49 protein-coding genes and 1 pseudogene (1 of these 50 running past the window's edge) are annotated in these 57,671 nt (G+C 33.5%); 22 read left to right on the top strand and 28 right to left on the bottom strand.

The genetic code is table 11. The annotated features are described in order from the left end of the window. On the bottom strand, positions 1-740 hold the 5' end (the start) of the coding sequence (locus tag B9Y84_RS08565; RefSeq protein WP_085516673.1) for a helix-turn-helix domain-containing protein. It extends 1,021 nt beyond the left edge of the window; only the first 740 of its 1,761 coding nucleotides appear in the window; its start codon is at positions 738-740; the stop codon falls past the left edge of the window. A 333-nt stretch (positions 741-1,073) separates the two neighbouring features. On the opposite strand from B9Y84_RS08565, the gene B9Y84_RS08570 reads away from it, so the two are divergent. The 15 genes from B9Y84_RS08570 (at position 1,074) to B9Y84_RS08645 (ending at position 17,050) form a co-directional block, all read left to right on the top strand. Continuing rightward, positions 1,074-2,306 carry a serine hydrolase domain-containing protein gene (locus tag B9Y84_RS08570; RefSeq protein WP_085516674.1) on the top strand — a complete coding sequence of 411 codons (1,233 nt, stop codon included), beginning with the start codon at positions 1,074-1,076 and terminating at the stop codon, positions 2,304-2,306. A 43-nt stretch (positions 2,307-2,349) separates the two neighbouring features. Then, positions 2,350-3,609, top strand: a complete 1,260-nt coding sequence (locus B9Y84_RS08575) for a serine hydrolase domain-containing protein (protein ID WP_085516675.1) — start codon at positions 2,350-2,352, stop codon at positions 3,607-3,609. Between the two features lie 41 nt (positions 3,610-3,650). Next, the gene (locus B9Y84_RS08580) at positions 3,651-4,835 is read left to right on the top strand and encodes an alpha/beta hydrolase-fold protein (RefSeq protein ID WP_085516676.1); all 1,185 of its coding nucleotides are present in this window, start codon (positions 3,651-3,653) and stop codon (positions 4,833-4,835) included. 83 nt (positions 4,836-4,918) lie between these two features. Then, on the top strand, positions 4,919-5,677 hold the full coding sequence (locus tag B9Y84_RS08585) for a helix-turn-helix transcriptional regulator (protein WP_085516677.1): 759 nt from the start codon (positions 4,919-4,921) through the stop codon (positions 5,675-5,677). Between the two features lie 126 nt (positions 5,678-5,803). Beyond that, positions 5,804-7,054 (top strand): S41 family peptidase, encoded by a 1,251-nt coding sequence (locus B9Y84_RS08590; RefSeq protein WP_085516678.1) that lies wholly within the window; start codon positions 5,804-5,806, stop codon positions 7,052-7,054. A 31-nt stretch (positions 7,055-7,085) separates the two neighbouring features. Beyond that, positions 7,086-7,940, top strand: coding sequence for a DUF5694 domain-containing protein (locus B9Y84_RS08595; protein ID WP_085516679.1), 855 nt, complete (start codon positions 7,086-7,088; stop codon positions 7,938-7,940). A 1,215-nt stretch (positions 7,941-9,155) separates the two neighbouring features. Beyond that, positions 9,156-9,818, top strand: coding sequence for a helix-turn-helix domain-containing protein (locus B9Y84_RS20600; protein WP_176223757.1), 663 nt, complete (start codon positions 9,156-9,158; stop codon positions 9,816-9,818). A gap of 90 nt (positions 9,819-9,908) precedes the next feature. Continuing rightward, positions 9,909-10,655, top strand: coding sequence for a type 1 glutamine amidotransferase domain-containing protein (locus tag B9Y84_RS08610; protein WP_085516681.1), 747 nt, complete (start codon positions 9,909-9,911; stop codon positions 10,653-10,655). 18 nt (positions 10,656-10,673) lie between these two features. Beyond that, positions 10,674-11,102 (top strand): nuclear transport factor 2 family protein, encoded by a 429-nt coding sequence (locus B9Y84_RS08615; protein WP_085516682.1) that lies wholly within the window; start codon positions 10,674-10,676, stop codon positions 11,100-11,102. A gap of 5 nt (positions 11,103-11,107) precedes the next feature. Then, the gene (locus tag B9Y84_RS08620) at positions 11,108-11,557 is read left to right on the top strand and encodes a YybH family protein (RefSeq protein ID WP_085516683.1); all 450 of its coding nucleotides are present in this window, start codon (positions 11,108-11,110) and stop codon (positions 11,555-11,557) included. 66 nt (positions 11,558-11,623) lie between these two features. Then, complete coding sequence (locus B9Y84_RS08625) at positions 11,624-13,069, top strand: serine hydrolase domain-containing protein (protein WP_085516684.1); 1,446 nt, start codon at positions 11,624-11,626, stop codon at positions 13,067-13,069. 267 nt (positions 13,070-13,336) lie between these two features. After that, positions 13,337-14,155, top strand: coding sequence for a VOC family protein (locus B9Y84_RS08630; RefSeq protein ID WP_085516685.1), 819 nt, complete (start codon positions 13,337-13,339; stop codon positions 14,153-14,155). Between the two features lie 166 nt (positions 14,156-14,321). Next, on the top strand, positions 14,322-14,798 hold the full coding sequence (locus B9Y84_RS08635) for a GNAT family N-acetyltransferase (protein WP_245830842.1): 477 nt from the start codon (positions 14,322-14,324) through the stop codon (positions 14,796-14,798). A 187-nt stretch (positions 14,799-14,985) separates the two neighbouring features. Continuing rightward, positions 14,986-16,080: a serine hydrolase domain-containing protein gene (locus B9Y84_RS08640; RefSeq protein WP_085516686.1), complete on the top strand. Its 1,095-nt coding sequence runs from the start codon at positions 14,986-14,988 to the stop codon at positions 16,078-16,080. A gap of 124 nt (positions 16,081-16,204) precedes the next feature. Further along, complete coding sequence (locus B9Y84_RS08645) at positions 16,205-17,050, top strand: GNAT family N-acetyltransferase (RefSeq protein WP_221406417.1); 846 nt, start codon at positions 16,205-16,207, stop codon at positions 17,048-17,050. Between the two features lie 219 nt (positions 17,051-17,269). On the opposite strand, the gene B9Y84_RS08650 is transcribed toward B9Y84_RS08645, so the two are convergent. The 5 genes from B9Y84_RS08650 to B9Y84_RS08670 all read right to left on the bottom strand — a co-directional run bounded on the left by B9Y84_RS08650 (position 17,270) and on the right by B9Y84_RS08670 (position 21,428). Then, positions 17,270-17,470 (bottom strand): hypothetical protein, encoded by a 201-nt coding sequence (locus B9Y84_RS08650; protein ID WP_085516687.1) that lies wholly within the window; start codon positions 17,468-17,470, stop codon positions 17,270-17,272. 1,177 nt (positions 17,471-18,647) lie between these two features. After that, a complete protein-coding gene (locus tag B9Y84_RS08655; RefSeq protein WP_085516688.1) occupies positions 18,648-19,232 on the bottom strand; it encodes a porin family protein in 585 nt (194 codons plus the stop codon). A 597-nt stretch (positions 19,233-19,829) separates the two neighbouring features. Further along, complete coding sequence (locus tag B9Y84_RS08660) at positions 19,830-20,015, bottom strand: hypothetical protein (protein WP_013455293.1); 186 nt, start codon at positions 20,013-20,015, stop codon at positions 19,830-19,832. Then, positions 19,999-20,661 carry a DUF5675 family protein gene (locus tag B9Y84_RS20975; RefSeq protein WP_085516689.1) on the bottom strand — a complete coding sequence of 221 codons (663 nt, stop codon included), beginning with the start codon at positions 20,659-20,661 and terminating at the stop codon, positions 19,999-20,001. The genes B9Y84_RS08660 and B9Y84_RS20975 overlap by 17 nt, the downstream gene beginning before the upstream one ends. An 11-nt stretch (positions 20,662-20,672) precedes the next feature. Beyond that, entirely contained in the window at positions 20,673-21,428 is a 756-nt protein-coding gene (locus B9Y84_RS08670; RefSeq protein ID WP_085516690.1) for a hypothetical protein, read from the bottom strand. Between the two features lie 181 nt (positions 21,429-21,609). Between B9Y84_RS08670 and B9Y84_RS08675 the strand changes: the two genes are divergently transcribed. Then, positions 21,610-21,807 (top strand): hypothetical protein, encoded by a 198-nt coding sequence (locus tag B9Y84_RS08675; RefSeq protein WP_085516691.1) that lies wholly within the window; start codon positions 21,610-21,612, stop codon positions 21,805-21,807. Positions 21,808-22,516: 709 nt separating this feature from the next. Here the strand turns inward: B9Y84_RS08675 and B9Y84_RS08680 are convergent. From B9Y84_RS08680 to B9Y84_RS08710, 7 genes are all read right to left on the bottom strand, one after another. Next, positions 22,517-22,861, bottom strand: coding sequence for a nucleoside 2-deoxyribosyltransferase (locus B9Y84_RS08680; RefSeq protein WP_085516692.1), 345 nt, complete (start codon positions 22,859-22,861; stop codon positions 22,517-22,519). 89 nt (positions 22,862-22,950) lie between these two features. Then, positions 22,951-23,883 (bottom strand): hypothetical protein, encoded by a 933-nt coding sequence (locus B9Y84_RS08685; RefSeq protein WP_245830844.1) that lies wholly within the window; start codon positions 23,881-23,883, stop codon positions 22,951-22,953. Positions 23,884-24,121: 238 nt separating this feature from the next. Then, positions 24,122-26,062, bottom strand: coding sequence for a NosD domain-containing protein (locus tag B9Y84_RS08690; RefSeq protein ID WP_085516694.1), 1,941 nt, complete (start codon positions 26,060-26,062; stop codon positions 24,122-24,124). Between the two features lie 333 nt (positions 26,063-26,395). Further along, the gene (locus B9Y84_RS08695) at positions 26,396-26,962 is read right to left on the bottom strand and encodes an SDR family NAD(P)-dependent oxidoreductase (RefSeq protein WP_221406418.1); all 567 of its coding nucleotides are present in this window, start codon (positions 26,960-26,962) and stop codon (positions 26,396-26,398) included. A gap of 248 nt (positions 26,963-27,210) precedes the next feature. Further along, entirely contained in the window at positions 27,211-29,391 is a 2,181-nt protein-coding gene (locus B9Y84_RS08700; protein ID WP_085516695.1) for a DUF5916 domain-containing protein, read from the bottom strand. Further along, a complete protein-coding gene (locus tag B9Y84_RS08705; protein WP_221406419.1) occupies positions 29,372-29,959 on the bottom strand; it encodes a nuclear transport factor 2 family protein in 588 nt (195 codons plus the stop codon). The genes B9Y84_RS08700 and B9Y84_RS08705 overlap by 20 nt, the downstream gene beginning before the upstream one ends. An 11-nt stretch (positions 29,960-29,970) precedes the next feature. After that, a complete protein-coding gene (locus B9Y84_RS08710; protein WP_085516697.1) occupies positions 29,971-30,423 on the bottom strand; it encodes a hypothetical protein in 453 nt (150 codons plus the stop codon). A 207-nt stretch (positions 30,424-30,630) separates the two neighbouring features. On the opposite strand from B9Y84_RS08710, the gene B9Y84_RS08715 reads away from it, so the two are divergent. Both B9Y84_RS08715 and B9Y84_RS08720 read left to right on the top strand, forming a co-directional pair. Further along, positions 30,631-31,704 carry a sensor histidine kinase gene (locus B9Y84_RS08715; protein WP_085516698.1) on the top strand — a complete coding sequence of 358 codons (1,074 nt, stop codon included), beginning with the start codon at positions 30,631-30,633 and terminating at the stop codon, positions 31,702-31,704. Then, complete coding sequence (locus B9Y84_RS08720) at positions 31,704-32,408, top strand: LytR/AlgR family response regulator transcription factor (RefSeq protein WP_085516699.1); 705 nt, start codon at positions 31,704-31,706, stop codon at positions 32,406-32,408. Before B9Y84_RS08715 ends, B9Y84_RS08720 begins: the two co-directional genes overlap by 1 nt. Positions 32,409-32,563: 155 nt before the next feature. Here the strand turns inward: B9Y84_RS08720 and B9Y84_RS08725 are convergent, their stop codons facing one another. After that, positions 32,564-32,746 (bottom strand): hypothetical protein, encoded by a 183-nt coding sequence (locus B9Y84_RS08725; protein ID WP_139827990.1) that lies wholly within the window; start codon positions 32,744-32,746, stop codon positions 32,564-32,566. A 10-nt stretch (positions 32,747-32,756) separates the two neighbouring features. Between B9Y84_RS08725 and B9Y84_RS21075 the strand changes: the two are divergent. Next, positions 32,757-32,852, top strand: a pseudogene (locus B9Y84_RS21075) (IS982 family transposase); the annotation flags it as partial. Positions 32,853-32,985: 133 nt separating this feature from the next. Here the strand turns inward: B9Y84_RS21075 and B9Y84_RS08730 are convergent. The 12 genes from B9Y84_RS08730 to B9Y84_RS08785 all read right to left on the bottom strand — a co-directional run bounded on the left by B9Y84_RS08730 (position 32,986) and on the right by B9Y84_RS08785 (position 50,757). Beyond that, entirely contained in the window at positions 32,986-33,630 is a 645-nt protein-coding gene (locus B9Y84_RS08730; protein WP_085516701.1) for a class I SAM-dependent methyltransferase, read from the bottom strand. A 10-nt stretch (positions 33,631-33,640) separates the two neighbouring features. Continuing rightward, entirely contained in the window at positions 33,641-34,762 is a 1,122-nt protein-coding gene (locus tag B9Y84_RS08735) for a serine hydrolase domain-containing protein (RefSeq protein WP_176223758.1), read from the bottom strand. A 440-nt stretch (positions 34,763-35,202) separates the two neighbouring features. Further along, on the bottom strand, positions 35,203-35,880 hold the full coding sequence (locus B9Y84_RS08740; protein ID WP_085516703.1) for a DUF4386 domain-containing protein: 678 nt from the start codon (positions 35,878-35,880) through the stop codon (positions 35,203-35,205). A 79-nt stretch (positions 35,881-35,959) separates the two neighbouring features. Then, complete coding sequence (locus tag B9Y84_RS08745) at positions 35,960-36,733, bottom strand: AraC family transcriptional regulator (RefSeq protein ID WP_085516704.1); 774 nt, start codon at positions 36,731-36,733, stop codon at positions 35,960-35,962. Positions 36,734-37,164: 431 nt separating this feature from the next. Beyond that, a complete protein-coding gene (locus B9Y84_RS08750; protein ID WP_085516705.1) occupies positions 37,165-37,614 on the bottom strand; it encodes a YybH family protein in 450 nt (149 codons plus the stop codon). Positions 37,615-37,617: 3 nt separating this feature from the next. Continuing rightward, positions 37,618-38,640, bottom strand: coding sequence for a serine hydrolase domain-containing protein (locus tag B9Y84_RS08755; RefSeq protein WP_085516706.1), 1,023 nt, complete (start codon positions 38,638-38,640; stop codon positions 37,618-37,620). A 106-nt stretch (positions 38,641-38,746) separates the two neighbouring features. Next, positions 38,747-39,163 (bottom strand): nuclear transport factor 2 family protein, encoded by a 417-nt coding sequence (locus B9Y84_RS08760; protein WP_085516707.1) that lies wholly within the window; start codon positions 39,161-39,163, stop codon positions 38,747-38,749. A gap of 15 nt (positions 39,164-39,178) precedes the next feature. After that, positions 39,179-40,306, bottom strand: coding sequence for a serine hydrolase domain-containing protein (locus B9Y84_RS08765; protein ID WP_085516708.1), 1,128 nt, complete (start codon positions 40,304-40,306; stop codon positions 39,179-39,181). 8 nt (positions 40,307-40,314) lie between these two features. Then, positions 40,315-41,067 (bottom strand): type 1 glutamine amidotransferase domain-containing protein, encoded by a 753-nt coding sequence (locus B9Y84_RS08770; RefSeq protein ID WP_085516709.1) that lies wholly within the window; start codon positions 41,065-41,067, stop codon positions 40,315-40,317. Between the two features lie 104 nt (positions 41,068-41,171). Beyond that, positions 41,172-42,206, bottom strand: coding sequence for a helix-turn-helix domain-containing protein (locus tag B9Y84_RS08775; RefSeq protein WP_085516710.1), 1,035 nt, complete (start codon positions 42,204-42,206; stop codon positions 41,172-41,174). A 103-nt stretch (positions 42,207-42,309) separates the two neighbouring features. Next, a complete protein-coding gene (locus B9Y84_RS08780) occupies positions 42,310-43,794 on the bottom strand; it encodes a serine hydrolase domain-containing protein (protein ID WP_139827991.1) in 1,485 nt (494 codons plus the stop codon). A 900-nt stretch (positions 43,795-44,694) separates the two neighbouring features. Further along, entirely contained in the window at positions 44,695-50,757 is a 6,063-nt protein-coding gene (locus B9Y84_RS08785) for a T9SS type A sorting domain-containing protein (protein ID WP_085516712.1), read from the bottom strand. 352 nt (positions 50,758-51,109) lie between these two features. On the opposite strand from B9Y84_RS08785, the gene B9Y84_RS08790 reads away from it, so the two are divergent. From B9Y84_RS08790 to B9Y84_RS08800, 3 genes are all read left to right on the top strand, one after another. Next, entirely contained in the window at positions 51,110-51,586 is a 477-nt protein-coding gene (locus tag B9Y84_RS08790) for a hypothetical protein (RefSeq protein ID WP_085516713.1), read from the top strand. A gap of 96 nt (positions 51,587-51,682) precedes the next feature. Then, a complete protein-coding gene (locus B9Y84_RS08795; protein ID WP_139827992.1) occupies positions 51,683-52,306 on the top strand; it encodes a DUF6624 domain-containing protein in 624 nt (207 codons plus the stop codon). A gap of 178 nt (positions 52,307-52,484) precedes the next feature. Then, a complete protein-coding gene (locus B9Y84_RS08800; protein WP_085516715.1) occupies positions 52,485-53,009 on the top strand; it encodes a PEGA domain-containing protein in 525 nt (174 codons plus the stop codon). A 17-nt stretch (positions 53,010-53,026) separates the two neighbouring features. On the opposite strand, the gene B9Y84_RS08805 is transcribed toward B9Y84_RS08800, so the two are convergent. Both B9Y84_RS08805 and B9Y84_RS08810 read right to left on the bottom strand, forming a co-directional pair. Continuing rightward, positions 53,027-56,215, bottom strand: coding sequence for an FG-GAP-like repeat-containing protein (locus B9Y84_RS08805; RefSeq protein ID WP_085516716.1), 3,189 nt, complete (start codon positions 56,213-56,215; stop codon positions 53,027-53,029). A 31-nt stretch (positions 56,216-56,246) separates the two neighbouring features. After that, positions 56,247-57,548 (bottom strand): PorP/SprF family type IX secretion system membrane protein, encoded by a 1,302-nt coding sequence (locus B9Y84_RS08810; protein ID WP_085516717.1) that lies wholly within the window; start codon positions 57,546-57,548, stop codon positions 56,247-56,249. Positions 57,549-57,671: the final 123 nt, after the last annotated feature.

Here is a 57,671-nt window from a genome sequence, read left to right on the forward strand (position 1 = left end):
CTATCTTCCGTCTTTAAAGACAAAGTAATAGCTTGGTTGGTATATATAAGTGCAGAATCAGGTTTTTCAAGTATGTTATATTGATAACCTATGGCATAAAGTGTTTGTAAATACTCCTTTTCATAATCGTCTCCACTAGATGCTCTCGATTTGTAATAGGCCAAATTTGCTTTAAATAAATCAAGGCTCTCCTCATATTCACCGATTTCATTTTTCAACAAGGCAATAAAATACCTGATTTCGGATTGTTGATCATTATTATTACTCTTATTTGCATAAGTATTAGCCTCTGCCAAATTATCCATAGCCTCGGTATAATCCGTTTGAGATCCATAAATCTGAGCCTTTAGAATATAAGCTTGAGCAGGTTGTGTAAAACCAGGATTGTTAATAGTAAGAGAGATGATAGAATCTAAATATTGAAATGCCACATCGTAGTTAGGGGTTTGAGAAAATCTTTTAGCAATCAATTCATAAACCTGTATGTTTTTTTCAAGTTTATTTTCTCGCCTAGCCTTTAATAAATAGGCTTTCGCAAGAGATAGTGCCTTTTCATCGCTTTCCGATTGCTCCAATGTGTTTGAAAGAGTGTCAAAACTCTCGTCAGAAAAGATATCAATTGATTCCAAAGATTTCTCTTGAGAATAAATGAACTGACCAGTGAATAAAAAAAAGAAAGTGAGAATGCCTTTTTTTATATCCTTGTGAATCAGTGAACTTATTATTTTTTTGGAATTCATTTTTAAAGTTAGGTATTAAAATTCTGCGTACTCAAATGATCGCAAATTTAAATATATAACATCTCTGTGTTTTTAGGAGAAATATTATGACGTAATATTTTTGTATTTTCTAAGGAATTGAAAATCAAGTCTATATTATCCATCTCTATCTTCACTTTACAGTCTCTTTTCCTTGAATTGCGGGTCTGAATTCCCGAATACAGACTGCATGTAGTTGTATCATATAACTTTTAACATCTACTTTTGGGTGAAAGAGAGCAACCGACATAATAAGTGACTATTTGATAATTATTTATTACCAGCTAAAACTTATTTCTAAAACTTAATTAATAAATGAGAAACTTAATTTTTATCCTGTTACTGACTCTAACTCTGTCCTGTCAAAACAGCAAAAACGAAAAAGCAAATCGCAATCAAAACAACTCAAATGATTTAATAGTCGAGTCTTTTCACAAAAAAATGGATAGCCTTTACAATACGGGTATGTTTAATGGATACTCTACAACTATCGTAGACACAACAGGAATACTGTATAATAAAGGTTTTGGTTATGCCGATCTTGAGCATAATAAAAAGTACACGGAGCATACAATTATTAATATAGCATCGGTTTCCAAAGTTTTTATTGGGGTTGCACTATTGAAGGCTCAAGAGTTGAACTATCTTAACTTAAATGACCCAATAAATAAGCATTTACCATTTGAAGTCATTAACCCAAATTTTCCTGAAGAAGTCATTACAGTAAAGCATTTAGCTACCCATACAAGTGCTATAGTTGATACCGATCAATACATGGAAACTTGTTATGTAAATCTAGATAATATACCAATTGAGGAAGGTTCCAAGAAAAAATACGAGCTGTATTATCAAAATCCTTCCGATGATTGGAAGCCTTTAGATGCTTATTTAAAGAAAATCTTAGTGAACAATGAAGAATTTTATGATGCTTCTACCTTTGCCAAAAGAAAGCCTGGAACAAAGTATGAGTATAGCAATATTGGCGCTGCTCTTTGCGCTTTAGTAATAGAATCAGCTGTTAAAAAGCCATTCGATAAATTCACTGATCAATACATATTTAAACCTTTGGCAATGAATGCCACGAGCTGGAATTTTGAGGAAGTTGATCGCTCAGAATATTCCAAATTGTATGCAGATGACAATTTGTTACCTTATTACAGAATTCTTTCTTACCCTGATGGAGGGCTGATCACTTCAAGTACAGATTTAGGATATTTTCTTCAAGAGTTAATAAAAGGCTACTCTGGCAAGGGTAATATTCTAGAAGATGATAGTTACCAAGAATTATTTAAACCCCAATTAGAACAAAAAGCTTTTTCAGAGAAGAAAAATAAAGGCTTTAATGTGGGCTTCTTCTTAGAATTGGAGGCTGATTACAACGAAATAGGTCATACCGGAGGAGATCCTGGCGTCAATTCTTTTATGTATTTCAACACAGAAACTAAAACTGGGAGAATTCTCATCACAAACACCGATTCTCAAAAGGAAAATTCGGGTGAAGTATTTTATGGAATTTGGAATACACTAGTCGAGTATAAAACTCACTAATAATTATCAATCGGAAACAATATTTTTAAACTTAATCATTCAAATGAAACAAATTACATTCATCATCATACTGGCAGCAATAGTAATTTCTTGTACCTCCAAGCGACAGCCACCTAGTGAACCTGTAAATCTAACTCAGCTACTTACAGATTCTCTAACTGCTGAATTAGACTCTATGCAGAAAGCAGGTGGAATAGTAGGTTTTGCTGTATCTATAGTAAATCAAAATGGAACGCTTTATGAAAAGGGCTTTGGTTATTCCAATATTGAGACTAAAGAAAAATATACTCAGCATACAATTCAGCACATTGCCTCTATCTCTAAGACATTGATTGGAATAGCCTTAATGAAAGCTCAGGAAATGGGAAAGTTAAAACTTGATGACCCAATTCAACACTATCTCTCTTTTAAGGTATTTAATCCTTACCACCCGGATGCTCAAATTACTATTCGTCAACTTGCTACCCATACCTCTGGCATTAATGATACGGATGAATACTACATGGCTAAATCATGGGTGTTAACTAAGAATCAAGATTTGGAAAATGTTAGTACAGAGTATCCTGCACAAACTTTAAATCCATCAGACTCTATTATGTCGATCGAAAAGTATTTGAAAGAATACCTAAACGTTACAGGTGCCTATTATCAAAAAAATAATTACATCGATTTTAAAGCTGGGGAGCGACATAATTACTCTAACGTAGGGTCTACTTTAGCAGCATTGGTGCTCGAAAAAGCAACTGGTCAAGCTTTCGATGAATTTACTCAGCAATACATCTTAAAGCCTCTGAATATGAATGCATCTGGCTGGGCTTTGACCGATGTTGATATTGATAAACACTCTAGATTATACAGAGCAGATCATACTTTACTCCCATTTTATACTGCAATTACCTATCCTGATGGGATGCTTATTACTTCGAGCAGCGATATCGCAAAATACACTACTGAGTTAATTAAAGGATTCCGAGGAGAGGGGACCTTATTGAGCAATGAGAGCTATAAAGAATTTTACAAGAAGCAGTTAACTGATAGCAATTTTGAAGAAGGTTCACGTAATGCTAGCCATCCCTACAATGGCGACTATGATCCTGCCATTTTTATTGGGCATAGTGCGCTAGGTTTTGCAGGCCATTCGGGAGGTGATGCAGGAGTTTCAACCTGGTTATACTTTAACAAAGAGAAATCGACTGGGATGTACATGGCCATTAATACGGATATAGGGGACCGAAAAAGAGAATTGGAATACTATGCAATCTGGGAAAAAATGGAGGAATATGTTGACAGACTAAATCAATGATTATATAGATTTTGGCTACTTGAAGTCTTAATTAAAACTTTATGAAAAAACTAATTATTCTACTCACTTTTTCTGTCCTTTCCCATATCATCAATGGACAGAACCATAAAGACATTATCATAGGAAAAAGATTCACTATTAAATCTGAAATCTTAAATGCAGATCGCGAAATTTCGATAGGTCTGCCAGACTCATATCATGACAATAATTATACGAAGTACCCGGTAATCTACATTTTAGATGGAAAAAAATATTTCCACTCTTTCTCAGGTGCTATTACACAATTGAGCAGCGATGTTAGCCCACAGATTCCTGAAATGATAGTAGTTGGGATTACTAGCCAAGATAGAGTGAGAGATTCCTCCCCTACGCACTCCTTAGTTGGTTACAGTGGCGAAAAGGAAAAAGGATATGAAGTTAGCGGAGGAGCTGATGATTTTCTAAAATTTATTCAGAAAGAACTCATTCCGTTTATGGAGAAAAATTATAGAACTAATTCATATCGCACTTTTGTAGGTAATTCATTTACAGGTCTTCCTGTAGTTCATGCTTTATTTTCCTTTCCAGAAATATTTAATTCGTACATAGTCATCGATTTCAGTGCCTGGTGGGATAATGAAATAATGAAACAGAGAATTGAAGATTTTTCCAAAGAATACCAAGACCAGAAACGAGATATATTCTTTGCCACCGTAGATCGCGTAGCTAATGATGTATTTCCTGAGCAATACAATTCAGGATGGAATTTCATTCAAGAATTCGATAAAAAGCATCCCGAAAATGTCAGTTTCAACTATAAGAAATATCCGTATAAAGTAGAAAATCATCATTCCATGCCTTTAATTTCTCTAATTGATGGAATCAAATATATTTTCAGAGACCATATGGTCAACTTTGATGCAATGTTGACTGATCCAACATTAATAAAAACTCAGTTTTCAAAACTTTCTGATAGACTTGGTTATCCTATATATCTGCCAGAGGAACGAATCAATTTTTATGGCTATCTATTCCTTTATACCAAGCCAGACATTGAAAAGGCACTTTTCTACTTTAAATACAACACGGAAATTTACCCTCTATCTAGCAATGCTTGGGACAGTTTGGCTGAAGCATATACTGTGCAAGGAGATGCCACAAAAGCAAAAGCATTCTATAGAAAAGCATTAGAATTAGACCCAGAGAATATCGGAATACAAAACAGACTGAATGCGCTAAGTGAATAAATGTTTGCTCGCTAATTTTTATAAAAAATAAATTCAGAAATATTGAGCATTATTTCAATGGCCGAGTAAAACATACATTCTAAATGATAAAAAAAGAAGACTTTTTTTCCTTTCAAAATACCGTGAAGAAATTATCAGCTGATGACGTTAATCAGACTTCTAATTATTTGGAGCCTATCAAAGCTTTTGCTCGAGCCACTAATCAGAGTGTTTATATCATAGATTATAAGGCAAAAGGATTTGAATACGTCTCAGATAATCCTTTGTTCCTATGTGGTCACTCCGCGCGCAAGGTTCAAGAAATGGGGTATGAATTTTATTTAAAGTATGCGCCTGAAAAAGATCAAGAATTGTTATTAAAAATCAACACCATTGGCTTTGATTTCTACGAAAAAATTCTTGTGAAGGAAAGAAAGGACTATACTATTTCATATGATTTTCATCTAAAAAATCAAGAGAAAAAAAGCATCCTAATCAATCAAAAGTTGACACCACTATTTTTAACTGAAGATGGCAAAATTTGGAAAGCTTTATGTTTAATTTCATTATCAACTGCTAATGAAAGTGGTAATATTTGCATCTACAAAAAAGGAGGAAACACTGTTTTTCAATACGATTTAAAAGGTAGCTTCTGGTCTACTAACGAGAGCATTTCTTTATCACAAAGGGAAAAAGAAATAATGCAATTGTCTTCAAGAGGTTTTACGGTGAGTGAAATTGCTGAAGCTATTTTTTTATCTCCTGATACAGTTAAATTTCATAAGAGGAAATTATTCGAAAAACTAGCAGTATCGAATCTTGCAGAGGCAATTGCCTTCTGCACTAACAATAGATTGCTTTAGTACTGAATGATTTGCTTAAAACTACCCTTTAGTGTAACGCTGTTTTTACTCATTAGTGAAATATTTGTATCAATGGTTATCTACTTACTACAGCAGAGGCCTCTTGTCCACTAAAATATATACCACATGCAAACATTCATCATTAAAAAAAGCAATTTCTTTTTCACCATAATTTTTTTTATTGGGTTTTCGAATCTTCAGGCACAAGAAAAGAAAATTGATCACAGTAAAATAAAGAAAGACCTATATCAAATATTAAATGATATTTCACAATATTACGCTTATGTGAATGACAAAAATATTGATCTGAATTGCCTACTTAACTATTATGAGGCTCAAATCCCTAAGATCAAAACTGAGGAAGAAACCGTACTCTTTTTCGAATACCTATTAGACGAGTTTTACGACAGTCACGTCATGCTAAATACTAATCGCAACTCATCCTACCGCCTGAATTCCCCTATTTACTTTAGTCTAAAAAATGGGAAACCTATCATTTCCAATATATGGCAATCTCAAATAGAAGACCTAGAGCAGCAATTAATAGGAACAGAGCTCCTAAAATTCAATGGAAATGACATAAATGAGGTTATTGCTGAATTCCCTACACACTGCAATGATAAAAATGATCCCGAAGTGAAAGAATGGATTATCAATAAAATTGTTGCAGGCCGTTACAATGAACCAAGACTATTAACGCTTAAGAGAGAGGACAAAAAGATTATTGAACTCGATTTGGATGAAATCAAGTTAAAGAATAATACGGGACTGCTAAGTGCAAAAGTCGAAAATGGAATTGGCATTATACGGCTCAATAATTCCCTGGGAAATAATGATTTGGTTAGTGAATTTGATGCAATGCTAGATACCTTATTGGATACCAAAGGACTCATCCTTGACTTAAGAAATACGGTGGGTGGTGGGAATTCTTATGTAGCCAGAGGAATAATGGGGCGCTTTGTTAATGAGAAAAAACCGTATCAAACACATCAGGTTTTCGAAAAATATGATGGAAGCTCTTTAGTTGAAAGAAGCTGGGTCGAATATGTGAGCCCGAGAAACAAAATCTACCAAAAACCTGTGGTTGTTTTGGTGGGAAGATGGACTGGCAGCATGGGAGAAGGAATGGCAGTTGGATTTGAAGGAATGGGTAGAGGTGAAATCGTGGGCTCTGAAATGCAACGATTAGCAGGAGAAATGACTGGAACATCGTTTAAACATCAAACTTATGGATATCGGCTTTCCATTGCAAAACTATATCATGTAAATGGAACTCTAAGGGAAAAATATATTCCCACAAACTATATAGCTCAAACGACTACTAAAAAAGACGAGGTTCTAGAAAAAGGAATTGAGTTACTAACAACCGGAAATTGATAATTAGTAATACCAAAAAGCAAAAAAAACTATGAAACGCATAATTCTATTCTTCGCCTTAGTGCTTCTTATCTCTTGTCAACAAAAAAAAGAGTTTACAACTATAGAAAGTCAGAAAAGCAACAACACTAAAACATTGGAAGTATTACTAGTTGGCACCTTTCATTTTAGCAATTTTAAGCCAGAAAACAATGGAGATGTTCTCCAAGTAAATGTTCCTGATGTTTTAACCGAAGCAAATCAAAAGGAGTTAGAAAAAATAGTTAAGGCAATTGCAGACTTTAATCCTGATAAAATATTTGTAGAAACCCTGCACAAAAGACAAGCAGTATTAGATTCTGTATATACCGCTTTTAACCCTACGGATTATAAGACAGAAAAACGCAATGAGATATATCAGATTGGGTTTAGAGTGGCCAAATCCTTAGAACATAAAAAAGTATTCGCTATGGACTACAGAACTGACTTCCCATATGGTGACTTGATGGAGGCTATGCAGAAAGCCGAACAGTATGATCTTATTCAAAAAGATAGTTTAGAGCTAGTAAGAATAGAAAGCTTTGAAAACGAATTATTTGCATCTGATAAACTTTTATCTGAGATGTTATTTTATCAAAATGATCCTTTAATAAGAAAACAGGACATCAATTGGTATGTAAGCGTTGCAAATCAAGGTGGGGAAAAAGATAATTTTATTGGAGCCTATTTGGCATCTGAATGGTACAAAAGAAATTTGTACATGTTTTCTGTGATTCAAAAGGCGGTTGAAGAAAAAGATGAAAAAATCATGATTTTAGGAGGGTCCAGCCATATAGCGATGTTTAAAGATTTTATCGATTATAATCCCGAATGGAAAGCTGTTGAATTAAGAGAAATAATGAACTAAGAAAAGATACACCACAAAAAAAGTAAAATGGATTTTAGAAAAACCACAAGCCTTTCAACTTTAGAAGAAGAACAAATTTTGGCGTTGTGGAATAATGAATATCCTCAAAATTTGAAGACTATCTCGAAAAATTAACAAACCAATCACATATTTTATTACTAGAATTTAATAAACAAATTAGAGGCTGGTTTTTCGACTTCATTCGTGAAAATGAAAAGTGGTTTGCCATTATTTTGGAATCAAGTATTCAAGAAAAGTGATTTGGAACAAAACTTCTAGCGCTTGCAAAAGAAAAAGAAGTAGAGCTAAATGGATGGGTAATTGACCAGAATAGAGTTAAAAGAAAAATGGTGAATATTATAAATCACAAATAAGTTTTTATCTAAAAAATGGATTTGAAAAATTGCAAAATAGACTAGAGTTAGACATAATATCTGCAGTAAAGATCAAATGGAAAAATGAAAAGCAAAAACAGCGATAGATACAAAACCAAGTGCAAAAAATGGTTTGCGCAAGTTTCAGGTGCTTAACAAACTTTGGCTTCACTCGCTAGTATGCATTCCTCCTCCAATAGTGGGGACTTACACCTTCAAGATCATCGGAGCATTTTTCGCACTTGCTCGATGCTAGGCACACACTAAATATGAAATCATGGCTAGTTCAGGTGGCTATTAAAGTTTTGTGATGATTTGCAAGCCAACCAAATCGGTGATTTGGCTTTGTAGCAATTTGAAAGTTATTAACTTTATATTCAGCTAAGATTCATATATTTGGCGTTACCAAATATCAGAGCAAACAATTGAAATCCTTGAAAAAAGTCAAGTTATATAAATGAATTTTGAGCAACAGTTGCTATTTTTCTTTAGTGCCTTAGGTGCATTTAATGGTCTTATGTTGAGTATTTATTTTGCCTACTCAACAAAATATAAAAAGTTTCCAAATTACTTTCTTTCACTGCTATTATTGGTTCTAAGTGTAAGAATTATCAAGTCTGTTTTTTTGTATTTTAATCCAGATCTATCAGGTGTATTTATACAAGTAGGGCTCTCTGCTTGTGTACTAATAGGTCCATTATTGTATTTATATGTCATCTCTTTTGTGAGAAAATCTAAAACAAAATGGTGGCTGCACATTCTCCCATTCCTATTTTTAGTCACTATTTTAAGTGAAATTTACCCTTATTGGTCGTATAAACAATTGTGGTCAAAATTCATCGTGAAAGGTATTTACCTACAATGGTTTGGGTATCTAATAATAACTGGTTTTCAGCTAAAAGAAATTCTAAAAAAAACATTCTCAAATGTTAACAAGCTCAATCAAATTGAAATTTGGTTACTGAGTATTTATTGTGGTATAGCAATTATTTGGTTAGCATATAATATTGGTTCTTACACTTCTTACATTGTCGGTGCCTTATCATTTTCTTTTGTTTTTTACCTTTTGGTTTTACTGTGGTTATTTAAAAGAAATAAAAACGGTCAGTTTTTTGAGGATAAAATAAAGTATGAAAACAAAAAAATAAGTGCGGAAGAAATTGAATTAATCATAACAAAATTGGCTATCATCCCAGATAAAAAACTATTCAGAAACCCAAATTTAAAAGTATCAGATATTGCAAAGAGTCTAAATATTTCGTCACATCAATTATCACAATTTTTAAATGATAATCTGGGAAAATCCTTCACTTTATTTATAAATGAGTACCGAATAGAAGAAGCAAAACAGTTATTACTTTCCAATAAGAATTATAGTATTGAAGCCATAGGTTATGATTGTGGTTTTAATTCTAAATCTACCTTCTTTACAACTTTTAAAAAGATCACCAGAACTACGCCAGCTAAGTATAAGAAAGAGAAGAGTCAAAAAGAAACAACATAAAAGTCCTAATCTACAAAGTAGTAGTTCGATTTTATAATACAAAACCTTTATTATCCACAGTAATTGCATATTGCGTGAAATTAAAACCGTATGCACAAAATATTAATTCTTCTATTCCTGATTTCATTCTTAATTGGATGTGAGAATATACCTAGAAAGCAAGAGAAAATACTCTTTGTAGTATCTAATCAAAATACCTACGGAGATACAAATCTAAATGCCTCTAATCATTTTTCAGAAATTGTTTTGCCTTATGATGTATTTAAAGAAAGAGGTTATCAAATAGATTTTGTAAGTCCAAACGGAGGTGCGATTCCTATTGGATATATCAAAACGTCAGACAGTATTCAAAAGAAGTATCTGTATGATGCTGATTTTATGAAATTATTAAAACACACACAACTGCCTAAACATATTGATCCATTAAATTATTCAGCAGTGTATTATGTCGGTGGTGGAGCGGCAATGTTTGGTGTACCTGAAAATAGAGAAATTCAACAAATTTCAAGAACTATATACGAAAATAAGGGAGTTGTATCTGCAGTTTGTCATGGCACAGCAGGAATCGTTAATTTACAATTATCTAATGGCAAGTTTTTATATGAAGGAAAGCAGGTAAATGGTTTTCCTGATGTCTTCGAAGATAAAACAGACGCTTATTATAAAACATTTCCTTTTTCTATAGAAGAAGCAATTAATAGCAATGGTGGGAAATTTACGTATTCAAAAAAAGGATGGGACAACCACTTTGTTATTGATGGAAGACTAGTAACAGGTCAAGACCCTTCTGCATCAATATCTGTAGCACAAAAAGTTATTAAAATCCTAGAAGAATAAAATTAAAATAATTTAAGCATGAAAATAACAATCACACCTTTGCTAATAATCTTAAGCCTTTCAACTAATTTGTTTGCTCAAGATTCAGACTATAGTCAAATTGAAAAAACAGTTTCCTACTACTTAGATGGTGGTACAAATAATGACTTTGAAACCCTGAAAAAGGCTTTTCATCCTGAGGCTAAGATGAAATACATCCGAGGAGAAAACTACACAGAGGTCAATGCTTTAGAGTTCTTTCAAAAGGCAATCAAGCCTGGTCCAAAGCAAAACCGTACTTCTATTGTAGAGCAAATCAATATTGCTGGTAATGCGGCACATGCCCGACTTCGTATTGACTATCCCAGTTTCTACTTTATTGATTATATGAATTTGCTAAAGATTAATGGAGAATGGAAAGTTGTTAACAAGATATTTTATAGAAAATCAAAAACATCAAATAAATAAACAGTATGAGACTATTAGTATCAATCTTCCTAATCATCTTTTCTGTTAATCTTGCTAGCAGTCAAACTTATATTGGAAAAGAAAAACACATTAAAAAGATTGTAGAGAATACCAAAAAATTTTCTGAATATCTAAATACGAACAACTATAAAATGGTTGGAGCATCTTATACAGATGACGCAAAAATATTTCCTCAAGAAGGTGAAATATTAGAAGGGAAAGAGGCGATTTTAAAGTATTGGACACTTCTTCCAGGTATGAAAACGAAAAATCATAAAATAACACAACACGAAATAAGAATTGTTAAAAATACAGGCTATGATTATGGTGTTTATAGGGGAACTACTGTGAACAAAAATGGAGAACAGTCTAACTGGAGAGGTAAATATGTTATTGTTTGGAAAAAAGTGAATGGAGACTGGAAAATTTACTTGGACATTTGGAATAACTTATAATCGTACATAATTGAAATAATAATTTAGATAAATAACATTTGCTAACAAAGAGCATAATTGAGATAAATGAAAGCAATTCAATTAATAATTTTATTGGTATTACAAATTACAATTTGTCAATCTCAAAATTTAATTTCGAATCAGCCCATTAAAAAAGAGATAGATGACTATGTATTTCAATTAATGGATGACTATGAAATCACTGGGGCTGCTGTGGCAATAATTAAAGAGGACAAAGTTCTACACCAAAATTTTTATGGTTACGCAAATAAAGAATTCAATGTTCCAGTAAGCGAAAACACCTTATTTAAATTGCATTCTGTTACAAAGCCAATCGTATCAACCGCAATTTTCGAATTGATTGAAGAAGGAAAAATTTCATTAAGCAATTCTATTGCTGAATATTTTGATGTCGATGAAAAATATAGCTTTATTAAAGTATCACATTTATTGGCTCATTCATCTGGTTTAAGAGAAATTGAAAAAAACAGGAATACGAAAGAAGAAGACAATAAGAATTTAGTTTTTCAAACCGAGCTTCAATTCAAACCCGGTGAACAATTTCAGTATGCAGCTACCAATTATTGGCTTTTACAGAAGATTGTTGAAAAAGTAACAAACCAAAAATTCCAAGACTATATAGTCAATCAATATTTTGGTGGCTTAAACGCAGAAGTTGTTTTTTCAGCAGATATTTTAGAAGTAGTTCCTAATAGAACATTCGAATATTATCCTAACAAATCCCAAAAGTTAGAAATTTTTGAATGGTATTTACCCGAATATTCTCACGCAGCAGGAGGGTTGAACTTGACGCTCAATAGTTTGATTTCATGGTGTCAAAAATTGAATGATAATAGATTAATTAATCAAAACACTAAGGCAAAAATGTGGGAACAGTATCCCTATCGAAATGATAATACAGGAAGAAGTTATGGATGGGAAATTAATACTGTTAATGGTTTAAAATCCTATGGCCATGATGGTGGTGGGATCTCTTACTTGCAAGTTATTCCACAACAAGATTTAACGGTAATTTTTTTATCAAATGGCTACAAGCAAAAATATATATCTTTTAATGTAGCTACTACACTTGCGTGTATGATAGATAAAGAGCTGAACGACCCATTTATTTTTGCTTATCAAAAATTAGATGCGGCATTTATCAAAAAAGGTGACAAAGACATCTTGAAATTAATTAGTCAACTGAAAACTAACGTGAAATACAGACATATAAATTATGAAGATTTAGTTAATAGATTAGGCTATCAGCGATTATATTATTATGAATTTCCTCGTTATCAAGACGCGATAAGAATTTTTAAGTTTAATACCCGCGAAAATCCAAAGAATTGGAATGGTTATGACTCATTGGGTGAAGCATATGAAAATTATGGAGATATTGAGAATGCTATAAAGAACTATCAAATAGCTATCAATCTTAACAAATACAATGAACAATCGAATAATGACCGACTTGAGAAAATAATAAAAAATCTTAAACAAAGGCAATAACTATTGCTGATTTCAAACTCTTTAGTTCATTACAATAAAAAAAAACATAAAAAGTACGTAATCAATTGAACTATGGCTAAATAAATTAAAAGATATAATGAAAAAATAACAACGAATAACATCGTATTTAATTTATTACCACCTTCTTGGCTACTTGCAAAAGTCCTCGCGAACTTTGTTGGTGAGTAAATTATGTGATGGTTTTAGAGCAAATGCCATGAAACTAATCACAAACAATCACATTTTCACCAAAAAATTAAAAACTCAATGAATAAATCTCAAAAATCAAGACGTAATTTTCTATGGAAAAGTGCATTAGTACTGCCGTCACTCCATTTTGGCTTACTTTCTTTCACGAGTTTCAGTGATACCAATTTAGAACTGGTGGCTGCTAATCGAATACAAAGAATCGAACTGCTAACGGCTGCAGACAAAATGGATTTGCAAAAAGATTTCTATGTTAATAGACTACACTTACCATTGATTATCGAAAGTGGAAATAGCTTTGAAGTATTGGCAGGGAATACAATAATTAAATTTATTTTAACAAGTACCCATTCCCCATTCTATCACTTTGCATTCAACATTCCAGAAAACAAAATTCAAAAAGCGATTGATTGGTCTACTGAGCGCTTTCAATTAATAAAAAATGGAAAGGGCGAAAAAGTTATACATTTTAAAAATTGGGATGCTCATGCAATCTATTTCTTTGACCCCGCAGGAAATATATTAGAGTTCATTGCTCATCATACTTTAAGTAATTCTGCTAAAAATGATTTCAAACCAGAGGACATTTTAAATATTTGTGAAATTGGATTGGTGTCTAACAACGTACTAGCATTGGCATCCGAAATTGAATTAAAAACTGGTTTAACGGATTACAAAAGTGGGTTTCAAAAATCTTCAGATTTCAGAGCAATTGGTGATCCTAATGGTATGCTTATTTTAAGCAGAGAGAATAGAAATTGGCTCATGACTGATAAACCAGCAGTTGAAAATATGGTTTCAGTAAATTTACTGGGCGAAAGAGAGGGTAGTATTAATCTGCAAAATACTACTTGCAACATAAACATGAAGAGACAATGATATCGTATTATCTTTATAGTTACCTTCATAAAACTTGGAACTGAGAAAGGTAGTATTTACGATAAGAAAAGAAGGTAAAGATTAAATGATTAGATTATCGACCAATTGAAAAATTCTAAAAGAATTTTCTTAGGTCATCCACTGTAAACAATAACACTAGAAGCAGGTGCAAAAAACGAAACGGACAAAACTGATATTTAGAAAAGCTACAAAAAATGATCTCTCAAAGATTGTGGAAATGATTGCTGATGATGTACTTGGGAAAACTAGAGAAAAGTATCAAATACCATTATCGAATCAATATCTAAACGCTTTTGAAAATATAAATGCTGACCAAAATCAAGAATTGATTGTTGTAGAAAACGAAAACACTGACATTATTGGGACTTTACAATTATCATTTATTCAATATCTGACTTATTTTGGTGGGATTAGGGCGCAAATTGAAGCAGTGAGAATAAGGAAAGACAAAAGAGGACTAGGAATTGGAAAAAAAATGTTTCATTGGGCAATAAATAGAGTAAAAGAACGAAATGCTCATTTGTTACAATTAACGACTGACAAAAAAAGACCGGAAGCAATCAAATTTTACGAAGATTTGGGATTTGAGGCAACTCATGAAGGAATGAAACTATATTTTTAATAAAAAATCAATTGTACACCATAATAACTTTTTTTGGTTCTCACTCATCTATGAAGATCCGTTCAGTTCTTTCTAAATTGGTTTGTATTGACTTACTTAAAAGCTTAGAAAAAAATCATAAAATTTAAATAAAAATAACCTAGAAATTAACTTTAAATAAATCTAATCACTCAATTTAAATTTATCAATGTCTAAAAATAAATCATTACTGATTTGCCTCATCATCCTTTTTATTCTCGGGTGCAAAAATGAAAAAAAACAAAATCTCATCGCGTTATCGAATGAAAAACAAAATGAAGTAAATGTCTATTTAAAAAAGCAAGTTCAAAACACACTGGGATTAGCAGTTGCGATAGTAAAAGAAGGACAAGTTATTTATGAAAACTATTTAGGAAAAGAAGATCTTAATGGTAAACCTGTTAGAAAAGAAACCATATTCCCGCTCTATTCTCTTTCCAAACTTATCACCTCTACGGCAGTTTTTCAATTAGTAGAGCAAGGCAAAATTAATCTCGATGATAAACTATCTCTATACATTGATAAATTACCTGCAAAATGGGGGGATATTGAAGTTAAGAACTTGCTTACTCATTCTTCAGGCCTTCCCGATTACAATTTAATGCAAGGAGAGGTTTCGGACAGCAAAACCATGAAAGTTTTAATCCAAAATGAGTTGCGTTTTAAGACAGGAGAACGGTGGGAGTATAATCAAACAAACTATTGGTTTTTAACAAAAATCATCGAAAAGATTACAGGTAAAAGCTACGAAAGCTATGTAATTGAAAATCAGTTTTCAAACCACAATATTTTGTTTTCATCAAATTTCATTGACCCTATTCCAAACAGGAGCTTCAAATATACTTTTAATAATGATTCTAAAAAGTGGGAGAAAATAAGTCTCAACTTTGGGAAAAGAGCTAACTCTGCTGGTGGAATAAACTTAACGTTGAATGAATTTATTGAATGGACCCAAAAGTTTGATAAAAACAAATTGATCAACCCTAATACAAAAATTAAACTATGGACCCCATTTGAGTACGAAAAACCGTTTTATTACGAGGATGAACAAGATAGGTTCTTATACGGTTGGCAACAATATTCGTCAAATAACGCAGTGTCTTATGGATATACAGGTGGCCTGGTGACAGGATATAGAAAATTCATAGATCAAAACATGACGATTATTGTTCTATCAAATGGACTGAAAGACAATCCCATTCACAATAATATTATAAATAAAATTGCTGGAATTATAGATGAAAATTTAATAGAGAGTCGTTAAAGCCAACTCTTTCATAAAGGATAGTTCAAGCCTTTGCTAACATTGCACCCTATGCATTTTTATGGAATCATAAAACATTATCAATCTAGCTAAATGAAAAAAACGAACTACATTCTAGAGCAATATGATGGAAATTAAAACCTTAGAAGACGTAGATAGAAAAGAAATTCTAAAAGTATTTAATGAATCTTTTTCAGACTATCTCATACCTTTTCAATTATCACAGGAACAATTAGCATTAAAAATGTTAGCTGACAAAACCGATCTTATGCTATCAGTCGGAGTTTTTGAAAATTCACATCTCATAGGTTTTATTCTGCATGGATTTGACGAAATCAACAACGAAAAAGTCATTTATAATGGAGGAACAGGAGTTATACCTAAAAAAAGAGGTTCAGAACTAACAAAACAAATGTATCGTTTCATTCTACCTATTTTAAAAGAAAACAAAATTGACAAACTTCAACTTGAAGTAATCAGTGAAAATATTCCAGCTATTCATTCCTATAAAAAATGTGGTTATGAAACCAAAAGAGAACTAGTTTGCTATAAAGGTGAAATAATGATCTCTCAAACAAATGAAAAATTAAGCATCGAAAAATTACGATATTATGATTGGGATCTGATGCAATCATTCTGGAGTACGTATCCTTCCTGGCAAAGCTCAAAAAATGTTATCAACGATTTAAACGATAGCTACATTTCATTAGGTGCCTATCTCGAAAACCTTTTGGTTGGCTATGTTATTTATAATTCAAATAATAATCGAATACAACAAATTGCTATAAGTTCAGATTTTAGGCGAAAACTGGTAGCTTCAACTTTAATTATGGAGATTATCGAAACATATGGTAATAAACTATCTTTTATCAATGTGGATAAACGTTTCAAACCTATAAATACATTTTTGCAAAAAATAGGATTTAGAAGTTATCTTGAACAGATAGAAATGGAATTACATTTAGCATAATTGATCCCCGCTAGCGTAAGCGTGTCGCTTGTATTCAAACTACCTACCTCTGATGAGGCCTCTTAGGTACACAGTTATCTTTACAGCAACAAATCCACCACCATGCGCATTGCCTAATTTCCCTACATCCCTTCCACAATCCAAAAAATTATCCAAAGCCCATAGCTCCCACAGCCGAAAGCCTTTAATTTCCCTAAAGGGTAAATCAAAGGCCCTCAGCTAACCAACTGCACCTACCCGCACAATCCTTCCCTCATAGCTTTTGCTTTTTTTTCTGTTAAGCAGATAAAGAGGTAAAAAAGCAAAAGGAAGCGGTCTTTTTGGCTCCCAAGCCAAAAAGTTGTTGTTTGATATACCAGCCGCACTGCCAGGCACTATGGTGTGCTGCCCTTGGGCTGCGGCAAAGGGTCTCGCCAGCATTGGCTTCAGGCTTTAAATAAGTATTAATCTCTAAGGTATTTAAAGACAAAAGCCAACCCCTTCGGGGCAAGTGCTGTCATGCCCCTTGCAGCTTAGCCCCAGTGCATCACGGCAACCTACCTGGTCTGTTCCTTTAAACCTCCGCTTCGCTACTGTTAAAAGCAACAGCCCCCGGTTGCCAGAGTTAGGCTCGCCTGCGGGCGCCCCCGGGCTGCGGCTTGTCATGGTTTTTGTAGCGCTCCTTAGCAAAGCCCCTTTGAAAAAAAGGCGCTTTACTATTCCCACAGCAAGTATAATTCACCCATGCTTTTCAGATCCCTTTCTTCAATGGCTGTATTAAACTTGCTTATTTCTTCCCAACAAAAAACCACGCCAAGCCTTGTTCGCTCCGTTACTCTCCGCTCGTGGCTAGCCCCCGTTTCCTTCGGTCACTCTCGGTCTACCACCCGGGGTCGCACTCGCAGACGGCTCGACACACAGCGGATTGCAAACCATTCCGTAAACTCCATTATTTGCAACCGCTCTTCCTGCGTTCCTCCATACCTCAGCTTCCCGACATCAATGCCTTGATCAAACTGTTGCACTAAGACGATATGACAGCATTCCACATCTTTTCCCAAATTCCCCACCACCCGTTTAAGGTGCAGCTTTTAGCTGCAATGAATTAACCCCAGGAATTTGGATTATGGTTTATTTGATTCGAGCAGTTAAAGATATCTTCAATAAATAAAAAAAGAGGAAAGCAATATCGGGCTGCTTTCGCTTTTAGGCCGCAAGCCCAAGCCTTTGGGTTTTTTGAGAAATCTCCACCGCCAGCTGGCGGTAGTATTTCCCAAAAAAGGCTTGCCCCCTAGCGAGTCAGCCCGGAAAAAAAGGCTTTCTCTTTTCTTTTTTTTTATTTTTTTCTTTTCTCTTTTGAAAATATTTCCCTGTGGTTTGTAGGTTTACTAGTCTGTATTTCTTCATAGCTTCATTTAGATAAATTAGCATTACTTAATAGATTTACATAATTCTCTAAGCTATTAATGATACAGGAATGTAAATAGGTAAGTCAATAAAGGAAAACAGTCAACGCATTGAAAACCTTTACGCGTACATGAACATTAATAAGCTACTTATTTCAATAGCTTCCTTCAACGATTTACTTTATTAATGATTCATAATTGTTATCATATTTTTAATTGGCATCTCTGATTTTATATGACAATGAAACCTGAATAGACCTATTAAATATTTTCACCATCCTATCATCAAATTGCGCTAGATTAGGATAAGCAATGCTTGGAATTACCCCCAATATATACCGTAAATTGACAGTTATTTTTTCATTTACAAAATATGAAGAACCTACTAAAATGGAAAGGTCAGCTCGTTTCGCGTATGGAGATTTCGCAACATTGACATCGTAATCATTCCTACCAAATAGTAACAGTCCTGACTCAATTCCAGCCTCAACATTAAAATTGCCCAGTCGATAACCAATGAAAATTGGGAGGTTTATATAGTACAAGTTTTCTGAGTCAGCCCCTTTCTCAACAAAAATAAATTCACTTGAGATGTTTACCTTTTCAGAAATATCACAAAGACCTAATAAACCAATCTGGAAACCACCACCCCAATCGTAATTAGCGACTCTTTCTGCTGATTCATCATTAAATGAATAGCCTGAAAAATTTCCTCCAGCTTTCATAAAAACATTTAATTGAGCATTTGCCTTTTGAATTACAAATACTGCTAATATTAAAAGGATATTTCTTTTCATTGAAATCGATTTTTCTAGTCTTCCAAAATTAATGAAGTTATGACAGCTAGCAAAAATAATTTGCGTGGTGGTCAGAATAAGAGGACGAGGATTTCCATAAATGACTCTATGCTAGATTGCGCACTTTTCCAAAAAGCTTTTTACTAGCTTTCCTGCGTCAGGACATTAAAAAAATCAATCCAAACATAGTGAAAGTTACAGGCATGCGGATGAGAAAGATGACAAGAGTTCGCGTTGCCGGCTACAAAAAAAATCTCCAGCATCCTTCCCAACTACCAGACCCTTCATGCTCGTATTTTTTGTTGTGCCGCTCTTGCATCTATCTCACCGTTCCTGTGTGGATGCGCACTATGTTTAAATTAATTTTTAGAGTGCGCATCGCCAGCCGGTGGTTGGTGGCGTACGTTCGTCTTCGTCCAGCGTTTAGTTTAACGCGGTTTCGTGTTCAGTCTGAAGGTTATTATTTCCTTCGGTTTTTGTGGTTTGAGATTAATTTCTCGCCATTGCCATTTTAGTTTTATTCCCTGATGGGTTTGGCCTGCCAGGTCTTTATTTTTTTGATCATTCCCCTGCAGACTGGACACAAAAAAACCGTAGCTATGAACTACGGCCTTTCTTCTTGATTTTCTTGACCACCCATTTCATGGCCAATGACATACAAAAACTAACTAATGCTCCGACAGCTGCCAAAATGCAAGTCTTGATAATATCAGCACTTTGCAAATTCACAAGGACTGTTAGGATTGTTCCTCCAGCTGTGCCAGCCTTACCGTGGACTTGCATCTCCCTTGTTTTTTACCTCAGGTAGTGGAGGAATTTTTACCTGATCATCCACCGTCACCTGACTGACTGCAGTCAGGACACTGGCGCCAACAGTCAGATATCCTGCAACTGTAATCAAGCCAGCTGGTAATGTGATAGGCGCACCTAAAATAGCACCGCCTGCAGCAGCCAATACCAAACCAATTGTCCGCAATTTTCTAAACAACTTTGGTGTGGGCTTTTTGACCCTTTCTAAAATATTCATAGTTGATTTCTCTTTAATAGTGATATAAATATGATTCTGCTTCTCTTGGGCCTCTTCAAAGACTTTTAAAAGCTTATCCATTGCTTCATTCGATCGGATTCCTTTTCCTGTTCCTGTCAGCTCCGAGACTGGTGCGATGCAGCCTTCCAGTTCTGTTCTCGCATCATTCGCAGGATGGATTAAAATCCAACTCCTTTCAGGAACGCTCTTCAATATCAGATGAAATCCCCTTTCATGGGTAATCCTCTTTTCCATTAGATATCTCCCTTCAGGAATACAACTGACAAAAGGCTGGTTCTCCTTCCAAGGAAGTTCAATGGTATGGCAGATTTTTTCACTGCCATACCTTAGAATTCCATTCGTTCCGCTCGTCCTATAATTTCGAATAAGTTCAAAACTCATTGCTAAAAAAATCAGACGTTATCAACCTCCACCAATGCTAAAGCATTGAAAGCACCATTTTTAAGCGGATACATGGTTCCATTCACCTCTTGAAGGAATTCCACTCCAAAAAGCAAAAAGATGGGCTGATCACCAGCTGTAGGTACAGTGGCAGTCAAACTAATAGCCGCCTCGGTTTGTGGACCAATTGCTATCTCGCTACTTTCATCTGTCCCCAGACTGAATGTTTCCTCAGCAAAATCCACTTTACTTGCAGCTGCAACCAAGCGCATATGCGATGCGCCTGCAGGTGCTGCAAAGGTGTTCTGCGGAATAAAATCCGGAATGTTTACTGTTGCTTCACCCGTAGCCCTGTCAATATTGGCTACAAAGGGTGCATACATAGTCGCATTCAGTTTTCCGCTTTGATTGAACTCAAAGCCTTTCAGCAATTCAATATCACCTTCAATAGCCGTTCTTTCGCCTCTATCGTTGGATGTATCGCTTTTCACGACCTTGACCATTTCTCGGGTCATTCGGCTGGCCACTCGACCATCAGCTGCCTTCAAAAGCAAAGGTCGAACGGAAGTCCTTAAAAGCCTTCCAGCTTTTCCAGCTCGCCCGAATTCAGCACCATTTTCTCGAGTCCTTTGGAAAGCTGGATCATTCTTCATCCGCTCTTTGTCAATGCCTCCTTTTTCCCTGGCCAGATAGCCATCTTTCGTTTTGTAAAAAGACAAATCTCCGATTTTGCCTTTCAGTTTGATAATACCCTTTTGTCTTGCCATAATTGAAAAATATATTTGATGAGCCACCAAAGTATTCTCTCAAATAGCGTTTGTCAAAAACTGACTTCCGCTAAAGGTCGTGTTGTCTTAATTGGCAATTATTGTCGTTAAAGCTTTCAAGAAATTGGCTATATTAGTGTATAGCATCCTTATGGATAAAGTATAGATAAAGTATAAGCTTATGATATTGAAAAGAACCGTTATCTATCCAAAGGACATACAGCGCATCACAGGAAAAAGCGAACGCACGGGAAGAAGAATATTAGAGAAGATTCGAGAAAAAAGAGGAAAAGAAAAACACCAAATGATCACCGTTTCCGAGTTCGCAGATTACACTGGAATAGATGCTGAAACAGTCCAGGAATACCTCACAGATTAAGCCAAATTTTAAGGTTATAATCCAGAATTTTCACGCCTTTTGTACATAAAATTTGCCCTTTTTTGCGTATATTTAGTATAACAAAGAAAAGTTCTTTGGCAGTATGTAGTGGAAATTAAGTCATTAAACGGCAACAATTGAAAATAATTCTTTGGTGTCCAATTAGTGTCCATAAACTTCAATAAATGGCTAAATTATTGAAATACAATATTTTAAAGGCTTCATGTGTGGTCCAGGTGGGCCCACTTTCAGAATTCATCTGAACACAAAAAGCCTTAAATCTTACGATTTAGGGCTTTTTTTTATTTTATGTTGTCTAGTCCTGAAATAGCGTTACACAAAAATTAACAAATTCTTTCCAACTCATAATGCACCTATTTTCCCGAAATGTAGAGACACGAAATGAAAGGAAAAGTGCTAAGCGGGTAATAAATACTGATAACCTGAGTTCGAGTCGTCTTTGGAAATTCAGATTTTCATATAATTCAATAGACAAGGCGTCTTTTTGATGATATAGCGGGCTATGTCCAGGGAAGACAACGCAGTATATAGGATTATATGGAAAAGTTTTTCGCATTCCCACCTCTAAACAGCGATTTTCTGCCTAAAAACCCCTTGCAATAGCCCGCTATTGCTTCAGAATTTTTAGTTGAAACTCATTGTTTATAGGCGTTCTGAATCCTAAATAAGAATCGAAGTCAGGTTGATTCTACTCCAATAGAAATATAAATAAATCTTTTGGAGAAGAAAAAATTGCATGAAAAGGCTCTTCAATCATTGCGTTTAATTTAGAATCTAAAAATGAAGCTCTTATATCTGTATGTAGTCCTAATATTTGTTTAGAGGATTCAGATAGAAATTTTTGAGTGTATGCAATTCCTAGTTCAAAACATGCTCCTTCATCTGGTACTCTTCCATCTAGTACAAAAAGAAAAATATCACATTTCAATACTTGTTGTATATCAGTAAAAAAGATAGTCTTATTTCTTTGGACAGTAGTCATATCCTGGGGCGCTTTATCTAGCTCAACACCATCTCTTTGAGGGAAAAATATGTCAAAACCGAGTAATTACAATTGGTCAACTAAAGATTTATTGAAGTCTTGTTCCGCCATATTAAATAATAGTCCAGCAAAGTAAATTTTCATTGTTGTAAAGCGTTTTCTATTTTTTCTTTAAATTCTTTTGGGTCGTCAACATGTAATCCAAGGAGAATAAACTTCTTTTTTCTACCATAAAGACCAATTAATTCATTCTCCGTGTTCAAGCTGATTATAATATTATGACTTTCAATTTCTCCTAATGGCGAAAGCGTTCTTGTCAATACGTTTTTTTCTAATGATTTACTTGATAGTTCTACTTTGTCAATATCCAAAAAGGGAATTTCAACTTCATTTAAAATACCATATTTTAAAGTTAAACTGTCTTCATTGATGGAAATTGGTCTTTGGGTTAGCGATTTAGCAAAACCAAATATTTGAATAGCACTGTAGATACTCAAGGCTGTTAAACACCAAGCCGCAATTATACTCCATTGAGTTAGTAAAAAATGAATAACTACTGTTTCAATACCTATAACTAAAATAAATGCATATAGAAGGGCAGGTGTTCCACTTGTCTTATGGTATGTATATTCATTGGCACCAACTTCTCGTGTTTTCCAATTAATGAAGCTATAGTAAAAAACCGCAACTTCTGTCACAAATGGTAGTACAAGTGCTCTAGGTAAAATTTCATAACAAGTACTTTTAAGGGCATTATAAAAATCTGGAATTGAACCTTTAATTCCTTTATATTTTCTAATAGCATTACGAACTTTAATTAGCACAAAAACAATTATTGACATTTCAATTATTGGTAAAACCCAAGTTTTGAAAATTGACAAATATGATTGGCTCTCTTTGGGTAAAAAAAATGAACCAATTAAAAGCCCAATTATCATAAATGGTACAACTGTAGTTTTTGCAATTTTTGATTTTCGAATGAGCAGAAAATAAACAAGTGGCACCGTCAGAAGTAGGTCCGTTGTTAATGCGAAGCTCAAAGTATCATTTCCTTTAAGAAATGAAGACTTCATTAAAAACATCAGAATTCCAAATAGCCCAATAGGAATCCCAAAATTGATAAAATGTCGGTTTATAGGTGTTGTTTTGTTCATTTCATTTGCTTTAATATCAAATTCTTATTATTGGTCTACAAGTTATAAATCTTGAAAGTTTTTTCAGTAAAACTCAATAATACTCCTACATAATTGATTTTTAATCAAGTTCTGTTTTTTTATCAATGGACACACATTTCTTGTAGCTATTATAGAATTAGTTACAAGTATTACCGTTTAGGTTAACTTCATTTGGCGTTGTTGAATTATTCTCAATACATGAATACCTTGTTCCTCCAGTAGGTACATAAATGGTATTATTTGTTATTACTGTATTTAAATGTGTTTCAAATAATCTAATACCACTTCTGTCTTTTGGTTTAATCATGTTATTAGTAACTTCAATATATTTTGCATTCCCAATTTCAAGACCTCCATCTACTTCATTATTTATGAAAATAACACCGTTTGTATTTGAAAAGGTAACAGCTCTAGAGCCATGAAAGGAATTATTATCAAAAACTACTTTTTGATTTTCATGTTCCTCGTTATTGTTCATTTGAGCAAAATATACAAGGAAACCACTTGATGAAGTTACGGAGTTGTCTTTTATCTCAATATCATCATTATTTGTATTGGTGGCTTGTATTCCATTTTTTTCAACAGTCATAGTGTTTGTATGAATCCTTACGTTTGTTGCTTTACTTAATTGAATACCAGCTTCACAGTTGGTAATTGTATTATCGTGTACAAAAGCATCTTTAGTACCAATAATGATTCCGGCATTATACCCTTCTATTGTATTGTTTGCGATTTCGTTATTAAAAACGGTCTCTCCACTACCTGCTGCAAAAATAGCCCAACTGTCTGATGCAGTACCAATGGCTTTAAATCTATTGTTAATGATTTTTGCACCTGATATAAGTGAGTATACTACCCTTGAACCTATATCGTTATCTTCAACAGTAATATCTTGACCTATTGTAAGTGTAAGGAAGCCTCCACGGCTACCGCTCTCCGTATTACCTTTTATTAAAACATCGAATACTCTTTGGCGTTCTTTTAATATGCCGTTTTCATCTCTAAAGCGTTCTGGTTCTATATTTATAGCATAACCAACCTCACCACCATCCGTATTCGTAGACGGCTGTCCAGCGTCAATAAATGTATTGTTCTCAATAGTAATATCTCTACCATCTACTAATGCTATGGCCATTCTTCTAGAGTTTTTTATGATACAATTTTTAATAGTAACGTTTTGCGTAGGGTTATAATCTGGATTATATGAAAAACCAAATGAAAATATGGCAAAAGTACCTGATGAACCATCTTGAAAACGAACTCCATCTACCACAATGTTTCTTCCTGAGTGAATATAAAATAGATGACTACCTTCCAATCCATTATCATCAGCAGAAAAGACGCGTTGGTCTCTATCTCCATATAAATTACCTCCTGTTACAGTAATATTTTCGGCATCTCTAACCGCCAAAATTGCACCACCTTTTCTATTATGTTTATCGCCAGGATAAATTCGTAGATGGGTATTGTCTGTCATTTTTAAATTGAAGTTAGAAGGGAGATTTACAGCTTCTAGTGTAGGATACCAATTGGCATTGGTTGCAGTACTCGTTGTTTTAGTAACTTCAAAAAAAGCATCAAGCTTATCGATTAAAAAAGTAGAGGCTTCTAAATTTTTGGTTAAGAAAAATACTTTTTCTAAAATCGCGGTATTTGATAGTGCTACTTCAGAAGTGGTTTTCCCTTCAACTATACCCCATCTAACAGCATAAAACTTGAAAGTAGGGGATGCTAGACTTACTTCTCCTTCAATTTCTAATTTAGAGCTTAAGAGTCTTCCGTCAATGGTTCCATTGGAAAAAATAAGTTTGCCATTTATTATATCTCCACCACCAAACTCAAAATTCACATTATTAGGCAATGTAATTGTCTGTCCATTTAAGTCTAACAAGCAATCTATTTTTATAGTGGAATCTGCAGTTAGGTCAGATAAGTTAAAACTGCATGGTGTTGTAATTGTGTTTTCAGGTACATCGGATACAATATCATTTTCATTTCCAATACCTTCTATATTATCTTTACCGCAAGAGCTGTTGAGTATTATAAAAATGAGAATTAAGTAGGTTATATTTTTCATTTTGGGAGTGTTTTTATATTTTTAATTTTAGCAACATAGCTGATTTTATGTATAAAAAGTAGCCGATTTCAGAACGCCAAACTTGCTACTAAACAATACGTTAGTTTCTAACCAATGCCCTGAAATCACTACTATGTTGTTTATTTTTTATACACATTGCTAGCTGTTCTTTTTTTTTGGTAGTTACATCTTAGCATATATTTGTCTTGGTATTCTTTTTAAAATTATAGCAATTAGTTGCCAACGTTTTGTAATATAAACTACTTGCTTTTTCCGTTTTATAGCTTCGAAAATTTGTTGACTTGCTTTTTCAACTGTTGCAACCCAAAATTGTCATTCTCCTTTTGCCATTGCAGTATCAACATACCCTGGTCTGATATCTGTCACAAAAATTGATGTATTTACTTTTTTCGCTTTTTGCCTTAATCCCTCCAAGTAATTTATCTGATATGCTTTTGTTGCGTTATACGCAGGTCCAATTCCACTTCCACGAAGTCCACCAACTGATGTTATAGCAGCTAAATGTCCTGATTTTTGATTCTCAAAATAATTAAAAGCCCAATTTGTAACACATGTAAAGCCAGTTACATTGGTTTCAATTGTCCTCTTTTCAATTTTAAAATCAAGTTTTTCATTTAAATCTCCATTCCCCGAACTAATAACGAGTAAGTCGAGCCCGCCAAGTTCTGTTGTTAATGAATTTAAATTTTCATCAATTAATTTCGTATCGGTTATGTCAAAAGGTTTTGTAAAATAGGCTATCGGATTTTGAGATTTCAATTCTTCAAGTAATTCAGTCCGTCTACCCGTTATACCCACCTTATAATCATTGTCAGTTAAAACTTTTGCTATTCCTTGACCAATTCCTGAGGTTGCACCAATAATTATTGCTTTCTTCATTATCTAATCTTTAATTTTCTAAGAAATTATTACAATGACAGTTGACGGTTTAGTTTAGAAATATTAGGTCTGAAATAGAAGTTAACCTTCAGTATTATTACAAAATTGAAGTTTTAATTTTATGCTTTTTATCTCTAAATGTAGGTTAAATTTTGTTTTTTCGATTAGCGAAATTACTTTTTGAAATATTATGAAAATTGTAAAAAATAGACATTTTTATAGTTTCAGACTGCTCAAGTTTGTCAACTCTAAAAATCGAATCTATAGTTAATTTTAACGGCTAATCCCCAGCTTTTACGAACAATATCTTGATTGTAATTATCTGAAGCCACAAGGTATATGTAGGATAATGGCTTGTATTCCCATTGTAAGCGGCTGTTTATATTAAAGTTGTCACTTTGTGTGTTGTATTGGACGTAGGTAGTCCAGTTTAATCGATTGTTAAAGAATACTTCCCCAGTAAAACGGGTTAGGTGAAACGTTTTTTTACCCAATGATTCTAAATCTATTTTATTAAAATCATAATTCAATTGAAGATTTGCAAAAGGTAATAGCTGATAATTTAAATATGCACCAGCTGCAATTCTACTTCCTCCATAATAGCTTCCTTTTTGTGCGTCTAACTGATATCTAAATTTTTGATTATTCGCTGAATTATATCCCACTTTGAAAATCCCAAAATTATATATATCAGGCACCAGGGCATTCCCATTCCCTAAAGGTGCGAAACCATATTTTAAGTTTATATATTCTTGGGTATACACATAATAGATAGATGACAAGTCTTTAAAAAAAACTGCCCCATTAAAGAAGTGTGATGATTGATTTAAATCCCCACTTTCATCAAAATAATTATCATTGCTATAATTCAGATATCTTATTGAGTTTAGAGTTTTAGAGTTATCGTAAAACTTTTCATAACTAGTACCAATAGTAGTTTGTGTATAGCCCTCTCTAATAGTTACATCATTAATTGCATCATAGTTATTTAGGCGTGGCGTAAATCCAACATCTGTAATATAATTTTTACCCACATTTTTTATAGCTGCATTCCAGTTAAAACCTCTTTTATTAAACCAAATTCCTGCATTGTAAAAACTATTATCATCAGAGAGATTATCATTAAAACTTTTTCCTAAGTTGGCTAACCCAATCCATTTATTATTGTCTGATTTAAAATTTATGTTGATTCCTGTTACCCGATTGTAATCATTTTTAAAATTCAATTTATCCGTTTCTTGTCTGTTTATTAGAAACCCTGTTGTAGTAAAGTTTTTATTGATTTGTTGCTCTGCGACTAATGCTCCATAATTCTGTGAAGCATTTGTGTTTTCATTATCAGTTTGTACATTTACAATGCCAATTCTAGTTTCTGGCAATACATTCCCTGATAATTTTAATCCAAACTGAATAGGGTTTTCAGCTCCAATTCTTCTTGAGTAAAAGGGATTTATACCCTCAACTCCCAAGCTTGAAAATAAATCGGCGTTTTCAAGAAAAAAGTTTCGCTGCTCTGGAAAAAATATTGAAAATCTGGTAAGATTTGTTACTTGTTGATCCACATCAATCTGAGAAAAATCTGGATTTATGGTTGCATCTAATTTTAATGAAGATGTTACATTGTATTGTACATCTAAACTAGGTTTAATTGTTGTTTCATTGGTATTGTTCACTACATCGTTTTGATTATTTACAGTTAAAGACGGGGTAATCGCAAAACGTGAAGCGGATGAATTAGGTAAATCTTCTACCCTAAATTTTTCAGTAAAACGCAAATCAAACAAACTATAATTACGTTTCACATTTTTTAAAATTGTCCAAGAGTTGGTTTTAATATCTCTTACATAAAATTGAACTCCAAAGATGGTATTGTTATTATCAAAATTTAGTGATTTTAACGGTATAGCTATTTCATATTGCTTTAAGTTGTCATTTGAAAAAGCTTTTGCTTTCCAAATCGTGTTCCAACTTGTAGTAAAATCATAACCTTCATTAGTACGCTCTACTATACCATCTATTTGAGTGCTATAACTATTTACTGAAAAATAATACGCGTTTTGTTCTTGATTTTGAGTATCTAAAATAATTACAAATCCATCGCTTATACCAATAGGAACATCTCGTTTTAAAGAACTTACTTGTGTATCGCTTGTAGTGTCATAATATGTTAAACTAACATACAAATATTCTCCATTATGAAACATTTTTACTGATGATTGATTTTTTGCCAAGCCAACATCTGTTGGTGCATAATTATAAAAACCAGAATGAGAATTTAAAGTATTCCATACGTCTTCATTGAATTTACCATCTACTTCAATTTGCGCCTCTACATAAGTAATTGTGGGTGTTTGAGCAGATGTGCTTATTGCTATAAATTGTAACATTAGCAAGATTGCTATTCTAATTTTACTTGCCTTCTGTTTCATCAATTCTAGTTGCTGTTTTACTGATTATTTTCCAATTATCCCCAATTTTTTTCAATAGAAATAAATCGATATAAATCATTTTCTTTTCTGGTATTGTTATTTCAACTTTAGCAGTTGCAATATCTTTTACTACTTCAATTGATAATACTTTTCCATACCGACCATTAAATTTTCCTTTTTCAGCATTCTTAAAAAAAGCAACATATTCTTTAGGTGTTAACGATTTAAATATTTCACCAACTGTTAAGTATAACTTGGCATTTTCAGCAAATACACTTTCTAACTGTTCAAGATTGTTATAGGAACTCCCTTCGATATAATTTTTAAGCGTAAATGCAATTTTACTTTTATCAGATAATTGTCTGGGACTCTTTTTTTCTAAACTTTCATAAAAAAGTTTAGACTCACTCACAAAGCTTTTATCGTAATTAATAACTTTTCTAGAATTTTGATTTCCATAAATATTAATAAGCAATTGCTTTTCATCTAGCTTGTCATCACTTTTACTGGCTTGTGAAAAGACTAAGAAAAATGACAAGAAAGACATCATATAGAGTAAGTAGTTCATGATAATATTTTTTATTGTTTTATTCCGTAACCCCAATAGATACTGGTAATTTTCCATTGGTTATCAACCTTATGAAGTATCATTAATTTATATTCAGGAATTTTGGAGTGAAATTGATCTAGTCGAAGTCTAGCAAAAGAAATCTTATCATAAATTTCAATACTCAATAGCTCTTCTTTATAATTTGGATCTGCATTGCCTGAATCTAATCGAAATTCGCTTTCTTTATATTTCCCTTCTTTATTTACATATCTGTAAGCCCCTTTTTCATGCATGGAAAGTCTTTTGTTTTTAATGCTTCCTGTATGATCACCTAAATAAAAATTTTTAATTGTCGTGATTATAGCTTTACGATCTGAAAAATCTGTCTCAATAATTTGGTTCTCGAAAATTAAATCAGATTTCTGTGCAGATGCAGCTATTGAAATAAAACCTAGTAGTAAAGTGAAAATTAAATTCTTCATGTTTTAAAAGTATTTTGATTCAAAAATACAAGTGAAGTATATACCGTTTTTGATAAATAGACCAGTGGATGCTTTATGCCTACAGAAAGTATGTTTTAGGTAAATTACCTGCTTGTCGTCATAGACGTTCCGTTTAACATCTTAAATAACTGTTTTAGCAACTAATAAATAATAATTACCAGAATGATTGTATTTTAGCCATTCCAAATGAGGCATTTTTTAGGAAAATACAACCCATATAAGTCCCCACTTTCTAAACATATTTTGTTTTGGATATGCGTTTTTCTATACTTTATGTTTTCTTCAAATGTTAGTAATTTTGAAGCAGGTTATATACAGTTATTTCACTCTACATGTAAAATCATAATCCCACAAATAATAACTGCATATGCAAGTTTGTATCTGTTAGTTCCAAAATTTTTAAATGAAAAAAAAATCTATATTTTTATTTTTTGGCTTATTGTTTTATTAATCACAATGTTTGTTTTATATGTTGCACTTCATATGTACTTATACGAACCAAAATATATAGAGTACTACGATGACCTAGCTAAAAAATATGCGAAAGATTCGTTTTGGGAAAGACTAAGCTATTTCTCCGTTTTTTTAAGTAAATCTATTTTGTTTTTAACACCGGTCGTATTACTTCTAATGGCTCGGTTTTATAAGAACCAGCAAAGGCTTTTAAAATTAAATGAACAGAAGAAAACAGCAGAATTAGTTGCCTTAAAGCATCAATTAAACCCGCATTTTTTATTCAATACCTTAAATAATTTGTACTCGTTAGCTATAAAAAAATCTGACGAAACCCCAGATGTAATAGATAAATTAGCAGACATATTAGATTATATGCTTTATAGATGTAATGATACCTTCGTTTCGCTTCAAAAAGAGATCGAGTTAATTGATAACTATCTTTCTTTAGAAAAAGTAAGGTATGGTAACCGTGTTCAAATTTTATTTAAAAATAATATACAAAAAGATATAAAAATTGCACCACTATTATTGTTAACTTTTATAGAAAACGCTTTTAAACACGGTGTTACACAAGAACTAAAAGAAGCTTCTATAGTAATAAATATTAACCTTGAAAATAATCAGATTATTTTTTATATAAAAAACTCTAAGCCTAATGCTAGTCTTGATATAAAGGAAGAGAATCGTATTGGTTTAAAAAATGTAAAAAATCAACTAGAGTTGTTATATCCAAATAATTATACGTTAGATATTGAAAATAGTAAAGAAACCTATGAAGTAACTTTAAAATTACTTGCCAAATAATGACTTACAAATGTTTAATTATTGACGATGAGAAATTAGCTAGAGAGTTAATAGAAGCACACTTAGTGCAATTATCAGGTTTTGAACTTATAGCTTCTTGTACTAGTGCAATTGAGGCAAGTGTCATTTTACAACACCAGGCTATTGATTTATTATTTTTAGATATAGAAATGCCTGTTTTAAAGGGTACAGATTTTTTTAAAAACTTGCTTCACAAACCTAAAGTGATATTTACAACAGCTTTCAGAGATTATGCAGTGGATGGGTTTGAGTTAAATGCGGTAGATTATTTATTAAAACCTATAAGTTTTTCACGTTTTTTTAAAGCAATAGATAAGTTTAAACAACAGCAGAATAGTTTTAATCAAGAGTCTAAAACTACCCTAACTATGGAAAAGGATGATTTTATTTTTGTAACAAAAAACAGAAAAAGAATAAGAATAGATTTTGCTGAAATTTTATATGTGGAAAGTTTAAAAGATTATATAAAGATTCATTTAATAGATGAATCACATGCTGTGAAATTTAGTATTTCTGCTTTTGAAAAAGAGCTAGACAGTCGCTTTATACGCATTCACCGCTCATATATTGTTAATTATGACCAAATTACAGCTTTTACAAAGAACGATGTTGAAATTGGCAAAAAAGAAATTCCTATTGGCGAAAGTTACAAGACTATAGTTGATCGAAGGTTTAAAAGTTGAGAATAAAATCTTAGAATGAATTCAGATTTGTCAATTGACATCAAATTGCACATTTAACAACTAACACTCCAAATCAACTGATTTAACAAGATTTAAAAAAAGGAATGGAAAGGTGCAAACTAATCTTTAGGAATATATAATTTTAAGTCTAAATCTTAGAATTGATTTTTAGGATTTTGAACATAAATATTCGATTTTTTCCGGTTTTCATATATCTTTTTATCAGGAATCTCTTGAATTATATGCTCCGGATAGTTTTTGTCCAACAATAAATCTGATGAAGAATAATGTAAGGAGTAGAAAACATTTTCAGAAGAAGGTTCTATTTTCCATTTCATTGGAGACTGCAATCTCATCTCCGGGTTAATTGCTTACACATTCTTTCCTAAAAAGCCCGCTATCAAATACGATTCCATCAATCCTAACCAAATGGCTATCTTTTAGAATCGAACTCAGGTAAATAATAAGATAATAATTGTGCAATTTTTAAAACGTTGGTTCAAAGGCACAACGCTTTATTTTTATAGCTTTATATAGGCGAGACTAACAATATGCTTTAATGGTTTATTCAATTAGACTAATATATCTTTTTAGCAACAATATAATATTGGTTTGATGTTTTTTGTAGTTTAATTATTTCTAAAATATCGAATCGACCTTCTAATAATAAAAATTTTAAACCTGATGGTTTAAAAGACTTGAAAGGAGGAATAAGCCCTAATTTGCTAGTTGCATATAATATATAACTTAATAATTTTCTCTCTGACATACAGGGTGTAACAGATATAAAAAGCCCACTTGGTTTTAAAAGACTATTTATCTTTAGTAAAGAGTCTTTTGGGTTATTTAATAAGTGAAGCATGTGAAACCCTAAAATCGCATCATAAGAACTCTCTTTTAAATGATTATCAAAAATAGTAGAATGAGTGTATTCAATATTTACTATATCTTGTTTTTCAGCTTTTCTTTCAGCAATTTCAAGCATCTTCGATGATATATCAATTGCGTGAACCCTTTTTACCAATTTAGCAATTTCAATAGAAATATTTCCTGTTGCACAACCAAAATCTAATACTACATCTGATGTTTTTAAATATCGCTTAACTTTAGATATAATTTGTTGATTAATTTCACTGGCTTTATACTCTTCTTTATCATAGCTCGGAGCGGTTCTGTCCCAGAATTTTTCTATTTTATTCCACCTCTTTATCGAATAAATCATAGGTTTTAAGCTATTTCAAATCTTTAATTAAGCCTTTAACTACTTTCAATAATTTATCAGCTGTGTCCAAGTCACTCTGGTTTGTGATTACCGAGATTCCTAAATTGTATTTAGGAAGCAAAAAAAACCAATTTTGACTACCAAAACCACCTCCGTGCATACTGTAATAAGTCCCATATTCTTCATTATTCCTTATAGGGAAGTAGTACCCTATTTCTCTATTTCCATTCTCTAGGAGATTTCTGTGAGATTCTGAGATTACATTATTATTAGAATCTAAATGTAATTGCATATAGTTTACCAAATCTGGCATAGTGGTTTTTACACCACCATCTGCACCATATATAACTACTTCATGAGGAACGAGTTTGCCAGTCATTCCATATCCATTAGCCAAATATTGCTCTTTATCTTTTGGAAGATTTATGTAGGTGTTTTGCATATTAGCATTAGTTTGAAAATATTCCTTTAAAAGGGTATCAAATGACTTTTTATATACATTTTCCAGTATTTCTGCCATTAGCTCTGTATCAACATTTGAATATGTATATCTTTCTCCAGGAATAGTATCTAGTTCTATTGAATGCAAGTCACGAAAGAATTCCTTTTTACCATAATCCTTTTGAATTTCATATACTTTAAAAGGTAAATCTTCATTAAAGTCATTAAACAGTTCATTGATACTTTCAGGCAAGAATTTTGACATTCTACTGGTGTGTGTCAGCAAATGTTTAACTCTTATAGGTTCTCCGTTATATTCAAAGTTTTTGAAGTCTTCCTTTAGATACTCTCTAATATCATCATCTAGGGCAAGTTTGCCTTCTAATACTGCATTTGCTACTAACACTCCTGTAAAAGTTTTACTGACTGATGCGATTTCATAGATTGTTTTATCGGTTGGCTTATTATTTTTCCCTTTATCTAGTTCTCCATAATGAGCTATATACTTTTCTCCGTCTTTATACACTCCGATTGAAACGGCATTTATTTTAGAGTCTAAAAGAAGGGAATCTACATTTTTGTCCATAGCTATATGGATCTTATTCATGGGTGTATTTAACTCCTTTTTTGAAGAATCTTTGCAACTTGCAAACACTGCTATTGATAAGAAGAGTAATAACTCTATTTTCATAATTGTTTTGTTACTGTTTAGAGATGACTTAAGGTATTTTATAATAATTTTGCCAATATTAAGTTTTATTAATGGATCGATTCTAATTTGATAATATTCAGAAACAGATTCTTGTAATTTATTAATTGTTCTTTTAAGTCTCATTTCTCATGAAACTTGAATAAAAAAATCTTCTTCAAGTTTATTATCATAAAGCACAACTATCGAAATTGCAATAACTACATATAGAACTTTCAAAACTATTCTTTTGCACAAAATTTCTTTCTTTTCTTTCTTGAATATTTTTCAAGCAATTTCTAATTCATTTTGTAAACTAAAGAGTACAAAGTTATGCTGCACAAATTTTCAGAAATTGTAAAAAATGGACATTTTAGATTTAATAAAAGTACCTTCTTAAGTCTGATTCTTATACCAAAATCATAAATGTTTTTTTTGGTTAGCTAGAGGCTTGCTCTTTTGTTAAACCCTTTAAAAATAAGCCAAGCACTGAGAATTAAATCAAGAATCGCTGTTGGTGTATTTAATAGAATGTAATCAAATGTAATAATACCCAAAATATCAAATAGAACTAATCCACTAGCAATTATAGATAAGATAGCTCCAATTATCCCCCAATAAGAAACCCAATTAGGAATTAGTTTGGATTTAATAAACAGGATATACAACATAATATTACCTGAACATAATATTAAGATCATGAATATATGATTCACTACATCACGGGATGACTTTAATACATCTGCTAATGTTTGAATCATTAAAATGTATTCAGTGTTACTCCCAACGTAATCTTTACTTAAAGAGAGAACCGTCAGCATCAGAATAGTTCCAGCAATGGAAAGTGTAACAGCAATAATTCTAAAGCTTAAAAAGCCTAAGGACAAGGTTTTACTGTACGGTTTTACAATTGGGTAAAGTAAAACTGCAATTCCTAAATAAATTAAGGACATTGCAAATTGAAAAATAGCAGCTATTATTACTTGGTTGGAATTTAATGCAGCTTCTTTCAAATAATCTATCGAATCTATTGCAGGAGCTATACTGAAAATCCCAGTGACAATCCCAACAAATAAAAAGAGTCCAACTATTCTTTCTTTTTTTTTAATACTGTAATTCATCGTTAGTTTAAATATTTTAGGTTTTTACACCACAAAAATATTTCGCTAAAGACTATGAAAATTGTAAAAAATAGACCTATTAAATATCCTCTTCACTTAGATTCCAAAATTCTTTTGGGTTAAATCCAGTAAATAATTTAAATTCATTATTAAAATGAGCTTGGTCAAAATAACCATTTTCATAGGCAATTTCAGTAAGACTAGAGGTAGTTGGATGCTGTTTTATAACAGATTCAAAGCGTATTACCCTAGAATAGGTTTTGGGGTTAAACCCTGAAAACCTCTTAAAACGTCTGTTGAATTGTTTTTGAGAAATACCAAATTCATTAGCAAGTGCTTCAATCCTTAAATTACCATTACCACTTTTTATAGCTTTAATTGCTTTTGTAATTAAAGGATCTGCCATTTTGGGTTGCTGTAATAGTAATTTGAAATATTCTGATATTATATCAATTCGTTCTTCGGTTGATGGAGCGATAGCAATCTTTTCATTTAACACGTTTCCTTCATTACCAAGAAATGTATTTAATGGTATAAACTTATCATTGAGTTCAGTTGACGGAATATTAAAAAAACCAGGTATTGTATAAGAGTAAAATGCAACACCTATAAGGTGATGAAATTCATCTACAGGATACTGATTTGCCAAATGTGTATGACCTTGAATGGCTGAGAACAAGAAACTAGAGTCCTTGTCTCTTCCATTAAAGGCAAAAACAATCTCTGATAAACTACTTCCTACAACAAAGTATGTAGTGTTTGGCTTTTCTAAAGATGAATTCCAAGTACAAACCCAAAAATGACTTATGTGATTTTCGAGTTCTTTACAAGGTGGTATTAAATTGTATTCCATTTTCTGATAACTTTGTCAATTGTATATTATATTTATATTAATGTAGGTTTTATTCAGGAAAGGTCAAAATGTTTTGTATCGGTCCATGTATAGCTCGTATCTCAAAGAGTATGCTCTATATATCTTGTCCAAAGGCATTTTTCATTCTTTCGATTAATTCTTTTGGTTAGTCAATATTTAATCCAAGTCGGTTATTTTTTTTCATTCCATACAGACCACCTAATTCGTTCTTCTTTTTCAAGTGAAATATGATATTATGATTTTCAAGCTCTCCAAGTGGCGAAAGTGTTTTTGTTAATTCGCTTTTTTCTAATGATTTTTTTTGATAATTCTACTTTATCAATAGCTAAAAAGGGAATCTCAACTGCATTTAGAATGCCATATTTTAAAGTTAAACTATCTTGATTTATAGATATAGGTCTTTGAATTCATTATTTGGTATTATTCCAAATATCCAAGTACATCTTCCAATTTTCATCTACTTTTTTCCAGACGATTACGTATTTGCCTTTCCAGGATGATATATGTCCGTCCTTGTGCTTGGTTTTGCCCTCATAATACCCATAATCATAAGCAGTATTATTAATAATGCTTATTTCGGTTTGGGTTATTTTATGGTAAGTGGTACTTATTCCTTCGGGAAGTGTCCAATAGGTAATAATATCCTCACCTTCTAATATGTTAGTGTTATTCGGAAAAATTTTCGCGTCCTCGGTATAAGAATCGGCAATCTTCTTATAATCTGAAGCCATAATGTATTTTGAAAAGTCTTCTGTGTTTTTCAGTATGGTTTGAATGTCTTCTTTGTTTCCATTTAAAGTCTGACTTTGTAAATGGCTTATGCTTCCGAGGGTTAATATTATTATAATTAAATTTTTCATATTTTAATTTTTAGTGTTGGTTACAATATCATGTATATCATCTGCCATATCCATAACATTAAAGTACTTTTGGTTCTTTAAAATCACAATGTACAAATCATCTTTAGGGTAGTATCTAATGACGCTTTCATAGTTTCCTTGTTCACCATGATGATGGTGCATTTCAAGTTGGTCTCCGTCCCATTCTAAAATTCCTAAAGGTGATTGTGAGCCTTCTCTTTCTGAAAGGAACTTTATAGATGCTTTTGATAGCAATTGATAACTATGTAAATGATAGAGCCATTGGTAAAGATCTTTTGTAGTAAACAACATTAAAAACTTTGCCTCTCTATTTCTAAAGGGGTCAAAATTGTAATCTTTATCAAATGCTATAGCGGGTAGTACTTCGTTTTTGTAAGGCATTGCCTTGCCAAAATAACTATCGGTCATCTTTGCAGGTTTAAAGATATGTTGTTGAACATAATCTTCGAAGGATTGCCCAGACACCTTTTCAACGATAAGCGTTAATAATAAGGGGTTATAGTTTGAATACAGATAATCCGTACCAGGTTTAAAAACGAGTTCCTCTACCTTTCTTAAATCTTTCAAAAGTAATTGTTCTGTAATTGGTATTTTGTTATCCACATAATGTTCCCATGACACCTTAGGTAAACCACTGGTGTACTTGAATAGTTGTTGTATGCTTATTGACGATGCCCAATCGGGTAAATCATCTAAGTAATCACTAATCTTATCATCAGGTTTGAGGCTTCCTTTTTCAATGAGTTGCATTACAGCAACTGCTGGAAATTCCTTATAGATTGAACCGATATTGAAACGATGTGCAGCTGTCAACTGTTCTTTTGTTTCAGGATGGGCAATACCAAAAGATTTTTCATAAAGTACGGAATCGCCTTTTACTACCAATATATTGCCATTGAGTTCTCCCTTTTCGTATTGTTGTTGTACGTAGTCCGCAACGTTACTTTGCTGACAACTTGCAGTTGAAAAAGCCATTAGAATGTAAAGGCTTAGAAGTTTTTTCATGTTTAAATTAGTTTTTGTAATAGTTTGTATTGAAGCTTATTATATGATTTTTATCATTTGTATTTTTATACTACTATAACCCTTTAGAGTAGATTTATATTAATTATTATTTGTTTTGTCTGTGGAATATCTTGTTTACGATTTTCCATTCCCCATCAATTTTTAACAAATTCATATAATCGATAAAGTAAAAGTTAGGATAGTCAATACGAAGTCGTGCATTTGCCGCATTACCAGCAATATTGATTTGCTCTACTATAGAAGTACGGTTTTGTTTTAGTCCTGGCTTGATGGCTTTTTCAAAGAAATCAAGAGCGTTTACCTCCGTGTAGTTTTCTCCCCTAATAAATTTCATCCTAGCGTCTTTGTGAAAAGCTTTTTTAAGCGTTTCAAAGTCGTTATTTGTACCGCCGTCTAAATAATATGAAACTGTTTTTTCTACGAGGCTATAATCAGACTCTTGAGCAAGAGTATTTAGTGAAACACTAATACAAAGAAATAATGCGATGAATATTTTTTTCATTGTTTTAATTTTAAGTTATTTAAGATCTTTAAAGATATTTAGAGTTATTTTTTTAATAAGTTGATTAACTTCAGGGAAACTAGAATTTACGATAAATGAAATTCCAAAATCATACTTCGGATAAATGATCAACCAGTTTTGACTGCCATAAATACCACCGTGATGTTCTATATGTAAGCCATCTTCATCATCCATTATTTCCCAGAAGTAGCCAATCCATATAGAATTTGTGTCTTTATATAATTTACGGTGTGATTCTTTTACTACTGGGTTTTTAGTATTCAATTGAAATTTTATATAATTGAGTAAATCAATACTGTTCGATTTTATTCTACCTGCTGCACCCCAAAGCTGAATTGGTTGTTTAAAGTTGGGCATCAATTCTTCACTATCATTATATCCATTGGCTAATAACGCCCGCTTTTCCTGAGGTAGATTAATAAAAGTATTTTTCATCTTAGCTGGCTCAAAGAGATGTTTCTCTAACAATATGTTAAATGGAACATCATAAACAACTTCTAAAATGTATGCTAGCAGGTTGGGAGCTACATTAGAATAGGTGTATTCTCTACCTGGTAATCGATCTATTTTTAGTCTTTTTAAATCACTTAATAAAGAATCTTTTCGATAACTTGTTAATAAATATTGTGCTTTCCCATAACTATTTTTAGTGGCATCAGTGTATAGCTCAGGAATTCCTTTTACGTTTGAGGGCAAACCACTAGTATGTGTCAGTAAGTGTTTTATAGTTATTGGAATGCCGTCAAAAGTAAGGTTATTATATTCATCACCTAAGTGTTTTGTTATTGGGTCAGATAATTTAATTTTACCTCTTTTAACTGCTTTTGCTACTAAGTAGCCAGTCATAGTTTTGGTTACAGAAGCAATTTCATATAATGTTTCATTGGTTGGTGTATTTCCTTTTCCTTTATCCAATTCTCCAAAATGATTAATGTGACTTGCTCCTTTAGAATAAACTGCTATTGATACCGCATTGAATCTTTTATCTTTTAAAAATGATTGAACATGTTTTTTAACTGTCTCATATATTATTCTTTCTCTAGTTTGAGACTTGCAACTCAAGACTTGTGTAACTATTAGAAGTAACACTATCGAACTAATATTTCTTTGTGAAAATATCATATTATTAGCTATTTTTGGTTTTGAAGCATTTCAACAACTTTTTTGGCAACCGAAATTGAAGAAGAAGGATCTTGACCTGTCACTAATCTTCCATCTTCCTTAAAATAATTTGCATTTCTTTCTTTTGAATATGAAAACTCTCCTCCTCGTTTATTGATTGTTTTTTCGATAGAAAAAGGAAAGGTTTTATATTTTTTCGAATCCATATTTTCAAAAAAATCAGGATAGCCACTTATTTGTTTTTCTTCATATATATATCTTCCGTTTGATAATTTTAAATTTACAATACCTGCTGTACCGTGGCAAACCGTGGATATTATACCATTGTTCTCATAAATAGATCTTGAAATAGTTTGAATTTCTTTGTTTTCTGGTACTCCAAACATTGCAGAACCTCCACCACTGTAATAGGTTGCTTTATAACTTAATGGATTAATCTCGTTTGGACGAAGTGTGTTTTTAAACAAATACATAAAATCAGTATCGTTTAGATACTTTTTCTGAATTCTATCATTTTTACTTATGTACCCAATAGGAATAGCTCCGCCTTTTGGACTTACAAAATCTACTTTGTAGCCTGATTTTATAAAAATATCATAAGCCAAGACAATTTCAGAAAAATGATTAGAGGCAATTAAATTTGTACTCCCGTAAGTATGTTGATTAGATACTACAAAGAGTATTCTATCTTCCTTTTTTTGTGAGGTTTTACATCCTACAATAAACGAAATGATTAATAGAATAAATATTATTTTTTGCATACTGTTTTAATTTACCGCAATATGCAATCATTCTAATTTACAAAGGTTCTCTATTATAAAACCGAACTACCAATTTGTAAATATATACTCTTAATTCATCCTTTTTACCGTCTTCGTTTTTTGTATTGAGCTGGAGTAGTTCCCGTAATCTTTTTAAAAGTTGTAAAAAAAGTAGATTTCGAGTTAAAACCACAATCATAACCAATGGTTTCAATTGTATAAATATCATTTAAATTTATTAACTGCTTTGCCTCTTCAACTCTAAGTTCGTTTATAAATACTGAAAATGATTTACCTAAATTATCATTGAGAACTTGTGATAATTGATGAGAAGAAATATTTAGTTGTTTAGCAATATCTAGTATTTTTAAATTAGGGTTTTTGAAGAGCTTCTTATCCTTGATGACAGTTAATTTTTCTGTAATTAATTTTACTTCCTCTTTATCAATTTTTCTATTCTCGTATTTTTCTTTTTCATCAAAAAATAAGGAGTTTTTATCCCTTCTAAACAACCAGAGTAAAACTAAAAGGTAAAAAACAAATGAGAATGATAATGCTCCAACAATGTAAGATGTATAAGAACCTATATTATATGAAAACCAAATAATTGATACTCCTGCAAAAATATTCAATAACCAAACTTCATTCACATTAAGCTTTATATTTTTTGAGACTACTTTTTTTAGAATATGCTTTAGTTGAAACGCTGTTAAAAGAATATAAATAAACCATTGAAAATAAATTCCCTTAACTAAGAATTTGGTCCACAATTCTCTATTGTCTAAATATGGATATACAATTCCTAATATAATCACTATACCGAAAGAAGGAATTATGTGAATCCACCATTGTTTAGCTTTTTGTGGTTTTGTTTGAGATAAGGTATACAGGTAAAGTATAGGCCCAATTAATACACATGCAGTAAGCCCTATTTGTATAAAAGCACTAAATATATTTGGATTAAAAAATAAGAATACAGATTTGGCAATTCTTATACTCACGACCAGCATTAATAGCGCTAAAAAGTAATTTGAAAACTTTTTCCTTTTTGCCACAATAGCAAAGTAGAGGGTTAATAAAAACCCATTAAATGCCCCTAAAGCACTAAAAAAAAAGATGAGTTGGTTTTCAAAATTCATGTTTTTTCAAGGATTTCAACTTTTCGTAAAGCCATTCTTTTGCAGATTCTCCAGATTTTGATTATGTTGAACCTAACGACTATTTACTTTCAAAAAAGTAGAGTCAATTGTTTTCTTTTTTAATTAAAGGTATAGTTACTGCAAGAGTATCAAGGGAATCCCTATATATGATAAAGTTTATAGCCTGCCCAGTTTCATCCATTTCCAATTTTAAAAAATTTGGGTAGTCTATGATTTTAAAAACATTGTCACCAAGATATACCATTTCACTTTCTTTAGTGCCTTTAAAATGCTCAAAGAAAGGAGACTGAACATACAAGCGATTGTTTTTGGTAATAATGGTAGTTTCAAAACTCTGCTGATATAAGAAATCATCATATGTACCAACTAATGCATTCTGTAAATTTGTAGGTAAGGGTTTAATATTATCGCGAGGAATTACTTTTCTCCACTTCATAATTCTTAGTAGTGTATTCCTTGTATAATCAATTACAGGAAATCTATTTGCTTTTTCACCATTAGCAAAAATTACAAACCCATTCCCGTCTTCTATTGTTGCAAATACATCACCACCAACGCCAGTATTTGAACCATTACATTGAAACCAATTGTAATTATCATATCCAAAAGAAAGTTGCCAGCCCAAGCTCCAACCACCAACAGCGTCTTTTAAAGCTGCAATTTCAGTCGTTTTTTTGGCAACTTCATGGCTGATTAAAGTATTTCCTTTATTTCTCAGCGCATTTTGAATCTCAATAGTCAATTTCGCTAAATCGGTAGGTGTTGACCACATACCAGACGGAGCTACCTGAGGAGTAATAGGCAAACCTGTTTTTATTACATTTCCATGTTCGTCATGCACCTTGGCAACATTACTCAAAAATCCTTTCTCATTAGGTTGAATCATGCTAGAATTTACCAAGTTTAATGGATCAAAAATATACTCTTTAGCCAATTCAGATATAGTTTTTTTAAAATGATCTTCTAAAGCCATTTGAACAATTACATAACCACCGCCACTATATTTCCAACTTGTTCCTGGTACAAATAGAAACTCAATTTCTTTATCATTATATCGTGGAAGCTGTCCCTTTAAACTTTGAACTATCGATGGGATGGTATCTCCTTCATAATAATCGGCAAAACCGTGTTGACTTGTGCCAGCTGTATGGGAAAGTAAGTGTTTCCAAGTTATTTCAATATCAGAAGTAAACTTGCTTTCAGGTAACTGCCATCTCTTCAAGTATTTTTCTATGGGTTCATCTAAGTTGATAAGTCCTTTTTCTTCTAAAATCAAACATAGTAACGCAGTAACAGGTTTTGATATAGAGGCTGTAGAGAAGGCAGTATTTTCGTCTATTTCTTCTTCATTGTTTGCTGCTTTTACTCCCCACTGTTGCTTATGTACTATTCTATAATTCTCAAACACAGCAATACTGAAACCTCGTAATTTATGCTCACTTAGTTTTGTTTGTATATTTAAACTATCGCTAATAAAACTAAAATCTTTAGCTATAGAAGGTCTGTCCTTGTAATTATTACAACTTGTATTTATAACAATTATTACTATAAAGTAAATTTTATTCATGGTTTTGATTATACTATTAGAACGATCTACTATCACTTTTGTCACATGCTTTCCTTGCTTTCAATTTAATATCGAGCACTACACAACACTAATAATAGTGGATATCAAGATTGCATTATATTAAAAACTTATATTGTTTGTTAGTTATTAGTGTTTTATTATTCTGTTTTACAAATTTAATTAGTTTTTGCTCGTCATAGAATAAAAAAAATAGATCTAGCTGGTTAATATGTAAGCTCCAGCTTTTATATAAATGATGACATCCTAATTGCAGGCACAAATTTATTTACAAAAAATCTCTCTAGTTTTAAAACTACCGATTTCTATGCAACTGAGAATAAGAAAGAACAAATAGAAGTTGAGATAGAAATCGATGTTGTAGATGAAGGGATTTCGATTAATTCTTTAAATAAAAACTAACTAAAGCTACAGCCATTACAAGCTGACCTCGATCTGTGGGGCAGACACTAGTGTTTTTTAATTGACTTTTTCTTTCTAGGCTGCTTTTGTTGATTGGTGGAGTAGCCTAAACGAAGGTTAGCATGAATTAATAATATCTCAAGAATTAACTGATAGCCATCAGATATTGAACTATCCTACCTCTTTCTAAAGCCAAATTATAATCTTCGTTGGTGAATTCAAGAAGGTAGATGAAAGGCTCTTTTTCGGCTTTAATCAATTCTTAATTACTGATAACCTGAGTTCACTTCTTAAAAATTGATAAGAAATACCAATCAAATATTCGCTTCAATATTTAAAATACCCATTCAATAAAAAACACTTGCCCCACATTTCGAGACAAGTGCTTCTTAGACCTGTGACTATCGGGAGATCAGATCAACCCTAAATTTGAAAACTCTACAGAAAGTACTTCATCTTGCCATTATAAAGCTTCTCAGATTAATTTTTAATAATCTTAACCATGCTCTGTTTTCCACTGTCAAATCTCAAGTAGTAAACCCCTTCTTTCAAGTCGGTCAAATCTATTTTTTGTCTTCTAGCTGTTGACAGCTTTAAGGTCTTCACTACCGCTCCATTTGCAGAGATAACGGAAACTTCTTGCTCAGTCCCAGTGTAGCCATTCAAATTCAGTTCTCCATTGGTTGGATTTGGATATAAGTTGAAGTCAATTTCAGCATCATCATTTCCTAAGACGGTGTTGATATCAAAATTCACAACACCACTTTCATTTAAATAAATGACAAGGCTGATTTCTGAATTCTGCTTATCATATGGAAGTTCAAAAGAGGTGGCCTCTTGTTCTAGCCCTGGAATATCAAGTAGTAAGTTATAGTCTCCTTCAGGAATCTCAGCCATATTGAAATCACCCAATTCGTCAGTTACGGCAACTCCACTTACTCCACCTGTAGACTCATTCAATAAATACACAATCAATTCGCCTATTCCCTCGCCACCTGTCGCCTTACCTAAAGTTATACGTTCATTAGATGAATCCTCTGATTTTACTACTCTACCATTAATCCGGCCATTTCCATTATCATTTGATGCTGAAGTCTTTTCTTTCATATATACCTTCAGGCTCATGTCATTATCAACCCTTAACACTGAAGCATCCTTATGAAAATGCGTATTGGCATAGTAGGTTGGGAAAACATCAGAAGTAGCACTTCCTAACGGTATAATTTGTAAAATATACTCACCTGCTCGAACATTAGTAAATTCCAAATCTCCATTAGAGAATTTCTTTCTTTGAAACATGCCTCCATTTTTTAGAAATAGCTTAGCTAGTCCTTCCTCCAGAGCACTATCATCTGGTCTTAATATATCAACTGAAATATCATAAGATCCTAGCACGGTGACTGTCCTTTCAACTTCAGCATAATTCAAAGTGTCATTCCCAGCCTGATATGCTTTTATAGTTACTTCTGATTCCCTTGTTAATACCAACTGACCATTAAGTATACTTGCAGATCCACTTTCTACAGAAAAGCGAACTGGGAGCCCGCTGGAAGAGCTTGCTTCTAAAGGATATGGAGACTGATCTTGGTTTAGCGTATCTGGAAGATTAAAGGTAATCGTCTGATCTTCTTTTAAAATAGGCGCTTTAGTCACAGTCACTTCCCAGTTTTGAAGGGTTGTACTATCTCCAGCAGTTACAGTATAAACAACAATCTCTGTAAAATCTCTAGCCTCTTCCATGTTAGGACTAATAGATGCTTCTTCGGAAATTTCAATTTCTGGAACTACACTTGTTATATCTGTCAATCCTTCCACTTCAATTTCAACTGTATGCTTTGTCGTATCAATAACAGCCGCAGAAGTACTATTAGGTAAACTAAAACTCAAAATATCAGTGGAGGTATTGGGGTTAGTAAAGATCTCAATACTTAAATTGACACTACATGCTGATGTGGTATCTATTACCTTAATTTCGTAAACGCCCGCAGTAAGATTAGTTATCTCTAATTCACTTAAGCCAGTGTTAAAAATTTTATAGGCCTGCTGATTTAAGAAAACCTCATAAGTGCGGTCAGCTTTATCAACTCCTATGCTTATGCTTCCATTAGCTACCGAGCCATAATCCTCATTTACTGTAGTTAAGATACTTGCAGAAAATGTAGCTTCATTAACTACTTCAATCGTAACTGGATCTGTTAAGCAATTGTGTGTATTATGAAATGCTTGTACGGTATAAAAACCAGCTTCCAGTTCGGCCAAAACATTACCGGCCTCGGAGAAATCGGTTGAATCTTTAACGGTTGTCCCTTCATACCAATAGAATGTATAATCACTTTCTGAATCTAAATCGACATTAGCTGCAATTCTACCATTAAAAGGTGAACAATAATTTACAGGACTAGCACTTGCCGTCAAATTAGGCTGCACTATATTATTAATAACCGTTACTCGATCTGTAATAAAACAGCCGGTATCATCATAAGTAACTTTTACCGTGTATTCTCCTGCCCCTAAACTACTCAACGCAAGCGAATCGCTAATAACTGGACCCGTGGCACCGACCCCTGCAAACCATTCTACTGTGTGTTCTGAGGCCTCCCCTACTATCGAAACTGTCACTGTTCCATTAGGCTGGCTGGGGTCACATGAATTATTTTCCGTGCTCGTTGTAGCAGCAATTTCCGGAGAAAGCGTTTGTTCAACAACCACAGTAACAAGCGCTGATTCGCAACCACTGACATCATTGGTAGCCTTTACGGTATAACTTCCAGGTGGCAAATTATTAACCGTACTTGTGGTATAATCAGCTGTTGGCTTCTCACTGTTTCCGATATACCATTCAAACGTATAGCCTGTGGTTTCACCACCTACCGAAGCTGAAACGATTCCAGTACCGGTATCAGAACAAGCAATATCAGTTGCTGTAGCTGTGACTACAGGAGTAGCAGTCTCTTCTGGCACTTGCGCAGATTCAATCGTTTGACAGCCAGTTGCTTTCTCTGTTACTAAGACAGTGTAAGTAGCTGACTCTAAATTATTTGCAATGTGACTATTACTGATTTGCAAGCCTCCACCCACTGTATTTCCTTCATACCATTCGTAGTCAAAATTTCCAACAGGTTCGCCCCCATTAATACTTATTGTTAATTGTCCGTTTGGATTTAAACAATTTGAATTTCCGTTATCAACAGTAATAGCCGCCTCGAGATTTTCAGCAGTATCGTCAATAACAACTTGAATAGTGTCAGAACTACATCCGGCTAATTTATCTTTTGCAAAAACAGTATAAGTTCCTGCACTCAAACCTGTGTAAACAGCACCTGTATAGTCCGGTGGGCCATCAACGGTTGTGCCATTGAACCAAAAGAAATCATAATCGGCCGTTACCTCAGCACCGCTCACTAATCTAAACACCCTTGCAGAACCATTGGGAGCTAGGCTACTGCCATCGGAAGAGCAAGTTATATTATTAGTTTTCTCCGTTGAAAGTGCAAATGGAATGGGGTATATACCTACGGAAGAAATATTATTAGTATAATCACATTCTAAAAAATTTGAATTAGGGAAGCTAATAGGAGTTGGAGTTGTTGAGCCATTATCATTTAAAACAACATATAAGGTGAAATTCCCTCCCGATCCATTTACTGAGAGATCAACAGCAGAAGCAACCTGATCAACATCTAAATTACTTATTGTAACTAGTTCGGTATTTAATTTATTGGTTCCAGCAATTAAAGGATCGCCATCATAAAATGTGATCGGGACATCTCCTGAAAATGGAGCGCCTCCTATATTTTTAAAATCGAAGCTCACTGCAAACTGTTCATCCGGGCAATTTGGAGGAGTCAGAAAGAAACCCCTTGATAATTTCAAATCAGGTGGAGTATTATCTTCTACGCCTACAAAAGAATAGACTGAACAACTATCTAAGGATTCATCTCCAATAGTCTCAATTGTGTAATCTCCTTCGCTTAATCCAGAAAAGGTATAACTTGATTGACTTGCAATGCCATTCTTCGCTGCAATTGGGTATGAGCTTACATCACTCCCTTCATAAAGCCGAATTATATAATTTGATTCATCTACATCTGGTAAAGACACTGGGTTTAATTCCATCGTAATTTCACCATCTGTTTGCCCATCACAAGAGGTGATATTAGTAATTGAGGTAATATCTATCTCCTGTGAATCAGCAAAAGGAAGATTAAATACCGCTTCATTTACACAACCATTGTCAATATCAGTTGCAACAACTGTATAAAGGCCAGACGTTAAATTAATGGCTTGAGAGATATTTACTCCCGACTCTGTAAAAAATGGAGTTCCAGTAGCTGCCGATCCTTGAAACCATTTAAAATTAAAACCAGATGTATTATCAGATGAAACAGCCTCAACTTCTAGTTGACCATTACTTTCGGAGCAAGATGTTGGTAAAGATATTATAGTTTCACTTTGAGTGATAGATGTAATAGTTTGACCACTTACTTCCAATAATGCGATATTATTACTGTAATCGCATTCTAGAAAATTGGTAGTTGGGAAACTAATTGGTGAAGGAGTAGTAGAACCATTATCATTTAAAGCAGCATAAAGTGTGAAATTTTCAGCTTGTCCATTGACTGAAATATTCTCTGCAGTAAAAGTTTCTCCAACTGAAAAATTACTTAGCGTAATCAATTCAGTATTGAGTTTATTAGCATCTGCCACCAATGGATCACCATCATAAAATGTGACTGGTATTTGTCCGGAAATAGCTACATCTCCATTATTTTCAAACTCAAAGCTTACCGTAAAATCTTGTGATGAACAGCTAGATGAATTAATTGCCAAGCTTGGTTCAATAAGATTCAACTCTGGTGCTGAATAAGCATAACAACCATCAGAAGTAAGCAATGGCGCTTGATTTAGAAAGTTATTTAATGGTCGATTGGGGCCTGATGTGCAAACTCCATCTGAAAACACTAATTGATGCTTTTGCTGATTTTGAGGTACAGTCAAATCATCATTGATATTCACGTTAAAATAGCCATGTTGATTCCATACCTTTCGGGACGGTACCCATGGTTCGCCTCCTGATTTATAAACTCTAACCTCAGCTGGAGTGCTCAAATCTAAATTTCTTCCTGGTGTCCCTGGTAAGTGATTTTCACTAGCACAAGTCACACAGATTTCTGTTGAGCCATCGGCATCCACATCTGCGACTATTGGATATTCCACTGAAGTTCTTGACCGACAATGAATTTGGGTGTTCACACTACCATCATTTCCATTCATAATATATAAGTAATCTTCATCACGATAAACAATTTCTGATTTGCCATCCCCATTAAAATCAAAAAGAGTAGCACCTGTTATTCCTGAAGTTTCTTCATTTACAACTACGGGTGCTGGATCTCCAAATGCATCAACCCATAATGGTTCCCAATTTTCGTCTAAGGCATAAAGGAATTGTCCGGAAACAAAAGCAGCATTTAACTGACCATCGCCATCTAAATCGGCTATATTAACTCTACCCATTCCTCTTTGCCAGCCAAATTGATAAGTACCAGTACCTATAGGGTCATTAAAAACCTTTGCCGTATTGTTGATTACATCCCAAAAGAACACACTGGATACGTTTCCTCCATTAGCACCCGTGATGATAACATCAAGATTTCCATCTAAGTTATAATCAGCTATTGAAGTGGTTGAACTTTGTGCAGAAGCAAAACTATTATTCTTTGTTTGATATGCGGAAGGCATAGTAGCCAGCAGCGTTAAGGTACCCACATCCTGCGTTCTTCCATTAAGTTCTACAGCATAAATTCTATTACCCAATACTAATTCCAAATCAGCATCACCCACTATGTCAACAGCTACTCCGCCACTAGGGATATTATTCCAGTTTCCTGTAGTGGAAGCTACTATTCTGGTTCCCGTAACTGGGTCTCTAATTTCATCTTTATAATACATTTCTGCTTGACCATCTCGATCAAAATCTGCGAAACTTACAAATACAGGATCTTGATTAAATCTCTCAGAAACCCATAATTCATTTAATTCGCAGTCGAAAGATCTAATCCTATAATCACTACCGCTATTTTCGTTTATAATAAACACTTCTCCACAATTGTCATCTTGCAAATTTGCCATTGCCGCTGATCTGAAGGAAGGGTTATTGGTAGTCGCCTGATGCTTGATAGTGGCATCGTCACCATTCAGAAGGAAAATTCTATCATCATTTCGATTAGTAGATAGAATATCAGGAATACCATCTCTGTCTAAATCTCCAATTGCTATTCTACTTAAATTTAAACTAGCATTATTATTAGATTGGTAGCCTAGGGAAAGCGTAAATTGTGGAAAAATGCTTGGCTCAGCTACACAAGAGGCATCATTTCCCATATAAAAGCCATCACAAGCAGCATCGGATATACAATCTCCATCAAAACAATCGATAAAACCATCTCCATCATTATCAATGCCATCATTGCAAATTTCTTGGGCGTTGCTAAAGCTGATAAAAAATAAGGGCAGAATCACTAAAAATAAAGTCTTCTTCAAGGCTGTGGTATTTTATGAATAATAGGAATTTAAAATAAGTCGCAAAGTACTAAAAACTTAGGATAACGGCTTCACTATTTGAAACTAATATGAAAGAAATGAGAAAAAATTGATTCTATAAAGTACATCAGTACCTTTTCTCAAATTTATTCGCAAATTAAACTGCACTCTTTGTCTTCTTGACTATTCCTGTTGATGCAATTTATTTCTGGGAATCAAGGAATAGAAATTCTGGATAAACTAAAATATAGTAGTCTGCTTTCATCGAATTTACATAGACCAAAAAAAATCAGTCCAACAGTAGCATTTCAAGCAAAGATTGTTTTGGTTGCTTATTCTAAAACCAAACTAAATGAAAGCAGCTACATTAGCAGAAATCAAAAAGGAATTAAAGCATCGATCAGAGGAAGAACTGCTCAATTTATGTTTAAACTTAGGCCGATTTAAAAAGGAGAATAAGGAACTGCTGACCTACTTGCTATTTGAAGCTTCCAATGAAGAGGATTACATACGGTCTGTTAAAAGCGAAATTGACCTACAATTCCTGGATATAAACAATCAGAATTACTATTGGATGAAGAAAACAGTCCGAAAAGTATTGCGGAGCACGAGGAAACATATCCGATACTCCAAAAAGAAGACGACAGAGGTTGAATTGCTACTATATTTCTGCCAGAAAATGCTTGAATTAAAGCCCTCTATTAAAGAAAATATTGTTTTAGATAATTTGTATGAAAGATTGCTTATCTCTATTCGTAAAACTATAGCTAAAATGGAGGAAGATTTGCAGTACGATTATAATCTTCAGCTTGATGAATTGCTGGATTAAATAAATGTATACTTCAAAGTAAACATTCTTCTTTTCTTATATAATCTTTATACATTTAGTTCATGATTATTAATGTAATTTATAGAAGCAGATGCCATGCGTAGAATTATGCCACTTTTACTCCTAATTCTTTTCAGTTGCAATACAGAAAAATCACTTAATACCGAGAAGCTAGCAATTGAGCTAGATAGCATTCTGGTGGTTGATCAAAAATACCGTCTGCAAATGCAAGAGGTTCAAGAGGAATACGGATGGAACTCGCCTGAAATGGGGGAACTTTGGAAGAAACAAATGCAAATAGATCGTTCCAATTTGGAGCGAGTAATTGAAATAATAGATCAAGTGGGAGGATATCCAGGTAAGAGTTTAGTGGGGAATTCGGCTAGTAAATCGACTTTCTACGTGTTACAACATGCTCCTGATATTATACAAGAAAAGTATTACAATCTTATTGTCGCTGCAGCTAAAGAAAATGAGCTCGATAAAAGGTTAGCCGGTATGTACCAAGACCGATATCTAATGCATCGGGGTGAAGATCAACTATTTGGAACCCAAATAAGATCAGAATATGAAACAGATTCAATTAGCGGGGAACGCTTTGAAAAAACATTTGTGTGGCCCATTGCTGATACTACTCGTATTGATTCTGTTCGGATGGTAAATGGGTTAGGTCCTTTAGAAGACTACTTGAGCAGTTTTGGATTGAGTCGCTGGGATTAATATAACAGGATACGATAGCCCTTTAAAAGAGTCAAAAAATACTAACAGAAACGATTATAATGGAAATCTGAGTGAATTTAGTAGGATAAAGGCAAACAATATCACAAACAACTATGATAATAGACACAAAATTTGTTCTACTCTAGCAAAAAACTATCAACACTAAATATTATCAAGTATGAAAAAAGCGCTCACTATTTCGATTTCAGTCCTATTACTTATTAGTACCAGCTGTGCGACACTTTTTACAGGTACTAAGCAAAAAGTAGCTATAGATTCCAATCCACAAGGCGCTGAAATAATAATTAACGGCCAGCAGATGGGTGTAACACCCGCAACAATAAAAGTGGATAGAGAATTAGACGCCTTACTCTACGGTGGCAAAGAAATACAATTTAAACTCGCAGGCTATAAAAACTTTGGCTATATATTGGATGCAAGGTTGAATACGGTCTCCATTATTAATTTCTTCAACCCTATATTTTGGGGAATAGACATAGCCTCGGGCGCAGTTACCAAATATGATGATTACTATAATTTTAGGTTAATGCCTTTGGAAGGCAAAAAGGCCAGTCCCTACACCACGAATAACATGGGTAAGTACGAAAAACTCGTCAAACTGAAAAAATTACTTGAAGATGGTGTAATTACTCAAAAAGAATTTGAAAAGGAAAAAGCAAAAATTCTTGAAGAAGAAGAGTAACTAAACAATTGAAAATGCTACCTCAGCAAGGTAATGCTACCAGATTTTGCTATTCCAGTCCCTTCGCATTTGATAACGTAATAATATACCCCATCTGGGATAGGGCTACCATTGGCGGTTCCTTCCCAGTCATTGTTGTAGGGTTTTGCTTCATAAATTTTATTCCCCTGTTGATCGTAAATTTCGACTCCGCACTGCGAAAAATTTTCAATATTATCTATTTCCCAGAATTGTGCTATAGCATCGTTATTTGGGGAAAAGAATCTCATAGGAGTAAGCCGATCCCCAATATTACCTTCTTCATTTACCTGAATAACAATTTCCGCACTTCCAAAACACCCATTTTCATCTTGACCTTCTACTCTAATGGTAGTAGTAGCCGATAAAGCAATTTCTATCTCCCCCTCTGTAAAGCTTAATTGCGTAGAATCTGCAGTCCACTGAAAATCAGACAGTCCTGAAGCGGATATAGTGACCGTATCGCCTTGAGTTATAGCCATACTCGATGCCGTCAATGTCACATCAGGCAAAGGGAATTCTTGAACTGAGATTTCAGTAATACCCTCGCAACCGTTCGCATCTGCTACGGTTACAGAATAAGTGCCTCCTTGATCTACTGTGATGGTAGGACTCGTCTCTCCAGTATCCCACCGGTAGGATTCAAATGTCCCATCGACCGAGAGAACCACATTATCTCCTTCACAAATAGACGGTGCAGAAGCAGTAATTTCTACACTGAGCCCTCCATTGACCACAATCTGCTTTGTTGATTGCGATGCACAAGAAGAAAAACCATCATAAGAGATTTCCAAAACTACATCGTAAGTTCCGGCGGTGTTGTATACATGCGTTGGATCTTGATCTGATGAAGTACCTCCATCTCCAAAATCCCAACTAAATTGAGCAGTTGCTTCATCGGCTATTACTGATTCATTTGCAAAAGCTACTGGCGTTGAGATGCATGCAGTAGAAGGCAATGTAAAGTCTACTTGAGGCTCTTCTAAAAATGCTACTGCAAGCGTATCAGAATAAATCTTCGGGCAGAAGGTATTGACTTGATCAGTAATTTCTACAAAATAATTGCCCGGATCAGTAGGATTGAAAGTCTGGGAAGTTGCTCCTGAAATCACTTCACTGCCTCTAAACCATTGAAAAGTATAATCACTATCAGCGGGTGTCACTGTGAGACTAGCCGTTTCACCAACACAGTAAGTCCCCTCTCCTGCTTGATCAATAGAAAAGTTAGGGCTGGAAATTACATCAACTGTAATGCTTTTGGTTTCAATAACGCAAGATCCTGAATAAACATCAAGATAAAAACGACCCGCTGTGTTCGAGTTAAAATTTTCAACATCTATACTAATACCTGTCGCACTGAAATCTTCAGGGCCACGCCATTCATAGGTGGTTGCTCCAACATCAGTAGATGTTAAAGTAAGGGTTCCTCCGGTACATACCGGTGCATTTGAAGTGATATCGGCACTGGGAAGAGCTGCAGCAGAGGTAATTGAAACTTCCACAGCTTCTGATGTTTCGATGCAATTTCCCTCTTCTGAAAATAATGAAACTGTATAACTTCCTGATTCAGCAGCATCATTCAGCTCAAGGAAATTATCAGCCCCTGATTTTACTGTGGTTCCATCTTGCTTCCATTCAAAAGTGACTCCATCTAAATCTTGGGCTTCTAATCGTACCGGATTTCCAATACATGCATTGATGGGGCTCTCTGGAGTAATTACAGGTACTATACATCTTTTATTTCTAAGAATGGAGATTTTTGATGCTGGAATATTGTTACTTTCATCGTCCACACTAGAAAAAACAATATCAGGCTTACTATCACCGTCCAAATCTGCCACTTTAATATTTCTATTAATGAATTCAACAGGTAATGAAACTTTGGAGAAAGGCAAACCACCTGACCCATCGTTATTCAACACATTTACGGTTTTATCAGGTCCAGTGTTAGCAACAATTATATCTACGTTTCCATCACCATCTATATCACCAAAATCTAATCCCCATGGTCTAAGGTCTGTCGCCAAATTTTGAGCAGAAGAAAATTGCGGAACTTCACCAGTGCCAGTAGTTTCATTTACAAAAACTGCTACGGAAGAACTTAAAAATAAAGTGGCGACAATATCGGGCCTGTTATCCTGATTGAGATCCCCTACCTTAAGATTGACAAGAGTTCCACCCGTACTAAATTCATTAAAGCTACTAAAAGAGAAGTTACCAGGACTACTTTGATTACTCGCTATAAAAAATCCACCACCGTCTGTGAGGAACTGATTAGTAATAATATCTGGTTTACCATCTCCATTTAAATCCTCTACATCTAAACCTGCAGTTCTTTGAGCATTCTCAACTATGAGCTCTATTATGTCCCCACTAAAGGAAAGAGTTCCTGCTGCAGAGGTATTTTTAACGATATAAATTCTATTACTTTTTTGATCAGAAACCACTAAGTCAGGCTTTCCATCAAGGTCCATATCCTTAATAACTACTCGCTTTGTGGAAGAGCTATTAATGGGGATAAATTGTCGTGTGAATGATAGGTTACCTTCTGTACTAAAATTCACTAAAATGATAAGCCGATTGCCATCATCCCCCTCTGAAAATACCACTTCCGGCTTACCATCTCCATTCAAATCTCCTGTAGTACTATTTAAGCTTGGAGTACCCAAGTTCAAAGGGGTTTCTACAAAACTAAGGTTATTTGGTGTGCTAATATTTCTTAAAATAGTAGCGGAATTGGAATTGGAATTTGCTCCAATTATATCGTTTTTCCCATCACCATCCAAATCACTAACGCTGACATCATATAACCCACTTTCTGCAGAAAAATCAATTTGAGGACTGAAATTGGAAGCTTCGACCCCCTGTTCTCCCCCATAGCTAAGCATAAAGTGTTCACTACTGTAAATAAGACCTGTTGTAGAATTTAAAATGGTTATATTATCGTAAGTGGCACCATTTGGCACCGTAGCTTCAATTAATTGGTCGCTAACATTAATAATCTCTCCTTCTACACTTCCGAAAAACACTTGATCAGCACCTGTTAACCCCACACCTTTGATATCCACTATTTGACCTGAATACCCCTCTTTTGGAGTTACAGACTCTATGACAACATCTTGTGCAAGTGCTTGATTTGCGGCCACTATCAGATAAAAAAGGAAGAGATATTTTAATAAAAGTTTCATGATTTAGATTCTTGAATGGATCTCGCTTTTGCTATTCCATATCTACAATAATAACCTTAATATTTTTAAATTTCGTTAACTCCTCTGCTGCCTTTTTATCTTTGTAGGCATCTCTTCTAGAGAAGGTTTCATAAATATAAACGTAATATACTCCATTTTGCTTATTGAAAAAGATATCGGATGTTATGTCTTCATCCTTTTTCAAACTCTTCACTAGGCGGTCAGCTGAATTGAAATCCTTAAATTCCTTTACAACTACGTAGAATTTCTTCTTTTGATAACCGTCCTCATTTCCACCGTGCTGTACATCTTTACTGGAAAAGCGCGGTGCACGTTCTTCAGTTCTTTCAAGCGTTTTTAATTTAGGCCTTTCTACCAGCTTCTTTAGCTTATCACCTATAGTTAAATTAAGTTGGATTTCGTGAGAACCACTAGTAAAACCATTCACCAGTTTACTGGACGGCTCATAGGCGTAACTGAACGCTAGCTTTTGCATTTTAAATCCCACCATTCCTGACATACCGTAATTAAGTCTATAAGAGCCGCCAATCCAGAAAATCTCGTTAAAATTCAAGGTGCTAAGCAATTCTATTCTTTGACCAACAAATTGCGAGTATTGATAAAGCGCATAAATTTGCAAAGGGGCATAGGCATCTTCTAGTTTAACGGTTCTTTTAAACCGACCATTTCTCCTTGTCACAAGCTTATTCTCCATGGGTTTTTTAAAATAAGCCATCACCGTAATTTCATCAAATGGGGATACTTGAAAAGCTTCAAAATTCTGGCTGTTGGCATATTGTGGCTTGAATAATCGCGGTAAAGATGCTCCAAAGTTAATTCCGCTTGAAGTTTCTAATTTAAATCCGACATTGGAGATAGGCTGAATATTATTATTAAGGAAATTATTAATTGCTGGGTCATTTAAATCTTGAATTTGAGTGATGTCAATGCTGTTGGCTGTAAGTCCTCCAGATATACCAAAATGAAAAGAAGAATTTTTGGTTAAATTTATTCTGTATGAATAAGTAGCTAAAAAATCAGTAGTAGTTAAAAGTCCACGATCAAAATTCCGAAGTGTGGCTCCAAGTCCATATTTCTTATAGTCAAACGGAGATTCAAAAGTTAAGGTAGTAACTACTGGAGCTCCCTCTACTCCTCTCCATTGCTGACGATGATTCAAAGAAACAGTTCTAAAAGGATAAGCAGCTGCTTCGGCTGGATTATATAAATATGGAGTTAGATAAAAATGATTATAAACAGGTAGCTGCTGCGCTATAGAGGGAAGCTCAAAAACAAAAATAGAAATTAATAACGCAAAGATAAACTTGAACATAGAAAGGGGATCACTTTTATTCTTTCCTTCTGTAAATGATTAAAGAACTACTACCAGCACAATAAAAGGCAATATATTAAATACATATTCAATTAACAGCATATGAATTAACAAATATAAAAA

It is taken from the genome of Marivirga sericea (assembly GCF_900177665.1).
Lineage (GTDB): Bacteria > Bacteroidota > Bacteroidia > Cytophagales > Cyclobacteriaceae > Marivirga > Marivirga sericea.

Excerpts from the sequence above, each read along its gene's own strand:
- B9Y84_RS08570 (WP_085516674.1), top strand. The coding sequence starts at position 1,074 with ATGAGAAACTTAATTTTTATCCTGTTACTGACTCTAACTCTGTCCTGT.
- B9Y84_RS08575 (WP_085516675.1), top strand. The coding sequence starts at position 2,350 with ATGAAACAAATTACATTCATCATCATACTGGCAGCAATAGTAATTTCT.
- B9Y84_RS08580 (WP_085516676.1), top strand. The coding sequence starts at position 3,651 with ATGAAAAAACTAATTATTCTACTCACTTTTTCTGTCCTTTCCCATATC.
- B9Y84_RS08585 (WP_085516677.1), top strand. The coding sequence starts at position 4,919 with ATGATAAAAAAAGAAGACTTTTTTTCCTTTCAAAATACCGTGAAGAAA.
- B9Y84_RS08590 (WP_085516678.1), top strand. The coding sequence starts at position 5,804 with ATGCAAACATTCATCATTAAAAAAAGCAATTTCTTTTTCACCATAATT.
- B9Y84_RS08595 (WP_085516679.1), top strand. The coding sequence starts at position 7,086 with ATGAAACGCATAATTCTATTCTTCGCCTTAGTGCTTCTTATCTCTTGT.
- B9Y84_RS08610 (WP_085516681.1), top strand. The coding sequence starts at position 9,909 with ATGCACAAAATATTAATTCTTCTATTCCTGATTTCATTCTTAATTGGA.
- B9Y84_RS08615 (WP_085516682.1), top strand. The coding sequence starts at position 10,674 with ATGAAAATAACAATCACACCTTTGCTAATAATCTTAAGCCTTTCAACT.
- B9Y84_RS08620 (WP_085516683.1), top strand. The coding sequence starts at position 11,108 with ATGAGACTATTAGTATCAATCTTCCTAATCATCTTTTCTGTTAATCTT.
- B9Y84_RS08625 (WP_085516684.1), top strand. The coding sequence starts at position 11,624 with ATGAAAGCAATTCAATTAATAATTTTATTGGTATTACAAATTACAATT.
- B9Y84_RS08630 (WP_085516685.1), top strand. The coding sequence starts at position 13,337 with ATGAATAAATCTCAAAAATCAAGACGTAATTTTCTATGGAAAAGTGCA.
- B9Y84_RS08640 (WP_085516686.1), top strand. The coding sequence starts at position 14,986 with ATGTCTAAAAATAAATCATTACTGATTTGCCTCATCATCCTTTTTATT.
- B9Y84_RS08645 (WP_221406417.1), top strand. The coding sequence starts at position 16,205 with ATGATGGAAATTAAAACCTTAGAAGACGTAGATAGAAAAGAAATTCTA.
- B9Y84_RS08650 (WP_085516687.1), bottom strand. The coding sequence starts at position 17,470 with ATGCTGGCGAGACCCTTTGCCGCAGCCCAAGGGCAGCACACCATAGTG.
- B9Y84_RS08655 (WP_085516688.1), bottom strand. The coding sequence starts at position 19,232 with ATGAAAAGAAATATCCTTTTAATATTAGCAGTATTTGTAATTCAAAAG.
- B9Y84_RS08660 (WP_013455293.1), bottom strand. The coding sequence starts at position 20,015 with ATGCAAGTCCACGGTAAGGCTGGCACAGCTGGAGGAACAATCCTAACA.
- B9Y84_RS20975 (WP_085516689.1), bottom strand. The coding sequence starts at position 20,661 with ATGAGTTTTGAACTTATTCGAAATTATAGGACGAGCGGAACGAATGGA.
- B9Y84_RS08670 (WP_085516690.1), bottom strand. The coding sequence starts at position 21,428 with ATGGCAAGACAAAAGGGTATTATCAAACTGAAAGGCAAAATCGGAGAT.
- B9Y84_RS08675 (WP_085516691.1), top strand. The coding sequence starts at position 21,610 with ATGATATTGAAAAGAACCGTTATCTATCCAAAGGACATACAGCGCATC.
- B9Y84_RS08685 (WP_245830844.1), bottom strand. The coding sequence starts at position 23,883 with ATGAAGTCTTCATTTCTTAAAGGAAATGATACTTTGAGCTTCGCATTA.
- B9Y84_RS08690 (WP_085516694.1), bottom strand. The coding sequence starts at position 26,062 with ATGAAAAATATAACCTACTTAATTCTCATTTTTATAATACTCAACAGC.
- B9Y84_RS08695 (WP_221406418.1), bottom strand. The coding sequence starts at position 26,962 with ATGAAGAAAGCAATAATTATTGGTGCAACCTCAGGAATTGGTCAAGGA.
- B9Y84_RS08700 (WP_085516695.1), bottom strand. The coding sequence starts at position 29,391 with ATGAAACAGAAGGCAAGTAAAATTAGAATAGCAATCTTGCTAATGTTA.
- B9Y84_RS08705 (WP_221406419.1), bottom strand. The coding sequence starts at position 29,959 with ATGAACTACTTACTCTATATGATGTCTTTCTTGTCATTTTTCTTAGTC.
- B9Y84_RS08710 (WP_085516697.1), bottom strand. The coding sequence starts at position 30,423 with ATGAAGAATTTAATTTTCACTTTACTACTAGGTTTTATTTCAATAGCT.
- B9Y84_RS08715 (WP_085516698.1), top strand. The coding sequence starts at position 30,631 with ATGAGGCATTTTTTAGGAAAATACAACCCATATAAGTCCCCACTTTCT.
- B9Y84_RS08720 (WP_085516699.1), top strand. The coding sequence starts at position 31,704 with ATGACTTACAAATGTTTAATTATTGACGATGAGAAATTAGCTAGAGAG.
- B9Y84_RS08725 (WP_139827990.1), bottom strand. The coding sequence starts at position 32,746 with ATGAAATGGAAAATAGAACCTTCTTCTGAAAATGTTTTCTACTCCTTA.
- B9Y84_RS08730 (WP_085516701.1), bottom strand. The coding sequence starts at position 33,630 with ATGATTTATTCGATAAAGAGGTGGAATAAAATAGAAAAATTCTGGGAC.
- B9Y84_RS08735 (WP_176223758.1), bottom strand. The coding sequence starts at position 34,762 with ATGAAAATAGAGTTATTACTCTTCTTATCAATAGCAGTGTTTGCAAGT.
- B9Y84_RS08740 (WP_085516703.1), bottom strand. The coding sequence starts at position 35,880 with ATGAATTACAGTATTAAAAAAAAAGAAAGAATAGTTGGACTCTTTTTA.
- B9Y84_RS08745 (WP_085516704.1), bottom strand. The coding sequence starts at position 36,733 with ATGGAATACAATTTAATACCACCTTGTAAAGAACTCGAAAATCACATA.
- B9Y84_RS08750 (WP_085516705.1), bottom strand. The coding sequence starts at position 37,614 with ATGAAAAATTTAATTATAATAATATTAACCCTCGGAAGCATAAGCCAT.
- B9Y84_RS08755 (WP_085516706.1), bottom strand. The coding sequence starts at position 38,640 with ATGAAAAAACTTCTAAGCCTTTACATTCTAATGGCTTTTTCAACTGCA.
- B9Y84_RS08760 (WP_085516707.1), bottom strand. The coding sequence starts at position 39,163 with ATGAAAAAAATATTCATCGCATTATTTCTTTGTATTAGTGTTTCACTA.
- B9Y84_RS08765 (WP_085516708.1), bottom strand. The coding sequence starts at position 40,306 with ATGATATTTTCACAAAGAAATATTAGTTCGATAGTGTTACTTCTAATA.
- B9Y84_RS08770 (WP_085516709.1), bottom strand. The coding sequence starts at position 41,067 with ATGCAAAAAATAATATTTATTCTATTAATCATTTCGTTTATTGTAGGA.
- B9Y84_RS08775 (WP_085516710.1), bottom strand. The coding sequence starts at position 42,206 with ATGAATTTTGAAAACCAACTCATCTTTTTTTTTAGTGCTTTAGGGGCA.
- B9Y84_RS08780 (WP_139827991.1), bottom strand. The coding sequence starts at position 43,794 with ATGAATAAAATTTACTTTATAGTAATAATTGTTATAAATACAAGTTGT.
- B9Y84_RS08790 (WP_085516713.1), top strand. The coding sequence starts at position 51,110 with ATGAAAGCAGCTACATTAGCAGAAATCAAAAAGGAATTAAAGCATCGA.
- B9Y84_RS08795 (WP_139827992.1), top strand. The coding sequence starts at position 51,683 with ATGCGTAGAATTATGCCACTTTTACTCCTAATTCTTTTCAGTTGCAAT.
- B9Y84_RS08800 (WP_085516715.1), top strand. The coding sequence starts at position 52,485 with ATGAAAAAAGCGCTCACTATTTCGATTTCAGTCCTATTACTTATTAGT.
- B9Y84_RS08805 (WP_085516716.1), bottom strand. The coding sequence starts at position 56,215 with ATGAAACTTTTATTAAAATATCTCTTCCTTTTTTATCTGATAGTGGCC.
- B9Y84_RS08810 (WP_085516717.1), bottom strand. The coding sequence starts at position 57,548 with ATGTTCAAGTTTATCTTTGCGTTATTAATTTCTATTTTTGTTTTTGAG.